This window comes from Akkermansiaceae bacterium, assembly GCA_024233115.1.
Classification (GTDB): domain Bacteria; phylum Verrucomicrobiota; class Verrucomicrobiia; order Verrucomicrobiales; family Akkermansiaceae; genus Oceaniferula.
Genome location: JACKQB010000008.1, coordinates 57,672 through 114,216, shown reverse-complemented (window position 1 = coordinate 114,216; position 56,545 = coordinate 57,672). Strand labels below are relative to the sequence as shown.

51 protein-coding genes and 1 tRNA gene (1 of these 52 running past the window's edge) are annotated in these 56,545 nt (G+C 56.0%); 26 read left to right on the top strand and 26 right to left on the bottom strand.

Features of this window, described 5'->3' with window-relative positions; all coding sequences use genetic code 11:
• The coding region (locus H7A51_19320) for an HNH endonuclease (protein ID MCP5538370.1) at positions 1–711 on the top strand (711 nt) is incomplete at its 5' end.
• Positions 712–867: 156 nt separating this feature from the next.
• Positions 868–1,956 (top strand): Fic family protein, encoded by a 1,089-nt coding sequence (locus tag H7A51_19315; protein MCP5538369.1) that lies wholly within the window; start codon positions 868–870, stop codon positions 1,954–1,956.
• A gap of 65 nt (positions 1,957–2,021) precedes the next feature.
• Here the strand turns inward: H7A51_19315 and H7A51_19310 are convergent, their stop codons facing one another.
• Positions 2,022–3,773, bottom strand: coding sequence for an NERD domain-containing protein (locus H7A51_19310; protein MCP5538368.1), 1,752 nt, complete (start codon positions 3,771–3,773; stop codon positions 2,022–2,024).
• A gap of 363 nt (positions 3,774–4,136) precedes the next feature.
• Between H7A51_19310 and H7A51_19305 the strand changes: the two genes are divergently transcribed.
• The 3 genes from H7A51_19305 to H7A51_19295 all read left to right on the top strand — a co-directional run bounded on the left by H7A51_19305 (position 4,137) and on the right by H7A51_19295 (position 8,311).
• Positions 4,137–5,237, top strand: coding sequence for a WGR domain-containing protein (locus H7A51_19305; GenBank protein ID MCP5538367.1), 1,101 nt, complete (start codon positions 4,137–4,139; stop codon positions 5,235–5,237).
• A gap of 285 nt (positions 5,238–5,522) precedes the next feature.
• Entirely contained in the window at positions 5,523–6,905 is a 1,383-nt protein-coding gene (locus tag H7A51_19300; protein ID MCP5538366.1) for a hypothetical protein, read from the top strand.
• Entirely contained in the window at positions 6,902–8,311 is a 1,410-nt protein-coding gene (locus tag H7A51_19295; GenBank protein MCP5538365.1) for a hypothetical protein, read from the top strand. Before H7A51_19300 ends, H7A51_19295 begins: the two co-directional genes overlap by 4 nt.
• 443 nt (positions 8,312–8,754) lie before the next feature.
• Here H7A51_19295 and H7A51_19290 read toward each other — a convergent pair whose 3' ends face one another.
• Positions 8,755–9,252, bottom strand: coding sequence for a hypothetical protein (locus H7A51_19290; GenBank protein MCP5538364.1), 498 nt, complete (start codon positions 9,250–9,252; stop codon positions 8,755–8,757).
• A gap of 210 nt (positions 9,253–9,462) precedes the next feature.
• Positions 9,463–9,537, bottom strand: a tRNA-Thr gene (locus tag H7A51_19285).
• A gap of 106 nt (positions 9,538–9,643) precedes the next feature.
• Here H7A51_19285 and tilS point away from each other — a divergent pair.
• Both tilS and H7A51_19275 read left to right on the top strand, forming a co-directional pair.
• Entirely contained in the window at positions 9,644–10,591 is a 948-nt protein-coding gene (tilS, locus tag H7A51_19280; protein ID MCP5538363.1) for a tRNA lysidine(34) synthetase TilS, read from the top strand.
• Positions 10,592–10,597: 6 nt separating this feature from the next.
• Positions 10,598–11,050 (top strand): D-tyrosyl-tRNA(Tyr) deacylase, encoded by a 453-nt coding sequence (locus H7A51_19275; GenBank protein ID MCP5538362.1) that lies wholly within the window; start codon positions 10,598–10,600, stop codon positions 11,048–11,050.
• Positions 11,051–11,181: 131 nt separating this feature from the next.
• Here the strand turns inward: H7A51_19275 and H7A51_19270 are convergent, their stop codons facing one another.
• The 6 genes from H7A51_19270 to H7A51_19245 all read right to left on the bottom strand — a co-directional run bounded on the left by H7A51_19270 (position 11,182) and on the right by H7A51_19245 (position 18,741).
• Positions 11,182–12,306 (bottom strand): DUF4332 domain-containing protein, encoded by a 1,125-nt coding sequence (locus H7A51_19270; protein MCP5538361.1) that lies wholly within the window; start codon positions 12,304–12,306, stop codon positions 11,182–11,184.
• A 180-nt stretch (positions 12,307–12,486) separates the two neighbouring features.
• Positions 12,487–15,150, bottom strand: coding sequence for a valine--tRNA ligase (locus tag H7A51_19265; GenBank protein MCP5538360.1), 2,664 nt, complete (start codon positions 15,148–15,150; stop codon positions 12,487–12,489).
• A 97-nt stretch (positions 15,151–15,247) separates the two neighbouring features.
• Entirely contained in the window at positions 15,248–15,427 is a 180-nt protein-coding gene (locus H7A51_19260) for a hypothetical protein (protein ID MCP5538359.1), read from the bottom strand.
• A gap of 374 nt (positions 15,428–15,801) precedes the next feature.
• Positions 15,802–16,782 carry a hypothetical protein gene (locus tag H7A51_19255; GenBank protein ID MCP5538358.1) on the bottom strand — a complete coding sequence of 327 codons (981 nt, stop codon included), beginning with the start codon at positions 16,780–16,782 and terminating at the stop codon, positions 15,802–15,804.
• Between the two features lie 64 nt (positions 16,783–16,846).
• Positions 16,847–17,845: a WYL domain-containing protein gene (locus tag H7A51_19250; GenBank protein MCP5538357.1), complete on the bottom strand. Its 999-nt coding sequence runs from the start codon at positions 17,843–17,845 to the stop codon at positions 16,847–16,849.
• Between the two features lie 536 nt (positions 17,846–18,381).
• Complete coding sequence (locus H7A51_19245) at positions 18,382–18,741, bottom strand: hypothetical protein (protein ID MCP5538356.1); 360 nt, start codon at positions 18,739–18,741, stop codon at positions 18,382–18,384.
• Between the two features lie 109 nt (positions 18,742–18,850).
• Here H7A51_19245 and H7A51_19240 point away from each other — a divergent pair, with 109 nt between their 5' ends.
• From H7A51_19240 to H7A51_19215, 6 genes are all read left to right on the top strand, one after another.
• Positions 18,851–19,528, top strand: coding sequence for a VWA domain-containing protein (locus tag H7A51_19240; protein MCP5538355.1), 678 nt, complete (start codon positions 18,851–18,853; stop codon positions 19,526–19,528).
• A 169-nt stretch (positions 19,529–19,697) separates the two neighbouring features.
• Entirely contained in the window at positions 19,698–21,620 is a 1,923-nt protein-coding gene (locus tag H7A51_19235) for a hypothetical protein (protein ID MCP5538354.1), read from the top strand.
• Between the two features lie 57 nt (positions 21,621–21,677).
• Complete coding sequence (locus H7A51_19230; protein ID MCP5538353.1) at positions 21,678–22,406, top strand: endonuclease/exonuclease/phosphatase family protein; 729 nt, start codon at positions 21,678–21,680, stop codon at positions 22,404–22,406.
• Positions 22,407–22,417: 11 nt separating this feature from the next.
• Positions 22,418–23,914 (top strand): DUF2779 domain-containing protein, encoded by a 1,497-nt coding sequence (locus tag H7A51_19225; protein MCP5538352.1) that lies wholly within the window; start codon positions 22,418–22,420, stop codon positions 23,912–23,914.
• A 152-nt stretch (positions 23,915–24,066) separates the two neighbouring features.
• Positions 24,067–25,095, top strand: coding sequence for a tRNA (adenosine(37)-N6)-threonylcarbamoyltransferase complex transferase subunit TsaD (gene tsaD, locus H7A51_19220; protein MCP5538351.1), 1,029 nt, complete (start codon positions 24,067–24,069; stop codon positions 25,093–25,095).
• 88 nt (positions 25,096–25,183) lie between these two features.
• Positions 25,184–26,440 carry an OmpA family protein gene (locus H7A51_19215; protein ID MCP5538350.1) on the top strand — a complete coding sequence of 419 codons (1,257 nt, stop codon included), beginning with the start codon at positions 25,184–25,186 and terminating at the stop codon, positions 26,438–26,440.
• 39 nt (positions 26,441–26,479) lie between these two features.
• Here H7A51_19215 and folD read toward each other — a convergent pair whose 3' ends face one another.
• From folD to secG, 5 genes are all read right to left on the bottom strand, one after another.
• A complete protein-coding gene (folD, locus tag H7A51_19210; protein ID MCP5538349.1) occupies positions 26,480–27,358 on the bottom strand; it encodes a bifunctional methylenetetrahydrofolate dehydrogenase/methenyltetrahydrofolate cyclohydrolase FolD in 879 nt (292 codons plus the stop codon).
• Positions 27,355–28,038 carry a lysophospholipid acyltransferase family protein gene (locus H7A51_19205; protein MCP5538348.1) on the bottom strand — a complete coding sequence of 228 codons (684 nt, stop codon included), beginning with the start codon at positions 28,036–28,038 and terminating at the stop codon, positions 27,355–27,357. The genes folD and H7A51_19205 overlap by 4 nt, the downstream gene beginning before the upstream one ends.
• Positions 28,039–28,059: 21 nt before the next feature.
• Complete coding sequence (gene xylB / locus H7A51_19200; protein MCP5538347.1) at positions 28,060–29,559, bottom strand: xylulokinase; 1,500 nt, start codon at positions 29,557–29,559, stop codon at positions 28,060–28,062.
• Between the two features lie 135 nt (positions 29,560–29,694).
• Entirely contained in the window at positions 29,695–30,942 is a 1,248-nt protein-coding gene (locus tag H7A51_19195; protein ID MCP5538346.1) for a rhomboid family intramembrane serine protease, read from the bottom strand.
• Positions 30,943–31,005: 63 nt separating this feature from the next.
• Positions 31,006–31,554, bottom strand: a complete 549-nt coding sequence (gene secG, locus H7A51_19190; protein ID MCP5538345.1) for a preprotein translocase subunit SecG — start codon at positions 31,552–31,554, stop codon at positions 31,006–31,008.
• Positions 31,555–31,725: 171 nt separating this feature from the next.
• Between secG and H7A51_19185 the strand changes: the two genes are divergently transcribed.
• On the top strand, positions 31,726–32,088 hold the full coding sequence (locus H7A51_19185) for a winged helix-turn-helix transcriptional regulator (protein MCP5538344.1): 363 nt from the start codon (positions 31,726–31,728) through the stop codon (positions 32,086–32,088).
• A 15-nt stretch (positions 32,089–32,103) separates the two neighbouring features.
• Entirely contained in the window at positions 32,104–33,306 is a 1,203-nt protein-coding gene (arsB, locus tag H7A51_19180; GenBank protein ID MCP5538343.1) for an ACR3 family arsenite efflux transporter, read from the top strand.
• Between the two features lie 69 nt (positions 33,307–33,375).
• Here arsB and H7A51_19175 read toward each other — a convergent pair whose 3' ends face one another.
• From H7A51_19175 to H7A51_19160, 4 genes are all read right to left on the bottom strand, one after another.
• The gene (locus tag H7A51_19175; GenBank protein ID MCP5538342.1) at positions 33,376–33,723 is read right to left on the bottom strand and encodes an aspartate 1-decarboxylase; all 348 of its coding nucleotides are present in this window, start codon (positions 33,721–33,723) and stop codon (positions 33,376–33,378) included.
• Positions 33,724–33,805: 82 nt separating this feature from the next.
• Positions 33,806–38,584 carry a CotH kinase family protein gene (locus H7A51_19170; protein ID MCP5538341.1) on the bottom strand — a complete coding sequence of 1,593 codons (4,779 nt, stop codon included), beginning with the start codon at positions 38,582–38,584 and terminating at the stop codon, positions 33,806–33,808.
• Between the two features lie 148 nt (positions 38,585–38,732).
• Positions 38,733–39,530 carry a PEP-CTERM sorting domain-containing protein gene (locus tag H7A51_19165; GenBank protein MCP5538340.1) on the bottom strand — a complete coding sequence of 266 codons (798 nt, stop codon included), beginning with the start codon at positions 39,528–39,530 and terminating at the stop codon, positions 38,733–38,735.
• A 62-nt stretch (positions 39,531–39,592) separates the two neighbouring features.
• Positions 39,593–40,414: a PEP-CTERM sorting domain-containing protein gene (locus H7A51_19160; protein MCP5538339.1), complete on the bottom strand. Its 822-nt coding sequence runs from the start codon at positions 40,412–40,414 to the stop codon at positions 39,593–39,595.
• 332 nt (positions 40,415–40,746) lie between these two features.
• Here H7A51_19160 and ychF point away from each other — a divergent pair, with 332 nt between their 5' ends.
• The 5 genes from ychF to H7A51_19135 all read left to right on the top strand — a co-directional run bounded on the left by ychF (position 40,747) and on the right by H7A51_19135 (position 45,911).
• Entirely contained in the window at positions 40,747–41,862 is a 1,116-nt protein-coding gene (ychF, locus tag H7A51_19155; GenBank protein ID MCP5538338.1) for a redox-regulated ATPase YchF, read from the top strand.
• 552 nt (positions 41,863–42,414) lie between these two features.
• Positions 42,415–43,032, top strand: coding sequence for a hypothetical protein (locus tag H7A51_19150; GenBank protein ID MCP5538337.1), 618 nt, complete (start codon positions 42,415–42,417; stop codon positions 43,030–43,032).
• 36 nt (positions 43,033–43,068) lie between these two features.
• A complete protein-coding gene (locus H7A51_19145; protein MCP5538336.1) occupies positions 43,069–43,644 on the top strand; it encodes a hypothetical protein in 576 nt (191 codons plus the stop codon).
• A 22-nt stretch (positions 43,645–43,666) separates the two neighbouring features.
• Complete coding sequence (locus H7A51_19140; protein ID MCP5538335.1) at positions 43,667–44,680, top strand: hypothetical protein; 1,014 nt, start codon at positions 43,667–43,669, stop codon at positions 44,678–44,680.
• Between the two features lie 427 nt (positions 44,681–45,107).
• Positions 45,108–45,911 carry a hypothetical protein gene (locus H7A51_19135; protein MCP5538334.1) on the top strand — a complete coding sequence of 268 codons (804 nt, stop codon included), beginning with the start codon at positions 45,108–45,110 and terminating at the stop codon, positions 45,909–45,911.
• Positions 45,912–45,931: 20 nt separating this feature from the next.
• On the opposite strand, the gene H7A51_19130 is transcribed toward H7A51_19135, so the two are convergent.
• Positions 45,932–46,519, bottom strand: a complete 588-nt coding sequence (locus H7A51_19130; protein ID MCP5538333.1) for a hypothetical protein — start codon at positions 46,517–46,519, stop codon at positions 45,932–45,934.
• 111 nt (positions 46,520–46,630) lie between these two features.
• On the opposite strand from H7A51_19130, the gene H7A51_19125 reads away from it, so the two are divergent.
• The 6 genes from H7A51_19125 to H7A51_19100 all read left to right on the top strand — a co-directional run bounded on the left by H7A51_19125 (position 46,631) and on the right by H7A51_19100 (position 52,386).
• Positions 46,631–47,047 (top strand): hypothetical protein, encoded by a 417-nt coding sequence (locus tag H7A51_19125; protein ID MCP5538332.1) that lies wholly within the window; start codon positions 46,631–46,633, stop codon positions 47,045–47,047.
• Complete coding sequence (locus tag H7A51_19120) at positions 47,044–47,583, top strand: prepilin-type N-terminal cleavage/methylation domain-containing protein (protein MCP5538331.1); 540 nt, start codon at positions 47,044–47,046, stop codon at positions 47,581–47,583. Before H7A51_19125 ends, H7A51_19120 begins: the two co-directional genes overlap by 4 nt.
• Positions 47,580–49,916 carry a hypothetical protein gene (locus H7A51_19115; GenBank protein ID MCP5538330.1) on the top strand — a complete coding sequence of 779 codons (2,337 nt, stop codon included), beginning with the start codon at positions 47,580–47,582 and terminating at the stop codon, positions 49,914–49,916. The genes H7A51_19120 and H7A51_19115 overlap by 4 nt, the downstream gene beginning before the upstream one ends.
• A gap of 115 nt (positions 49,917–50,031) precedes the next feature.
• Positions 50,032–50,718 carry a hypothetical protein gene (locus tag H7A51_19110; GenBank protein ID MCP5538329.1) on the top strand — a complete coding sequence of 229 codons (687 nt, stop codon included), beginning with the start codon at positions 50,032–50,034 and terminating at the stop codon, positions 50,716–50,718.
• Between the two features lie 36 nt (positions 50,719–50,754).
• Complete coding sequence (locus H7A51_19105) at positions 50,755–51,345, top strand: hypothetical protein (protein ID MCP5538328.1); 591 nt, start codon at positions 50,755–50,757, stop codon at positions 51,343–51,345.
• Positions 51,346–51,366: 21 nt separating this feature from the next.
• Positions 51,367–52,386, top strand: coding sequence for a hypothetical protein (locus tag H7A51_19100; GenBank protein MCP5538327.1), 1,020 nt, complete (start codon positions 51,367–51,369; stop codon positions 52,384–52,386).
• 94 nt (positions 52,387–52,480) lie between these two features.
• Here the strand turns inward: H7A51_19100 and H7A51_19095 are convergent, their stop codons facing one another.
• The 7 genes from H7A51_19095 to H7A51_19065 form a co-directional block, all read right to left on the bottom strand.
• Positions 52,481–52,954 (bottom strand): hypothetical protein, encoded by a 474-nt coding sequence (locus H7A51_19095; protein ID MCP5538326.1) that lies wholly within the window; start codon positions 52,952–52,954, stop codon positions 52,481–52,483.
• A 4-nt stretch (positions 52,955–52,958) separates the two neighbouring features.
• Entirely contained in the window at positions 52,959–53,687 is a 729-nt protein-coding gene (locus H7A51_19090; GenBank protein MCP5538325.1) for a hypothetical protein, read from the bottom strand.
• Positions 53,688–53,696: 9 nt separating this feature from the next.
• Positions 53,697–54,551: a hypothetical protein gene (locus H7A51_19085; GenBank protein ID MCP5538324.1), complete on the bottom strand. Its 855-nt coding sequence runs from the start codon at positions 54,549–54,551 to the stop codon at positions 53,697–53,699.
• 45 nt (positions 54,552–54,596) lie between these two features.
• Positions 54,597–55,178, bottom strand: a complete 582-nt coding sequence (locus H7A51_19080; protein MCP5538323.1) for a hypothetical protein — start codon at positions 55,176–55,178, stop codon at positions 54,597–54,599.
• Positions 55,129–55,563, bottom strand: coding sequence for a type II secretion system protein (locus H7A51_19075; GenBank protein MCP5538322.1), 435 nt, complete (start codon positions 55,561–55,563; stop codon positions 55,129–55,131). The genes H7A51_19080 and H7A51_19075 overlap by 50 nt, the downstream gene beginning before the upstream one ends.
• 96 nt (positions 55,564–55,659) lie before the next feature.
• Entirely contained in the window at positions 55,660–56,082 is a 423-nt protein-coding gene (locus H7A51_19070; GenBank protein ID MCP5538321.1) for a hypothetical protein, read from the bottom strand.
• Positions 56,083–56,123: 41 nt separating this feature from the next.
• Positions 56,124–56,545 carry the 3' end of a type II secretion system F family protein gene (locus tag H7A51_19065; GenBank protein ID MCP5538320.1) on the bottom strand. Its footprint extends 715 nt past the window's final position, so 422 of the gene's 1,137 nt are visible here — the last part of the coding sequence; its start codon lies off the right edge, out of view; the stop codon is at positions 56,124–56,126.

Here is a 56,545-nt window from a genome sequence, read left to right as displayed (position 1 = left end):
TATGAGATCGTAAAATCAGAGAATGACCGAAACACTCCACTAAACCCCTACTTCTATCTTCGCAGTGAAGAGTTTTGGGTTCATGTCCCTACACAGGGAAATGAAACTGCAGTCGAGGCGCTCAGCAGCCCTCCATCCATTGGCAAACTCCCTCAATTAATTGCAGGTGCTCAACTTGATCCAGACCTATGGAACCTCATGCTAGACAAGGACACGCGAACTAGATTGCACGACGTCCTCATCTCGCGATATTTCCCTCAGTACAGAGACATCCTTCTGCACCCCCAAATGGCCGTTCCTATCATCAAAGAGGACAAGGAAGAATACCAAGCGCCAGGAAGATCAGCTGGCTTTAGACGCATTGTCGTCCAAGTATACGAACATCAATGTGCTGCGTGCGGACTCAGACTACGCCGTCCAGATGGAGCAACTATCGTGGATGCGGCACACATCATTCCATTCTCCGAAAGCCACAATGATCACCCTCGAAATGGTCTCGCTTTGTGCAAAAATCATCACTGGGCAATGGATCGATCTCTCATAGCCCCAAGCCCGGACTACCTTTGGTTGGTCAGTAAAGAACTCGATTCCCGCCAAGCCGGGGAAATGGAGCTCATGTCTCTGGCCAACAGACCGCTCATTCTACCCAAAGAAAAAGCCTACCACCCTCTTCCCGAGGCTCTCGAATGGCGAGAGCTACGTCTGGCATAGGCACGCCAGCCTTCCCCGCGGCATGCCGCCCACCTGAGTGAACAGGCCTTTTTATCCGATGTCGGGCACCTGTCGGGCACCTTGACATTTGATACCATGTCGGATAAATGTCTTTTTATCCGACATGGCGTATAAACCTATAAAATATCCGACACGATGAGCACTTACCTCTGGCAGGATCCTGCCTTTCCTCACTTTTACCACAACCCTGCTGTGGTAAAGCCTTTGGAAGAGGCGTTTCGTATCGAGGTGGCGGCGCTGGATAAGCGGCTTGCCCGGCTTGGCAAGGGCGGCCCCGGATTTGAGGATGTGTTGACTGAGGAAATTGTCGCCAACTCGGAAATTGAGGGAGTGATCCTGGACCGGGATTCGGTACACAGCTCCTTTGTCAGCAACCTGCCACCCGTTGAGGAAAAGGAACAGGGAGCCGTGGCATTGACCCGGATGGCATTGGCCCATTATGATGAACCATTGAACCATGGCCTGCTCCACACCATGCACCGTGAGATCTTGAGAGGGTCCAGGTTTCCAGAGGAATCTATCGGCTCTTATGTGGGTGACATGAAAATTGTCAGCGGCAACCGGCTCGATCAGGAACCCAAGGTCATTCACGAAGGCGTGAGCAAGGATCTGGTCCACGACAAGATGACGGAGTTCATTGAATGGTATAACCAATGCCCGGGCGACACACCGCTGGTGAATGCCGTGCAGGGGCATGTCCACTTTGAAACCATCCACCCGTTTTGCGATGGCAATGGCAGGATTGGGCGTAATCTGGTTCTCATGGGACTGTGCCGGGATCTTGGCAGAAACACACCGCTAGCACTGTCCCGGTCCTTTAACGCTGACCTGAAAAACTACTATCGACAGTTTGAGGCCGGGCTTGATTTGACCGACACGATTCAGCGTGTGAGTCCGCTGTTTCAGAGCGCCGTGATTGAGACCGGGAGGATTCTGGAACTAACGGCGTATCGGGCCCGGGTCTCGGATCAGATCGAGGATCTGAATGAACGCCAGATCAAGGTGCTTAACCGTCTCATCGACTACGAGCTGCGAGGAGGTTTCAAGGGGGGGCTTAATAATGCCAAGTATCAAAAGATGACAGGCATAGGAGACCGCACCGCTTTGCGTGATCTCGGAGAGCTTCATGCAAGGGGCTTGGTGGTGAAAGTCGGCCAGCTCAAAGGCACCCGCTACCATCTGAACATTCCGCATCTCGTGAAAAGCTTGCAAGCGCCCTCTTGAGATTCATTACCATCCCCCATCTCGCCGAAATCCCGGCCTCTGATCAAAACCTGTCAGACCCGTGTTCACGCCAGAACCGCGAGTATCTGCCGCGCCCGGCTCGCGCCCATGAAGAGCGTGAACCGATCATACGAGCCCATTTCTTGATGGGATGGATTGGTCACTCCCGCCAGGATAACGGCCTTCGAGTCCAGGCCTTTTGCCTTGTGGATCGAGCAATGGCGGATGCCTTTTCCTGATTCGTGGTGCCCGATCAGGGGATATTTTCCCAACTTATCGGTCTCGCCAATGACACTTCCCGCCAAGTCAGACCTGGCATACAGAACAAGGACTTCCTCCGGCACACAAAGCCCGTCACGCTCCCACTTGGACACAGTATCAGCAATCTGATCACGCAAGGCCCGGGTTTCATTTTCCGCTGTCTTTATCTCCACGGCCGGCCCCTCGGGAAGCTGTCGCCCATCGCCCAGCGACGCGATCAAGTCATCCGCTCCCTCCCCACGCAGGGATGTCAGGAAATCAAAGAGCGGCCGGGTGTAGCGCACGGAGCGTGCCAACCGAACGTAAACAGCCTGGGAGAGACTGGCACGGATTCGCTCAGGTTCAAATCCCGTGGAGGAACGGAACACCGGCCTCTGGGACTGGTCGTAAAAAATCGCCATCGGCGCGTCGCATTGGTCTTTTAACATGGCCCAGTAGATCGACCACCAACCGCAGGCGGCCTCGCGGAATTTGTTAGCCACCTCAGGATGCAACGAGGTGTCGTGATCCTGCCCTTCATCCACAACCAGGGCATCGTATTTTGTCAATGACTCGAAGTGGGCAAAGGAGCGCAGGGCCGCCAGCACCTTCGTCGGGAGCTCAACTTCGTAAAAATGACTCAGCACGTCCTTGGTCGCATCCCCAGGCGGAAGCAAGGCATCCAACGAATCACCCAAAATCGCCGCCGATAACTCCTCATAGTTTTTGACCACAATGTTGCCACCCCCAAGCAAACCGTGGCCTTTGTCACAAGCGACATCCATACGCAGCGTCCGGGTGAGCGCCCGGTTATAGGCGAGAAACAAAACGGTTTTCCCTTCGTTGGCGTAACGTCGCGCCTGTTCCATCGCATACCAGGATTTGCCGGAGCCGCAGCCGCCCTCGACCAGCAACTGCCGGTTTCCCTGAAGCATGTCGAGCATCTGATACTCTGAAATCAGCCGCTGCCTGAATCGCGCCTCCGTGTGGTCCAGGAAATGTTTCACCGACACCGGGTCACAGCCACCACCATAGATATCGAGGAACGCGTCCCTGGCCTCCTCCGTGACAGCTTGCACACCACCACCTCTAGCAGCCGGTTTAAAAAAGCGCATCATCGCCTGCCCCAGCAATGACAGGTCGGCCAGTTCATTTCCGGCCAACACCCCGTCACGGCTCAAGCCATGGCATCGGTCAGAATCCGGATTAGCGGTGACAGCGGGAAGCCCCAGAGCCTTGGCAACATAGAGTGACTGGGCGGGTGTCCCCTTGAGGGATTTAACGACCGAGATCCACTCCGCATCGAGCTGGGTGAGAGGGTTATCCCGGTGATCACCCTCCCATTGACCGGTTGCAGAGAACTGACGGGGAACCCCTCCCTTCACCTCCAGCACAAGCACCCCGCCAAATGGCGCGAGGATCAGGAAGTCCCCCTCCCTGCGCACATCATTCCTGTCGGTGTAGAAAAACCCCCATCGCACGACCCAGTCATCGGGCAGCCTCTGCAGGTGACGGGCTACCGCCACCTCACCTTCACTACAATGCTCCTCGGGCCGGTTTAAACTCCACACTGCCATCTTGCTGCTAGAGTAAGTAAGGATCAGCCCCGACGAAAGGGCAAAAAACTGGAAAACTGATCACCTGAACGGGCGACCAATCTCCTTGCCTTCCCCTCCGAGGACGGAACGCAAGCTGATGATCGCGGTGATTTCCACCGCTTCATCATGCGCTCCCTAACGGCATACCGTCATTCTCCTTCAGAGCCGGTCCCCGCAATCCCGCCGGTTCCCGTGTCATAATACATTGCCAGGACGGGCTTCGTCCTGACGCCCGGGGTGAGGCGATTCTCAGTCCGGGGTATTTACCCCAAACGCAAAGCCACGTTTCCATCCCGGGAACGTGGCTTTGCTTTTATCCAAACAACCAAACCCAAACCAACCATGAACACCACCATCACCAGAACCTCCCTCTATTTCCGCGAGGGAAACTCGGACAAGGAATACCACGTCGCCATCGAGCCGGAAGGCGAGGGCTACCACGTCACCTACGCCTACGGGCGGCGGGGCAACACCCTCACCACCGGAAGCAAGACACGGGACATTGTCGATCTTGCCGAGGCGACCTCCATCCACGACAAACTCGTCCGCCGGAAAATGGCCAAAGGCTACCGCCCGGCGGACGGAAAGGACCAGAAACCCGGGGCGATAACCCACGCCCGCGACTCGGGTGGGGACACCGGCATCCGCTGCCAGTTGCTCAACCCCGTCGATGAGGACCAGGTGCCGCGCCTCCTCACCGACACGCGCCACTGCCTCCAGGAAAAACACGACGGCCGCCGCCTCATGGTCCGCAAGACCGGCGGCGGGATCACCGGCGTCAACCGCCGGGGGTTAGTCGTCTCCGTGCCGACCGCCATCCGCGAGGCCGTCGCCAAACTCCCCGTGGACGCCCTGCTCGACGGCGAGGTTGTCGGCGGCACCTACCACGTCTTCGACCTGCTTGAATTGGACGGCCGCGACATCCGCAGCCACGGCTACCTCGGCAGACACGCCGGACTGCTCGCCCTGCTGCCTCCCGCTTGCGACGCCCTCCTATGGGTCAGCACGGCCATCGACCCCGATGACAAGGTCGCCACCTACCGGGAGCTGCGCCACGCCAACCGCGAGGGAGTCGTCTTCAAGGACATCGACGCGCCCTACAGCCCCGGGCGGCCCGCCTCGGGCGGCAGCCAGTTGAAACACAAGTTCGTCGAGACGGCCTCCTTCGTCGTCAGCGGCCACAACCGGGTGAGAAGCGTCAGCCTCGGCCTTTATGGCACCGGGGAGGAGTCGGACGCCCTCCTGCCGACGGGAAACGTCACGATCCCACCGAACCGCCGGGTGCCGCGAATTGGAGCCGTCGTGGAGGTCCGCTACCTCCACGCCTTCCCGGAAAGCGGCTCCATCTACCAGCCCGTCTACCTCCACGAGCGCAACGACATCCCCGCCGCCGACTGCACCACCGAGCAGTTGAAATACAAACCCGGGACAGCGCCCGCCTGACCCAAACGGCGGACAAGGGACAAACGCAAAAACACACCGCCACGGAACCCGGAAACGGGTTCCGTGGCCGGATTTTTTTTTACCCGGTTCATAACGGAACATTCGTCCCCCCCATGTCTGCGGGTCACAACACCCGGCTGAAACCCTTGTCCGGCGGCACTTCTCGCGAACCTTGTTAGAAATTTAGTTCAAGTAATTGAAACATTTAATTTTTCTGCACAATGAACGGTTTTGTGGTATTATCCGCGTTGACTTCTCTTTACAAAAATCCACCCCCCCGATGCAATGCCCTCCGACACTCACGACCAATACCTGCACGACCTCCAACCGCTTCTGAAGACCTTCACCGCCACCTCGCAAGGCGAGGGTGACGTCAACGCCGGGACCAATCTGCTGGTTGCCAGGGCGGTAACACTGGCGAACCTTGCCCGGCCCGGCAGCGGAATCCAGATGCCGGACGGAGTTCAAATGAAGGTTGGCTGTAGCCTGCTGGTCAGCGGCGGCCTGGTCTCCGGCCTCGTGCTGGACGGTGTTCTCGCCGAAGCAGGGCGGCAACAGAACATCCTGATCGCACATCTCCGGCGCGAGGCGGAGAACGCATTGATCGGCGCCAGAGAAAAGGGCCGGCAGCAGAATCCCCCGTCAACCGCGTTCCAAGACCTGTCCCTCATGGACGGACTCTTATTCAACAACCCGGCGAGACGGTTTGCTGTCTCGCTGCAATCTCCACCGCGTCCACTCATCAGGGACTTGGTGGCCCGCCCCAAAACAATCGTCACAACCAAAGGCCCCCGGGATCTCGAAAAGCAGTTGAGTTGCATCCATGAATGCCAACCTGTGGTGGCGCTCACCCTGTTTGATGACGCTGAGGCATCAGCCTACGCCCCCACCTGCAGATCATTGCTCGACGGCCTGTATCCGGTCGAGAGCACCGGGGAGACAGCCAAAGCCCAGCTCCTTGTCAACGACCCCACCGGAGTGGCCTCCAGGGTCGACTCCGGCACCGGGGGGAAGGCTGCGTGGCTCGGGCACATGGTCTGGCTGGTTGACAGCTCTGAGGGACCCGACGCAGCGGAGGCCACTTGCTCCGAAGGCAAATTATATCATTCCGACACCTCAGGTCGATTCCACCAGGCCCTCAACCTGGCGTTTTCCCACCGATTTGTCACAATTAAACCAGAGCCGTTGATACGTGACTTCGACCTGAAGACGGTGCAGTTCAGATGGGCGGCATTCCTGCGCGACATGGAGGGGCGGCTACCCGGCATTAGCGGCACGGCACGCAACCTGCTGGCAACCCTTGCATTTGGTTTGACGGAGCTTGCAAATGCACCAAACCACAACAAGCTAACCTTCACTCCCGAAGGCGTCGCGGCGTTGGGCCGGTGGGCGATACATCGCATGGCCAATGCCCGGGCGGCGATGCGTGACAGCACCAGGCAGGAACGGCTTCAGAACCTTGCGATCAAAATCATCGGCATGCTCGAGGACGCCCCCGTCGCCTGCCGCGATATTTACCGCAGCCTCGGTATTCCGGCTAATGACTGTAAAGAGGCGCTTCATGCCTTGGAAGCCGACGGCCTTGCCCGCCAGGCAGGCAATGGTTGGAAAAGAATCGGCCGGCGCTCCATTGAACGCAAATTTAAAGAAGCCCCGATCGATGTATGACCACGCCCCCCGAATATCTGGCCGCAGCCCTGTCAAACGGCACCCCGCCTGATTACCTCGAGTTTCTCAACCGGCCGATGCACGAGGCGCTCGGCGGGTTCATACACGACTGCTCGCCCGACCCCACAACACGGACAGTTGCCGCCACAGCCCTTACCATGAGCCTGTGGCAACTGCAGGGCACTGCGTTGACTCCTCATGTTCCCTCTCTGCTGTTGATACGTCCCCGGGGGGCCGGCCCTGACCCCATCGACGAATCCATCCGTCCGCTGGTTTACGATGATGATGATGATACGGGCGCACACGCGGCACCCGAAAAAGATAAATACACGCAGGGATACATGGCCACGCGGTCCATGCCGTTCTACCTGCGACAGCGTCGTGCCCTGGGGCGGTTGTCGCCGAACGCGGATTCCCTTACACAATCCGAAGCCAAGCTTTGCGAGAAACATTACTGGAGGGCGCAAGCCACCCTCCACGGCAACGGACTGAGCCGCTGCTATCGCAGGGCGTGGCATCCGGACCATGGCCTGCTGACGAGCAGGAGCCATCTAATCCTGCGGCTTAATGACGACGCGGACCGCAGCGACTTTTGCGGGGATTTCCTCGCCTCCTCGCCCAGGCTCTTGCAACCCGTGGGCTATGGCCCCGACCTCTTCCCCGCCCAGAAGAAGGTCTCATTCTCAGGGGCGTTGAGCACGGCATTATGGACAAAAAAACTCGCCGGGATGATGCTGGCCACGGCGAAACCCATCATTGTCCTGCCGCACACCACGGACGATCCTCTTGACGGGAAACACCTCAAATTGCTGAAATGTTTCGCATTCACCTGGCGTGCTGAACACCCCCTCCCTATCCATGCCAGCCTCCAACTGCCCAGCGACCCCTGGATCCGCGGCTACCACAATGCACTTCGCAAGCGTCTGGCTGTAATGCCGGTCGAAGTCGAGTTTGCAATGTTGCATACAATCCACAGCCTTTGGAAAGTCTGCGGGACAATCGTCACCTCAGCCTGTCGCCGGAATGTCGCATCCGACGAGTCCGTCGCACTCTGCAACGATCTCTATCGGCATACACTGCGGGGGGTGGTCATCGGCATGGCGGGCTATTCGTGGCATGGACTGGGACTTCCCCTGGACCCGGTGTGCGAGCCGCTCCGGGTAAAGGCGTCGAGAATCCTCGGGAAGCTCCGCAGCGCGGGACCGCTCAGCAAGACCGACCTGCTCAAAAACTTCCACCTCAAGAAGCTGGAGCGCGACATGCTGCTGCATCGGCTCACGGAGTCGCACCTCGTCAGGGTGGACGGCAGGCAGGTTGTCGCCACCACCCACCGGGAGTTCGTGGAGTGCCTGTATGCGGACGCGGAATTTCCGCCCGTCCAGAACCAGTGGGGTAAAGCGGTGTAACGGCGCTGTTCCGGCGCGGACACCAGCGACTGAAAAGCCGGGGGCTACGTTCAAGCGGGGCTGTTTTCGCATGCCCCCCGCAGCCGGCAAGCGGCTCATAACCAAGGAACCACCGGCGTTTCCAGCCACCGCCCCGGACATGCCGCTGCAAAATTTCGCATAAAAACGCCCCCCACCATCAGGAATGGCAAACATGGCTTGCTGACATCCATGACAACGCTGACACCGACTGACAATGGCCCGACAGCGTCAAAATTGTCCGTTTCTGTCAGAAGCCGTGCACGCAAAAAGGCTTGGCAGAACTTAACATGCCATCCCACACCTCCCTTGATGCGGAACCGCCGTGCTCTCAAAGAGATCATTGCCTCTCGGAAATACTCGATGACCCTCACCCTTCCGTGCCTTGCACACGCAGCACGGATTCCATGTTGCCTCAGCCGGGATCAGAGTTCCGTCACGACGGAGTCGTTGGCCTGCATGACCGCCGCGTCCAGCACTCCGCCAAAGTAGGCGAGCTTCAGTTCGACGGGGTCCATCATCGAGACTTTGCCCCGGTGCTGGTCTGCGATCCGACGAGCGAGATCCAGTTCCTCCGCGCAAACAACCTCCACGGCAAGCAGCCAAGGCGGGGCGGGAAAGATCCTCTCGTCGATAAAAGTGAAGGCAAGGCGTGTGATGTCCTCCAGGCTATGCCTTGTCTCCGCGTGGGGAAGCTTCTTCACCGTGGGCAACTTCATGCTGTGAAGGGATGCATTGAGCATGTAGCGCCCCCGCATGCACCTCCACGGGATGATTCGTCCCTTGCCCACCAAGTCATGGAAAGTGCTTGCGGGCATGGGTTTCTCGAAATAGCGGTCGAAAAACTCGCGGGTCACCACGAAGTCCGGGCCGTCGTATGCATTGGATTTCCTTTTCGGCACAACCGCATCATCTCCGATCATGTTTCAAATGGCACGGAAATTTTTACGGAGCCTGCACAGATGCGCGGACTGTGCCGGCGCTCGACAATCAAAAAACAGTTGCCAAAACAGTTGCCAAAAATGCACCGTTTTTCCGGATTTCGGCGGCAACTGGCGGATTCCGACGGATTTAAGAAAACTTGACCATATTACCTACAACCCTTATAAACAGATGAACACAGCCTGTTTCAATGGAGCCGCTGGCCGGAATTGAACCGGCGACCTATTCATTACGAGTGAATTGCTCTACCCCTGAGCTACAGCGGCCTTTTGGGGATGGGTCGGGGAGTTGTTTAGCATAGAAATGCCGGGTGGCAAGCGTAAGAATCATGGCAGGCTCGACAAATCATGCAGATGTTTTTAGCTTCCCGCCGTGAGCCTACCCATCCATCCTGATTTTCTTGAGATGTCGAAGAACCGACGGTACCTGCTGGGGGTTTCCGGTGGCCGGGATTCAATGGCTCTGCTTTATTCCCTGCTTGAGGCGGGCTATCGCAATCTGGTGCTGTGCCATTTGAACCATGGGCTTCGGGGCAGGGCATCGGGGCAGGATGCTGCCTTTGTTCGTCGCGTTGCCAAAAAACTGTCCCTCCCATGCATGACTGCACGGGTCGATGTGGGGCAGCTGGCAAGGGATCAGGGCGTGTCGGTGGAATTAGCAGCCCGCAGTGCGCGGCATCGGTTTTTCCGGCAATGCGCTATCGAACATCGTTGTCAGAGGGTTCTACTTGCGCATCACGCCGATGACCAGGCGGAGACGATTCTTTTTAATCTGCTGCGAGGCTCGAATGGTTTAAAGGGCATGCGGTTTTGTGTGCGTCATTCAGTCCTTGGCAAGGAACTGGAGATACTCCGACCATTACTCGGTGTCACCCGCGGAGACATTGACGACTACCTGGCACGCCAGCAGGTCAGCTACCGTGAGGATGCGAGTAATGCGGAGGCGATCGCGACCCGTAACCGCCTTCGCAACGAGGCCATCCCTCTGCTCAATGAGATGATGGGGCGTGACATCAGACCGGCGCTACTGCGTGCCGAAGCTATTTCCCAATCCCAACGGGTCGCCACGGGAGAACTGCTCGATACCCTTCAGCTTGAGGACCCGCAACAGAGGTTGTTTTTACCCAAACTCAAAAACCTCTCCCCTGCCCTTCAAACAACGGTGATTCACAGATACCTGAAGGAGAGGGGTATCGGTGACATCAACCACGACCTGTTATGCCGCTGTACCAGGCTGATCACCGATCCCTCCATGGCCAAGATCAATTTGCCGGGTGGAAAATTCCTGCGCCGGAAAGAAAAACGGATTTTTATCAGTTAGTTTATTATGCGTGCAATCATACAACGGGTATCCGAGGCCAGTGTCACCATCGATGGTGAGGTCTCCGGTAAGATAGGATCTGGATTTTTGGTTCTTCTGGGGATTGTCGACGGCGACGGGCCGGATGAGATCGAGTGGTTGATTGGAAAAATCGCACGCATGCGGATTTTTGCCGATGACGGAGGCAAGATGAACCGGTGTATCAAAGACGTGGGCGGCGAGCTGTTAGTCGTCAGCCAGTTCACCCTGCACGCGAGCACGAAAAAGGGTAACAGGCCGTCATTCATCAAGGCCGCCCGGCCTGACATCGCCATCCCGCTCTACGAGAAATTTCTGGCAATGGCGGCCAAAGAAATGGGCAAACCCTGCGCCTCGGGTGAGTTTGGCGCGGATATGAAGGTAGCACTTGTCAATGACGGGCCGGTCACCATTGTGATTGATACCGAGCTCAGGGAGTAGGGACTGGCGGCGGCAGTAATCAGTAATCAGTAATCAGTAATCAGTAATCAGTAATCAGTCGTCAGTAATCAGTCGTCAGTAATCAGTCGTCAGCCATCAGGAGTCGGGATATTGCAGATCTGGCAAAAAGGTCACTTTTTCAATCTTACTGCGGTGCCGCAATACGTGCAGTAGAACCACTTGAAGAACATGGCGTGCAAGGCTGTGGGAAAAATATACCCAATCACCGGAATGTGGTGGGCTTTCTTGTTTTTCAGGCATTTTTTCGGTGCAAACTGTCGCTGTCCGCATACCCGGCATCGGGCACCCAGTCCCCAGAACAGATAACAGAACGCCGACAGGACAAGCCCCGAGGAAAGGCCAATGACCCACCAGAACATGCTGTTCCCGCTCATCTGCTCATAAATGAGCAACCAGGGAATCCCCACCAGACAGGCCAACAGCATCAGCTCCACCCATGCTGCGAAGAACGCCGCCACCCTTACACTCATTGGGTCCGGGTGCAAGACCCCCCTGACAAACCGGCGAGACTCGGGGCGCAAGCCGGTATTCACTCCATCGCTTACAGCCACGGACTCTCTTGCCTGTCCTTTTTCCAATGGCTTGATGTGGTGATCACCTGACTCGGCCTCGCTGAAGTTCCGGATCCGGGAAACCATCAGTCCTGTGCGTTTAATCTCTGCTTCACGTCGCTGGGCCTTGGCGAGCCGGGCAGAGGTCATCACGTTGATTTCCACTTCACCCTTGCACTGGGTCAACAGCATCCCCTCCGGAATGTCTGCAACCGCGAGTTTGTGACGTCTGATCAACGATGGTTGTAGGGGAACGGCCTCGGGAGAAATGGCGAGCATTTCCTGGACTTCCGGATCCTCCTCGAAGTTCACCAGATTGGGGTCGATGTCAAAAGCGTAGCCATCACTTTCCTCCTCCGTTAGAGACTCATCCTCTTCTTCAGCGGCGCCATCCACCCCGTCCGGTCCGTGCTCTTCCCGGGCATCGTCAGACTCCTGGTCTGGCCCGGTGGCATCCTCCGAGACTACGGTCGCATGCCCCGATACCATTTTTTGCCATGCCTTGACATGGGTTTTGGTCGGGTTCTCCGGCATGATGTCCAGGGCCTTGTTGGCTTTGACCAGCTCATCAACAAGCTGTGCAGGATCGGCCCCGCTTAGATCATGGGTATTCAGATATCCCACGGCCTCCAGAAGCTCGGCAGCATCGGGGGGGAGACCGGTAATATCTTTAAGCTGGGCCATGGGTCGTTAAAGGATGATCAGGAAATGGATGACTGGAATCGTTGAATGGTTGGTATGCTCCGGATACGCGATCTAAACTAGCGAGCTTTCTGAAGGTGACAAGCAACTTTAAAACGGATGATTGGGAAATGGAAAAATGGATGACGGAACCAGGATCTCCCGTGAAAACTCATAACTCATTCAACCCAGCGCAGCACGCATTTCCTGGAGCTGGCCCAGCTTCTGCGCCCACTCGTCTTTACGGGCCTTCTCGCGATCGACGAGTTCGGCTGGCGCCTTGTCGACAAAGGCCGCATTGCCGAGCTTGGCCTCACACTTTTTCACCTCGGATTCGACCTTGGCGATTTCCTTGTCGAGTCGGCTTTTTTCCGCATCAACATCGATGAGGCCTTCGAGGGGCAGGTAAACCTCACCCACGTCCGTGACGGCGGCGGGGGTGCCTTTGGGCGCGTCGTAAGCGTCGAGGATTTCGATATCGCCACCGACGAGCAGCCCGAGAACATCCACCTCATTGACCAGCCACGGCACGGCTTTGATGATGATGAATTTCACATCCTTGCGTGCGGCGACGTTGTATTCGGCCTTGAGGTTACGCATTCTGCCGGCGGTGGTGTAAATGGCATCCGCCTGGGAGCCGGCCGACGGGTCGCCTGCTGCCAGTGGGGTGGCCGGGTAGGTTTTCTCCATCAGGAACTCCCCTTTTTCCAGGTAACCCATACGGGCAGAAAGCTCTTCAGTGATGTGCGGCATGTAGGGGTGAAGCAGCTGGAGGTAACGGCTCATCACAGCGTCGAAAACAGCGAGGGTGGTTGCGCGCGCCTCGGGGGTGGCCGAGTCGCGCAGATCCCCCTTGACCGCTTCGAGGAATTTATCGCAGAACTCACTCCAGAGGAAATCGTAGAGTTGCTGGCCGACTTCGTTGAAGCGGTAGTCGGCGTAGGCTTTTTCAAGGCTGGCCGCGAGGGTGTCAACCCTGTTAGCGATGTCGATGTGATACGGGCGAAGCCCACTGACAACTGACAACTGACAACTGGTAACTGCGGCTTCGCCGCTCATCTGACGGAACCTGCAAGCGTTGTAAAGTTTGTTGGCAAAATTACGACCTTCGGCAACCAACTGCTCGTCAAAGCGAACATCAGAACCGATGGGAGCCGTGCGCATCAGGCCAAAGCGGAGGGCATCGGCGCCGTATTGATCCATCAGGTCGATGGGATCAGGTGAATTGCCGAGCGACTTGCTCATTTTCCGTCCCTGGATATCGCGGATGATGGAGGTGAAGAAGACGTTTTTAAAGGGCAGTTCGTTTTCAAACCGGTAGCCGGCCATGATCATGCGGGCGACCCAGAAAAAGATGATGTCAGGGCCTGTTACCAGGTCAGTGGTCGGGTAGAACTTGGCGCGTGTGCGGTCATCCATGGTGGCAAACGGCCACAGCCACGAGCTGAACCAGGTGTCCATCACATCGCCGTCGCGCACCCAGTTTTCGCTATCGTCCGGGGCGTCGACACCGACGTAGATGTCGCCGGCCTCGAGGTCGCTGGAGTCGAGTGACTCGGCGCCTTGCAGGGTTTCGACTTTTTCCTTGCGGTACCAGACGGGGATCTGGTGCCCCCACCAGAGTTGTCGGCTGATACACCAGTCCTGGATGTTTTCCATCCAGTTGGCGTGTGTCTTGGCCCAGCGAGCGGGGCGGTAGGTGATTTTCCCATCGGCGACGGCATCGGCTGATTCCTTGACGCAGGGGTATTTCAGGAACCATTGCATGGAAATGCGCGGCTCAATCGGCACGTGCGCGCGCTCGGAGAAGCCGACGTTGTTGTCGTATTCCTCCACCCGGATGAGCAGGCCGAGATCCTCGAGCTTCTGGGCAGCCACCTTGCGGGCCTGGAAGCGGTCGAGACCGTCGAGGTCCGGGCAGTCGGGGCAGTTGACGGTGCCGTCGGGGTGGAAAACATCAATGATTTCGAGGTTGTGGCGCTGCCCGATCTCGAAGTCCGCCTTGTCGTGGGCGGGGGTGATTTTCAGGGCACCTGTGCCGAACTCGACGTCAACGTGGTCGTCGGCGATGACTTCGATTTCCGCCTCGGGGAAGGGACGGCGGACTTTTTTGCCGATGTACTTGGTGAAGCGTTCGTCCTTGGGGTTGACGGCGACAGCGGTGTCGCCCATCAGCGTCTCGGGGCGGGTGGTGGAGATTTCCAGAAACTCACCGGGGGAATCGACGAGTTCGTACTTCATGTAGTAGAGCTTCGATTTCTGCGGCTGCATGATCACCTCCTCGTCTGAAAGGGCGGTGAGGGAAACCGGGCACCAGTTGACCATGCGCTTGCCGCGATAGATCAAGCCTTGGTTAAACAGGTCGGTGAAGGTCTGCGCGACGGCGGCTGAGTAGTCGTCGTCCATGGTGAAGCGCTCGCGATCCCAGTCGCAGGAACAGCCAAGCCGTTTCAGCTGCTGGATGATGATGCCGCCGTGTTTTTCCTTCCATTGCCAGACGCGCTCGAGGAACGCCTCACGACCGAGGTCGCGACGGGTGACGCCTTCATTTTCGCGAAGTTCACGCTCGACCTTGGCCTGGGTGGCGATACCTGCGTGGTCGGTGCCGGGGAGCCAGAGCACTTCCTTGCCTTGCTGGCGGGCGCGACGGCAGAGGATGTCCTGAATGGTGTTGTTGAGTACGTGCCCGAGATGGAGAATACCGGTGACATTGGGTGGTGGGATGACGATGGAATAGGCCTCTTTTTCAGAAGTCTCATCGGCATGGAAACAACCGTTCTCGAGCCATGCGGAATACCATTGTTTCTCGACGGCTTGCGGTTCGTAGGCTTTGGGCAGCTCGGACATGGCGCGGGTTCTGCCAAAGACGCTTGTATTTGTAAAGGGCGCTTCCGCTTAAACTCCAATTTTGCTTGCGCCTGACCTCCAGGTTTCCCCCTTGATCTTAATGATTGGCATCGGTGATCAAATGCATTCGATTTCCCTGGAGCACACGGCCTTCGCTGACTTCGCTGTCCACTTTCTTGGCGGTGGCCGGGTTCATCGCCACCGGACAATCGTCCTTATGACGGCAGAGGCTGGAATGAGCAAACGGCAGGGCAATTGGCCGGATGATTACGATCAAGACTGAAGTAATTCCCGCTGCCTGTTTTGATCACTGATCCTTCCTTTTGAGGAGGATTACTCTACAACCGATGCGTTGTGACTCAACGAGGATACTCATGCATTCTCCAGCCTTTTCACAAATACGCATGGTATGTCCAGCCCCCCCACTCGTAGGTTTCTGAGGGTTTTATCCGGATAAGTAATTACCAGAGCTCTGGCCATTCGGCCCAACTCTTCAGCCCGCTCCAGGGAAACACTCCGGGTCCCCTCGAGCAAAACAGCGGCATTGGGTGGAAAATGGGATAAATCGGGTGGAGAAAGAGCCATGGGGGGGCTGGTTGGCAGTGTGGGACATCTAGTGTGATACCCCCAACAGCACAACCCTGGTCGTTTTTATCCGATTAACTTTTTCAACGCTCGATTGGATGATCGAAAACTAACAATTCTGACGTCGAGACCTGAGTCGGCATGGATTCGGAGAGCCCGATCAATCGCGTCAATAATCCATACGGACTCATTCCCGAATGCTCCCCCTCCCAGCAAAGTCAGAAACACTTTGTTGTTTCCCGTCTTTTGCGCATTCAGAATTGCAGCACACAGGGTCGCCTCATATGCGGCCTCAAGTATCAGCACAGCAAAGTCTCTCCACATCTCGGAGCAGTGGGATGAGTAGGCAACCGGCAGGGCGGAGCAATAGGTCTGACTGACTAAATGGGAACAATCCCCAAGAGTGACCTGGGTGTCCCACTGAAGTCCCACCTTGAGATGGCCCCGGAGCTTGTCCAACTCGTCTTTTGTTGATTCCTGCAATCGCCTGGAAATCTCATCCAGCCCGTCTGCGGATGCCAACGCGTATCCGTTACGCATCTTCCATAGGCGTTCATCCGTATTCTGGAGCGCCTTGCCGAGGTCTGCCAGGCAATCGATCTGATTCGACGCACTCTGACCAATCTCGCCGTTGGTCTTGGCAAAATAGTTTCGATAGATGGTTCCGGCTCCTGCAGCAATGGCGCATGCCGGCCCCTGTGTATAATCATTTTCATAAATGCCGACTCCCTGCTCAGGAGTCACAGCCGGGGAGACCATCTCCAGAAGATTGAATTGCGAAGCTACCTGGAAGAGAGCCCCTGAGTTCGCTGGATTCGCATGCAGCTCTTGAACGTTTGCAACGTCCTCAGTCACGCGCAGAGGTGAATTCGTCGCAATCGATTCAATTCGCTTTCTTAGATCGCCAAGTTTAACGATCTCCAAGGTTCCGCACTCCCAACTTCTCCCGTTCACCGACGATTTGATTTTTGTATCCGACAACTCAAGCTGTTGCCTTACATCAACAGGAGATGTCTCTGTAAAACCTGTTAATTGTTCAAACCACATAACGTAATTCAAGGTATCAGACATTTAAAGGGGCAGGGTAAAAAATATTCATACCACCAGGGCACTACTTTCGATACTTTCGCACAATCTCAGCAGCCTCCTGTTTCACCGCATCCCGCAGCCTCTCCGGCTTCAGCACTTTAGCGCACGCCCCCCAGCTGAGCACCAGGAGCTTCACTTCCTCAAGATTACCCAGCTGCATACTTAGCTCCACCCTGTCGCCGAGATCATCCATTACCCGGGTCGTCTGGGTCGGATGCCAGAGTCGTTCCTGGACAATACGAGCCATCCATCCGGTCACTTCGATAACAACTTCAACAGGTCCGGCCTCATTATGATCCCACACCCCAATACTACCTCCAAGATGCTCTCCAATCTGAAAATCCTCAGGACGCTCAAAGGTGGTTTTCAAAACACTCAACCCCTTGATTCTCTGAATGGCAAAGGTGCGCAAACCATCACGCATCACATCGTGGCCGACCACATACCAACCGCCGTCGATCTCACCCACGTGATACGGTTGTAGCCTGCGCTTGATCGATTCTTTGTCCCCGAGCTTACGGTAGGTAAAACTAACCTCCCGCTGGTTCAGCACAGCCTCGGCCAATTTACCGAACAAGGTCAGATCCGCATCCACCACCCCGGTTTCCTTGACGGTAAACACCTGATCCACACTGCTCCAGTTCATGTTGACCTTGCCGTCGAGCTGCCGGGTCAGGCGCTCAAACGCCGGCTTCAGGGCCTCGGCCAACTTGGTCCCCTGCACGCTTTTCATCGCATGCCGGGCCAGGAACAACGCCGCCAAATCCTCAACCTGGGCCTCGAACACAGGAAAATTACTTACGTCCCCGGTAAACTCATAACCGTGCATGGTCTTGTTATACTCAAGCGGCAAGCCCAACTGATCCCTGATGAAGTTCACGTCCCTCTGAACCGTCTTCTGCGTGACCTCAAGCCTCTCCGCCAAGCTACGGCAGTTCGGATACCCGCCGCCATTGACCGCATCCACAATCGCATAAATACGCCGCATCTGCACCTTGCCTCCTCCGCTGAATCCACTCATCGTTTAACGACTAACAAATAACCGACATCCCAGCAAGACATTATCACCCTCTTAATGTCCCACCCTGGCTATTATTGTATAATTATGAAACGCAGAAACATTCTTGTACTTATGGCTGGCCTCCCCCTAGTGCCGGTTAGGCTATCTAGCTCGACGGCTACTCGCGAAACCATATCTAGAGATACGGGTGCAGTTCCTGGCCCACATTTACAGGATTGGAAAATGCTTCCACGTTACCCAATCAATCAGTCAACTGATTCCGTTACCCGCCGAATGATAGCAGCGACACATGACCAGGAGCCAGTCACGTTTTCCTATGCAGGAGGTTCCTCTCCCGGACAGATTCGTATGGCCAGCATTGAGTCGGTATTTCATACCGGAGACCCGTCCCGACTCCACGTATCCGCATACTGCCACCTCCGCAGACAACATCGTATTTTCCGTATCTACAGAATTTCGAATATTACTTCATGACCCCATTTACCAATCAGCCCCAAGCCAACCAACATCAGGCTAACAGGTTCGACACTCAATCATCAGAGCAAAGGTGAAAACATCATCGATGGACTTATCAGACTTTGGATAACAGCCGTCCCTGAAGCAATAAGTTTTAAGGCATGTCTATTTTCCAGCCCAACGATAAATTTGTCTGCATAGACGACACCCCGATCCCGACCAAGCGCCAAAAAGGACAGACTTTCGCTGATTTCAGCCTTCCCGGAGGAACCATCGAGAAAGGTAAAGTCTATTGCGTCAACCATGTGAGACTTCGCACTGACGGGCGTGTAGCCATCGGTATTGTGGGCAAACCAGCCTTTGATAACGGAAAGGTAGTTTTGTGGAATGGCGTACGCTTTCGCAAGGTGCAACGCAGAGAACGCAAGGGATCCTAACATGCACAGGGGGGATACCGAATATGCATTTTGTTCTGGTTCGCAATAAAAAGACCTTGGCTCATTTAGCATCACCCATCAAATGTCCCATGTAGGCTGTCATTGTTCATGCATGAATAACAAACTCACAGAAATCGCCTACATCCTCGACCGCTCAGGCTCCATGCAGCCGCTCGTCGAGTCCGCCATCACCGGATTCAACTCCTTCCTCAAGAACCAGCAGGAAACTCCCGGAGACGCCAACTTCACCCTGGTTCTTTTCGACGACGAATACCTGCTTCACGCCGACCGCACACCGATCGCGGAAGTCCGGCCCCTCGACGCCAATACCTATGTCCCCCGTGCTTGCACCGCACTACTTGATGCCATCGGTCGAACCGTTGACAACATCGGCAAAAAGCTCGCCAAGACCCCCGAAAAGGATCGTCCCGGCAAGGTCATCATCGCCATCTACACCGACGGATACGAAAACGCCTCCACCGACTACTCCGTGCGCAAGATCAGCAAGATGATCCGACACCAGACTGACAAATACGGCTGGGAGTTCCTCTTCCTCGCAGCCAACGAGGACGCCATCGCCACCGCCTCGTCCTACGGCATCGACCGCAAGAATGCCTCGGAGTTTCACTTCAGCGAGGTAGGCCACAAGGCGACCTCGTCCAGCATCTCCCGCAAGGTCATGGCCCACCGCAGGATGATGCAAGAATGTGCATCTCCCAAGGATGCGGAAGACCTGAAAGCCGACCTTGCTCAAATCGTGAAGGAGGAAACCGAGAGACACTCGGAGTAGGCCTAGGCCCCTCTGAAAGCCCGGACATCCTCTCTGCTTTTTCCAGGGTGTGTTGACGACTCCGGTGCGGAAGCTCGCGTGTGTGTGGAGCCTCTGCACCGGCATGCCCCATGCGCCTCAGTTATCCTCCCACCCTCCAATGTTCCCTTGCCCCCTGATTCCCCCCACCATGCAAAGCCCCGCAGAAACACTCAAGGCCCTGAAGTCAGTCATCTCCATCCGGGGAAACAAGCTTGTCTTCCGTGCACACCTGCGCGGAAAGCCACGCGTGTGGGTGGCAAAGTCAGGCCCGGATCCCAGGGCATGGAGCCGTCCCGACTCAAAGAAACACACCTCACCAAGCTCAGGCTGGATCCCCTCGCGTGTGCCGCTCGACCGGCTCCTCATCGCTCCAGATCACCTGCGAAAACAAATCAACCAGTGGAAATCCGACCTCATTGAAAACCGCCGACTCCGCTACTTTGGCGACGACCCGGATGGCTGGGAACGCCAAAATACCAGGCAAGAGATTACCCGGCTCCGCCATAGCTTCAAAAAATCCCAGAAGCACTACCGGGATTTCATACATCGTTACTTCTCTTCCAGCTCACCGGAACACGAGAAGGCACACAACCCAGAGATTATCACCATTTCAGAAAGGCGCGAGGAGTCCTATTTCGCCCTCAGAGATAGAATCTCCGACCTGTGCTCACAACACTACCACAAACGCACCACGATGGATAACGTATGGATACACTGGTGCAGATTATCGTCAGCCAAACCCTCAACCAGCAAAACATCACTACGCCCTGGCTACTACTACTGGCATCCGGCCCACCCCCAAACCAACACCTACCTGCTGATTCAAAGCGAATTAATGCAACGCATCCGCAAGGCAAAAGCGCTGCTCAATTGGCTCGAGTTTTTCCCTGATGACTCGCTCAATTTCGCCTATGAAAGGCGACTCAGAAAAAGACGCTGGCACCTGATGAATCTCTGGATCCGAGTCCCGGGAAGCCGCGATCTGTTCAAAGACTGTCCACCCCTCGCGTTCATGCTCGCATCGTGCTGGGTGTTCCGGGGCAAGAGAGACAAAAACCAATACCGGGCCATGCGCACACTCGTGAAAGGAAAGAGGGGCAACATTCTCAAGTGGCTTTGCTTTCCATCCGGCAGCGATGTGCAGTCCGTCCTCCGCAAGCTGAACTACCAGTGTATCTCATGCCAGGAACTGACGTTGCTGCGCTACCTCATCGACAATAAACCCGAGATAGCCAAATGGCTTAAAGAAGTGGATGCCCGCATTATCACGAGAGCTCTGCTCTTCCTCCGTTCATTTCCTATCAATCGGATGGTCGGCCCCGGCGACCCCTTCCTGACGCCATCACTACAACTGTTCAGAACCTTCATCAAGGAGGAACTCCCCGACTCCTGTCGGTATTACACAGGAGACAGCATCAATCGACTATTCACCGACAGCCTGCGCATGATCAAGCAGCTTCCCACCGGAAGCAGGAACCGAGCATCCCGCCGACTGAGTCGCATCCAATCCCACCGCAAACTCAAGGAATTTCATGATCGTCTGGCAAACGACCCGGTGCACATCGCAGACCGGGCGAACCACATGGCCTCTATAGACAACTTCATTAAGAACAAGTTCCCCGTCTCCCCCCCGTTCCGAGATACCCCCGCAAACTGGACGCCCCTCATCACCCTGGAGAGCATCGCCAGGGAAAGCCTGGAAATGCGTCACTGCCTCTTCGCGGCCTATATGGAAGAGATAGCAGTCGGCAACTACTTCGCCTATGCCATTACCACCCAATCAGGCGCACGGGCAACTCTGGGACTACAAAGGGGGGATTCCGGCTTATGGCGTTTTGAGCAAGTAAGCGGAAAAAGTAACGAACCCATCACGGGGGACGACCGGACACAGATACTCAACGAACTCATGTCCCTGATCCGCGCCAACCAGCAACCAACCCGGACCGCAACACGAAGTGCCAGCGACGCCTCTCCAAATCCCGTCGCCGCCGCATGCGACTCACCTCAGCCACACTTTGAACGAGATCCCCTTATCACAGACGCCCTGCAACTCTTTGCGGCCAATCTGTAGCCACAACTCCCTTTCTTGCCATCGTCCACTCCCCCTGATAAATCTCAGATGACCATCATGACTGCATCCCTCCCCATTAAAGTCGCCACATGGAATCTCGAATGGGCAGAAGTAAAGCAAAAGCGTAGCCCCCATATCGAGAATCTGGTGGATAGTTCTACACCCGATGTCTGCTGCTTCACCGAAGTGACGACCGGTTTCATCCCCCATGATGGGCATGTCATCACCTCTGGCCCGGACTATGGCTACCCCAACCCAAAAGGCCTGCGGCGCAAGGTGATCCTATCAAGCTCCCAGCCATGGAAAGGTGTCAGCACACACGATACATCCAGCATGCCTCCCGGAAGATTCATCGCCGGAGTTTCGCATGGCATACGGTTCATCAGAGTCTGCATCCCGTGGCACGACGCCCATGTCTCCACAGGCCGCAAAGACGCCAAACGATGGGATGAGCACCGACGCTATCTCCGAGCCCTCGAGCAGATCCTCAATGATTACTCAACTCGCTCAGAACCCATCTGCCTCCTAGGCGACTACAATCAACGAAGCCCAAAAGGCTGGCAGCCTCAGGATGTATTTGAGCTACTCCACCAAACCCTTCGTTCTTTGGAATTTCATACCGCTGATATTCAAGACTCGGAGGGCAATTACTTCATCGACCACATCACCACTAGCAGCAGCCTCAAATACAACATCGAAGGGCACTATCCCAAAAAACTTAACCGCATCAAACTCTCCGATCACAGTGGTCATTATGGCACGCTCTCACATCAATCACCACCCTAACTAACTTCCCTATGCGAAGCCTCTCCAAATCCAAGATCATGGCCTATCGCCAATGTCCAAAACGGCTCTGGCTAGAAGTCCATAAACCTGAACTCCGTGATGACTCAGCTTCCGAGCATGTGTTTACCATCGGCAATCAAGTTGGCGAGTTGGCCCAAGAAATCTACAACACTGATGGTTCGGGAAAGCTGATCGACATCAACGCACTCGATTGGCCCGAGGCCTTTGCCCGCTCAGAAGCACTGCTCAAGGATGGTAACTCCATCGTTTTTGAAGCCGCTATGCAGGCCGATGGCGCCCTCGCCCTTGCCGACGTCATGATCCCTAACAATGACAGTGGCAAACTTCGTTGGGATATGATCGAAGTGAAGTCGGCCGCCAGCGTCAAGGACTACCACCGCGACGATGTTGCCGTGCAGTGCTACATCGCAACTGCGGCGGGAGTGAATCTCTCCTCCGTATCCCTCGCCCACATCGACAACACCTTTGTCTATCAGGGCGACGGCAACTACCGGGGTTTGTTTTTTGAAGCCGACCTCACCACCGAGGCCATGTCACGCCACGACGAGGTCAAACAATGGCTCGATGGCGCACAGCAAACCGCTGCTCGGGAAACCGAACCTGACATACGCACCGGCCCACACTGTTCCTCCCCCTTCAACTGCCCGTTCATCGCCCACTGCCAAGGCCAGGAACCACAAGCCGAATTCCCCACCTCCTGTCTACCTCGTTTAGGAGCTAAAAAAGATCAACTCGCGGCAGAAGGAATCATCGAGCTGACAGACGTGCCCGACGGCATGCTCAACGCCCAGCAGGCGATGGTCAAACAACACACCCTCGCCGGCACCACCTACTTCGATGCCGAGGGCGCAACACGTGAGCTGTCGAAATATACCGTCGCCGGTGCCCCCCATTACTTTCTCGACTTCGAAACCAGCAACTCCGCCGTCCCCATCTGGAAAGGCACCCGCCCCTACCAGCAAATCCCCTTCCAGTTCAGCCTGCACACCCTGCAACCGGACGAAACACTCAACCAGGAAACCTTCCTCGACCTGTCAGGAGATGATCCCCGCCGACCACTCGCCGAAGCACTTGTCAGAACCTGTGGCACAGCAGGCCCCATCTTCGCTTACTATGCCCCCTTTGAAAAAAGGGTGATCCGCGAACTGGCACAACAATTCCCTGACCTCAGCAATGCGTTGGAATCCATCATCGACCGGATCGAAGACCTCCTACCGGTCGCAAGGAACCACTACTACCACCCCAGCCAACACGGCAGTTGGAGCATCAAGGCTGTCCTCCCCGCCATCTGCCCCGACCTCACCTACAGCGACCTAGACGGCGTCCAGGACGGCAACATGGCCGTCCAAGCCTACCAGGAAGCCATCAACCGGGACACCACCGCCGAGCGTAAATCCGAGATCCACCAACAACTCGACCAATACTGCGCCCTCGACACCCTCGCCATGGTCCGGCTGTGGGAATTTTTCATGGGGGCTTCCGCTTAAACTCCAAAAACCCAATAACACCCTTCCGTGGATTCCGTTCCTTCCAGCCTGCCCGACGTGGCCAAGAAGGCTAAGGAGGGTGGTTTAAAAATGAATGAACAGCCCAGGTAAAAAATCCTGTTCATCCTGGTCAGCCTGTCTAAATAAACCGCATGCCGACAACGATTCTTGCCATTGAGTCCAGCTGTGATGAAACAGCGGTGGCGGTTTTGCGCCATGCTGCGGGTGAGGTGGAGGTGCTTTCATCCGAGATTTCCTCGCAGATTGATATCCACCGGGAGTTTGGTGGGGTGGTGCCTGAGCTTGCCAGCAGGAACCACTCGTTGCATTTGCGACCGCTCATTGAGATTGCCCTGGAAAATGCGGGGGTTGCCATTGGTGACATCGATGCCTTTGGCGCGACCGCTGGCCCGGGGCTGGCGTCATCGCTGCTGGTGGGCAATACCACCGCCAAATCGCTTTCCATCGCCACGGGCAAGCCGTTTATTTCCGTCAACCACATGGAAGGGCATCTGCTTTCCCCCTTTTTGACTTCTGCAAAACTGGAACCCAACCTCGCCCTGATCGTCTCTGGTGGACACACGCTGTTGATCCACATGAAGGACTTTGGCGATTACGCCTTGCTCGGCAGCACCCGCGATGACGCCGCGGGTGAAGCCTACGATAAAGTCGGGAAAATGCTCGGCCTCCCCTACCCTGGCGGACCGGAAATTGAAAAACAGGCACGGAAGGGATCGCCCACCGCCTTCAAGTTCCCCCGCTCGATGATGAAAGACGGCCTTGCTTTCTCCTTTTCCGGACTAAAAACAGCGGTGCTCTACCAACTGGAGAAACTCGATCCCGAGCATGGCCAAGCCCCCGCTGATGCCATTCCCGACCTCTGCGCTTCCTTCCAGCAGGCGGTCATTGATGTGCTGGTTCACAAGACCATGCTGGCGGCGAGAAAATGCGGCGAAAACCTGATCACTCTGTCTGGCGGTGTTTCCTGTAACCTGGCCCTGCGCGGCGCGATGCAAGAAGCCTGTGAAAAAGCGGGGAAAACGCTCCTGGTCGCACCGCCGGCCCTATCGACCGATAATGCGGCGATGATTGCATTCGTCGCGCTTCAAAGCCATCTCAGGGGGATTTCCTCCAGTTTCCATGAGGATATCAACCCGAATTTAAAGCTGGTCCGTCCGTAAAAACACGCGACCGGCAAATCAAACAGCGCCCTTGCACTCCGCATAAAAAAACGCTAAACCCCCTGCCCACACCTAACGAACCCACACTATGGAAACCAACGATACGCCCCCCACGCCACAGGACCAGACCCCCGCTCACCCTGAATCCACCAAGGCTGGAAACAACCAGCTCACTACGGCCCTGATCGTTATCATCGTCGTGCTTCTTTTTGTCATGTTAATGCTGTCGATGAATGGCCAGCTTTTCCAGTCGGGTAACGACAAACCATCCGACATCACCGCGCTGGAAACCCGTAATGCCCAGCTGCGTGCCGACGCCAATGCCGAGCGTGCCCGCCAGGGGCTGCCACCACTTCCGGAAGACGCCAGCAGTGCCCGTATGGCGGCGGACCGGCTGCAACGCGACGCCACCACCCTCGCATCGCTCGCCAGCCAGTGGCAGGCCACCCTGGAGGAAAAAGACACCCAGCTCCGCGCCCTGGAAACGGAGGCATCGGCCCAGCGCAACCAGATGGCCAGCCTTTACAAACGGATCAACGAACTCGAGGGCAGACTCGCCAACTCTGCCAATTCCGCCGACCAGGTCACCCGGCTGACCAATGACCTGAAGATGGCGAACAACCAGATTGAAAACTTCCGCAAGCAGCTGGCCGAGTTCCAGACCCGCCCGACCAATGAAGCCATGTCGATGCTGCGCAAGCAACTCAACGAGAGCCAGGACAAGGTGAGCAAGCTGCAGATGCAGGTCGATGGCCTTCTGCAAGCTGCCGAAAACAAGATCGACCGCAGTGAGTATGACCTGATCGCCGCCGAGGTCAAAAGGCTGCGCGAAAAAGACAACGTGCAGAGATACGAGATCCAGCGTCTCCGCGCCGAGCTCGACCGCACCCGCCTTTTCATCGAATCTGAAAAAGACCTGCCTGCCGAAGCCGCCCGGCTTTTTGCCAAGCTCCGCACCTTGGAAAACGCCAACAAACAGCAACTTGAAGCCGCCTACGAGGCGATCAGGACAACCATGGGCGCGGAAATCGTACACCGTCAGACCTTTGCCAAGGGTTCATCACAGATCACCTTTGACCGCGAGAAAATCATCCAGGAGGTTCTTGATAAACGCAAGGACGGGAAATCCTTCTTCCTCGTGGTTGGTTATGCCTCCAAGTCCGGGGACGCGGACAACAACCGCAAACTATCAGCTGAACGAGCCACCACCGTGGCATCAGTCGTAAACATCCTCAAGGCAACCGGCCAGCAGGTGAAGGCCGTCTACCTGGGTGAAACAGCTCGGTTTTCTCCGACGGTTGAAACTGAAAACCAGATCTGTGAGGTCTGGGAAATCAAGCGTTAAGCCGTTGTCCGGCCAATCTCCTGACGGTTCAATGCCACGTTAGCCTGCCTGGCTCTGTCGGGCGGCTTTGATGGTGTTGGCAATAAGCATGGCGATGGTCATGGGCCCCACGCCACCAGGGACAGGCGTGATCGCTGAACACTTCGGCGCCACTTCATCGTAGGCGACGTCGCCAACGAGACGGTAGCCACGCTTGGCGGTCGGATCATCGACCCGGTTGATCCCGACATCGATCACGGCGGCACCCTCCCTGACCATGTCGGCGGTTACGAATCCGGGTCGACCAATGGCAGCCACGATGATGTCCGCGCGACGACAAACAGCAGCCAAATCCTTGGTGCGCGAGTGCGCCACCGTCACCGTTGCATTGCCGTCCTTGCTCATCAGTAAAAGGGCCATCGGTTTGCCGACGATCATACTCCGCCCGATCACCACCGCCTCGGCGCCGGAAGTCTCCACGCCGGCCTCTTTGAGCAAACGCATGCAGCCTGCGGGTGTGCAGGGAACGAATCCACTGCCATCCTCGAGGGCGAGTTTGGCGACGTTGACGGGATGAAAACCATCGACGTCCTTGGCGGGGTCGATCGCCCTGACGATGGCATCCTCATCAATCTGTGGCGGTGGTGGCGACTGCACCAGGATACCATGGATTCGGGGATCAGCATTCAGCTCCTCCACCACCGCCAGCACATCCTCCTGGGTGGCATCCACCGGCAGCTCTACTTTACGGGAGTGCAACCCCAGCTCCGCACACTTGCGCACCTTGGAGCCGACGTAAACCTGGGAAGCGGGGTCATCCCCCACCAACACAACCGCCAAACCAGGCGTGATCCCGCTTTTTTTCAGGGTTTCAATTTCCTGACTACATTCGGCCAATACTTTTTCAGCCACAGCTTTACCATCAATTATCTTACTCATTGTCTGTATTCATCGTTAGGGATATCATCGACGCCTTCGCGAAGCGACTCTTCGACTTTTTTGCGATAGATTTCAAATTCCCCGTCGTCTAGTCTGGGTGGAATCCGGATTGCCTCACCGAGGGTGATGACCACCTTGCTAAAAGGTTTGGGAATGTGGAAACGGTCCCAGCTTTTCAGTCGCCAGCTCGATGTGTGGTAAAAGCGGACCGGGACAATGGGGGCGCCTGACGATTGGCCGAGCTTCACCACCCCGGGTTGCAGGTGGTAGCGGGGGCCACGCGGGCCATCGGGTGTGACAAAGAGCTGTTCTCCGGCCTTGAGGGCTTTTTTTAAAGCGATCAAGGCGGCCACCCCCCGGCGGGAACTTGAGCCGCGCACGGTTTTCACTCCGAAACTGGCAACCACGGACTCGATGACCGCGCCGTCGCGACTGGCACTTGCAAGGGCGCTGGCGGGTGCGCTGCCACTGAACTTTTTTTTGGTTAATGGCGCGCTAAACAGGCAGTTGTGCCAGAAGATCCAGATCACGGGGACACCTGCCGGAGCCTTGGCCTTCTGGCCGTGTGGGTCATCGACCCGATAACGCAGAGTCAGCCCGACCAAGCGCATGAGGGCGGCTACCATTTTCCCGATGAACCACTGCTTTTTTGTCCCTCTTATTTCTGACCGGTCACTCATTCTCGTTGTTAGGAATACGGCTTAGAGGAAGCCTTGAGTGTGCAGGGTTTCGGCGAGGTACTGCTGCTTGGCGAGCAGTTCCTGATAGAAAACATGGCGTTCCTCATCAGGCTCACACGAGGTATCCGGGGATGGGGTCACCGCGTAACTAATGATTTCCTGGTAACTCAGGTCCTCACCACTATGGCGGAAAAATGATACCGCGGCCTGAAGTGCCGCCCCCAGGGCGGCCCCCTCGTCTGTCTTTAATTTCACCAGGGGCAAGCCAAAGACATCGGCTATCATTTGTCGCCATACCGCACTCTTCGATCCTCCTCCGGTGACCTTGACTGAGGTCGGCTCATAACCCAGTTCGCACAGGCGCAGCATACCATAGCCAAGACTCAGACTAACCCCCTCCATGGCGGCGCGCATGATGTTGGAGGGCTTGAAATTGGAAATATTCAGACCATGCAGCACACCACATCCCTCCGGCAGGCTCGGTGTCCTTTCCCCCAGCAGATAGGGCAGCATCATGACACCATCCGCCCCCATGGGAGCCGCAGCAACTTCTTGCTCCATACGTGCATAATCCCAGCCGTAATGCTTTCTAACAGCCTCGGTCACCACCGTCGCATTCATCGTGCAGACAAGCGGCAGCCATCGATCGGTCGAATCACAGAAGGCGGCCACTTCCCCCTGGGGATCGACCAAGGGGCTGTCATGCACCCCATAGACGGTTCCGCTGGTTCCCAGGGAAACCGTGACCTGGCCATTGTTGACGTTGCCGGTGCCGATGGCGCCCATCATATTGTCGCCCCCCCCGGCACTCACAAGGACCTGCCTACCCAAGCCCCAGGCATCGGCAAGTTCAGGCCGGATCGGTCCGAGGACATCCAGCGAGGATCCGATGGCCGGCAAGGCGTGATGCAAACCGGGGTCAATGAAGTCGATAATCTCCCTGCACCAGTGCCGGTTGCGCACATCAAACAAACCCGTGCCCGAGGCATCACCCGGCTCCATGCGTTTCAGGCCTGTTAGCCAGTAGTTGATAAAGTCGTGTGGCAGCAGGACCGTCTCGATGCGTTGAAAATTCTGCGGTTCATTCCGTTTCAACCAGAGAATCTTGGGTGCTGTGTAACCTGGCAGCATGGGGTTGCCTGCCAACTCGATCAAACCCGGAGCACCGCCAAAGGCGCGGGAGATTTCATCACACTGCTCGGTGGTCGAGGTATCGCACCAGAGTTTGGCCGGACGGATGATGCTGTTTTGAGAATCTAACACAACAAGTCCATGCTGCTGGCCGCTGACACCGATGGCGGCCACGCGGGAGGCGGCTTCGCCAAGTTGTTTCAAACAATCGCGGATCGTGTAATCCACCGCTTTGATCCAGAGCGCGGGGTCCTGCTCACGGTGCCCTTCGGGCAAGCCTTGGATCATCTCATAGGACTTCGAGGACTCGGCCACCACCGCAGCCCTTTCGAGGTCAAAGACCAGTGTCTTTGTGCCTTGGGTTCCTGTGTCAATTCCGAGTACGTACATGGGGGAGTTCGGTGATGGTCGCACCACGGGGGTGGCGCACAGCTATTCATTGCCACGACAACGCCTTTTGACAAGTCCCCGTGTCAAATTTCTCAGTCAAAACAACAAATTCCAGGGTGATTCCAGGGCAGAATGTCAGGACAACACTTTGAGGCATGTCATCAGGACCGCCATGATCAGCACCGCTCCGGCGATCGCCCCGACCACAACGTCCCTTTTCATTGCCTCTGGCCGATGCATCGATGCGGTGGCAGGGAAAACGACGGCCGCATACGCGATACCGGCCAATAGCCCTCCTGCATGGGCCGCGTTATCGATAAAACTCATACCCAGAAAACCGATGACGGCCATCATCACCACACCGGCTAACAAACGTCTCCTGGCAGGCTTGGGAACGAGACGTGCGTGCAGGATTTCAAACATCAACATGAAACCCAACAACCCCATCAGTCCACCCGAGGCACCCACGGCTATTTTATCAGGAATCCAGTAGAATGTTGCAAGCCCGCCGACCCAGGCGGAAGCGGCAAATACGATCAGTAGGTGTGGCCACCGGGCCAGCGTCTCGGTGCGCCTCCCGAGGTAGAGTATCCCCCCGGCATTCATCAGGAAATGGATCACGTTGCCATGGAGCATCGGTGCCGTCAGCATACGCCACCAGGCACCACCGTCGGTCTGCTCCGGGTGCTCGAGTGCCACCTGCTTGAGCAGGCCGGCCTGGATGACAGACGCCTCAAACTGAGCCTTCCCCCAATCGTAATACAGCTGCACCAGTCCGCAAACGAGCAAGCACCCTAACAGAAACCAGGTCACCGGTATCTTCTGGCGGTGCAGCCAGGTATCGAATCGGGCGTCAGGGATTTCATCGGCCAGGTCCGAGGGCTTGGTCCGCGCCAGATGACGTTTCACTTTCCAGCCTTCATACAAGGGCAAGAGGCCGAACATAAACAGCAGCATCGCCGCCAGTCCGGTGAGCTGGTGCGTGTACAAGGATTCGATTTTCCCACCGCCGTTGCGCCATGCCGCGTAAATCGTCCATAGCGTGATCGCACCAAACACCAGCCCCATCCTCTTGCCATCGCTGAGGTCCTGTTCGGCGTGTTTCGCCTTGCGGGTCCGCAGCGCCTTGTGCAGGGCCGGGACTTCCTCGGGGACTAACAAGCGGTCAGTGCCGGGTGTCCAGACCAGGTCGATCCCATCGCGCGACTTGCCTGCCTTCTCGACAAGCTGCTCGACATCCTTGGCTGTGTGGAGGACGCCCTTGAGGTCGAAATAGCCATAAGCATCATCCGAGGCCGGCTTTTCGGGGAAGGCATCAGGCCGCGCCCAAACGGGGACATCGGCGTCCGGGCTGGTTTTTTCCGGGCTGGTTTCTCCTTCCACGGGAAAATGATGACTGGTCACAGGGGTGCGTGGGTGTCCCACCCGCCCGCTTGTGAAAATGGATTACTGGTCACCCGTTGGTGCCGCAGGTGGTGTGGCAGGCGGCGTCACCGGAGTCTCAGGAGTCTCAGGAGTCGATGGCACTTCCTCGGGTGCGGGTGGGGTCGCCGGGGGCACAACGGGGGCCGGCGCAGGTGTTTCGGCATCGTCCTCCTCATCGGCCTTCGGCATGGTGACAGCAGGCACAGCAGGCTTCTCGCCTTCGAGATCCTCCGGAACCCCGGGTGCGGGTGTGGTTTCCTCGGCCTTGTCCGCCCCGTCAGCAGCAATCGTAGGATTGTCGCTCTGCTTTTTTCCAATCAGAATGGCAAGAACCAGGGTGATGATAAAAAACAGCGTTCCAAGGTAGACCGTGCCTTTTTGCAGCACATCGGTGGTGCGGGCACCAAAGGCCTGGTCGGTCAGACCGGCACCAAACGCGGCACCGAGACCTTCCTGTTTGGGGCGCTGCATCAACACAAGGAGCGCAAGCAAAAGACAGATGATCACGTGGATCACCAAGAGAAGATTGATGGAAATAGTAAGCCAGTCGGCAGCAATGATAGGAGTCATGGGCGCGGGAATATGGTGAAGTGATCGCACCTTGTAAAGGCGCGATTTGTGCGATTTTAGCCTTTTTTCAGCCTCGCTGCCGATTCCCACAGCGAGAGATCCACCCCACCAGCGTATTTTTTCTTGCTTCAATTTGCTATTTAGCTATGTAACTAACTATAAAACAATCGAATGAATCATCTTACTGCAATGTTCAAAGCACTGTCCGACCGGAACCGGCTTCGGATTGTGGTCGCCCTGCTCAAGCACGACGAGTTATGCGCCTGTCAGCTGACCGAGCTCATCGGGGTCACGGGAGCGACCGCCTCCCGCCACATGGGCATCCTGATTAACTCCGGGCTGGTGGCCAGTCGTAAGGACGGCCGCTGGGTGCATTACCGGATCCGACGGGAACGGGAGGAACTGGCGGTGTTGACCGACTGGATCGAAGCGCAACTGCGCGACGACGCGAGTGCGGGGACCGATGCGCAGAGGCTCGCTGACATCACCTTATGCGGGCCGGAGGATCTTTGCCGGCAGCGGCGCGAAAACTAACAATGGAAACGAACCATGAATGATCGAATTTGCCCGGCGGATGACCGGCACATGAGCAGTGTTTTTGAGAAGTATCTGACCGTCTGGGTCGGTCTCTGTATCGTCCTCGGGATTTTACTCGGGAAAATCGCACCCGGGCTGGCGAAGTCGCTCGATGGGATGAGCATCGAGGTCAACGGCGCACCAGTTGTATCCATCCCGATTGCGGTCTGCCTGTTTTTCATGATGTATCCGATCATGGTGAAAATTGATTTTGCCAGCGTGGTGAAAGCGGGCAAGAGCGGCAAGCCGGTATTACTGACCCTGTTGATCAACTGGTGTATCAAGCCGTTCACCATGTATGCCATCGCCATGCTGTTCCTCGGTTTCCTGCTCAAGGGCATGATCGGGACCGAGGCGATGGATCTGGTGAAAATGCCCTTCGGCCTCGACCTCCCCGTCGGCGCGGAGCATGGCGCGGGGACCGTGGTGCTGCAGGACGGCGTCAAAATGCTTCAGATTCCGCTGTGGCGAAGCTACTTTGCCGGCTGTATCCTGCTGGGAATCGCCCCCTGTACCGCCATGGTGCTGGTGTGGGGCTACCTGGCCCGGGGAAATGACGGCCTGACCCTGGTGATGGTCGCGATCAACTCCCTCACCATGCTGGTTCTCTACGGCGTGCTGGGCGGATTTCTGCTCGGTGTGGGGAAACTGCCGGTTCCATGGCAGGCGCTGCTGTTATCGGTCGCCATCTACGTGGCCTTGCCGCTGGTGGCCGGCTATTTTTCCCGAAAATGGATCATCGCACGCAAAGGCACGGTGTGGTTTCAGCAACGGTTTCTGCGCATCCTGACACCGGTTACCATCAGCGCGCTACTGCTGACCCTGGTGCTCCTGTTCAGCTTTAAAGGCGAAACCATCCTGGCCAACCCGTTGACCATCCTGTGGATCTCGATCCCACTTTTCCTGCAGACGGTGTTTATTTTCGGACTCGGCTACGGCGCGGCCAAACTGCTCAGGCTGAAATACGAACACGCCGCGCCGGCTGCCATGATCGGTGCCTCCAATCACTTTGAAGTCGCCATCGCCACTGCGGTCATGCTCTTCGGCCTGTCATCCGGCGCCGCCCTCGCCACCGTGGTCGGTGTGCTGATCGAGGTGCCGGTGATGCTGATGCTGGTCGGCTTCTGCAAGCGAACCCGGCACTGGTTCGGGACACAGCCTGGGACAAATGGCTGACATCCCCCAGGAAACGACCGGCTGACACAGCGGATATTCCGATGAGATGGCCTTGCCAGCTTGGCTGACTTAGCTGACCCGACGGATGATCTCGTTTTTATCGTTGCAGACGATTTTTTTCGGGAGAATCGGGTTTTTGGAAATGGCAAATGCCATGATGGTGATGCGCTCGCCCGCCTTGATGACGTGGGCGGCTCCCCCGTTCATGATGATTTTTCCGGTGCCGGGTTTCCCCGCCTGGGCGTAGGTTTCGAGTCGGCCACCTTTGCTTGCAGAGGTCACCAGGACCCGCTCGCCCTCCCAGAGGCCGGCGGCCTCCATCAAGTCAGAGGGGATTTCTATGCTACCTTCATACTCAACGTCAGCGACGGTGACACAGGCGCGATGGATTTTGGATTTGAGTAGCACGTGCTGCATGGGCGCAAACAAGCCGTGATTGATCCGGGAGTCAAGGCGTAAGGTACTGCGCATGGTGAATTGTTACTCGCGGTGCCTGATGTCACCGAGGCAGGGCAACCACCCGGTAAAAACGGTAGTCGGGCAAGTTTTCAGGATCGATGAACGACTGGATGCCGGTCTCGGTGGCGGTAAAGTCGGTGCCGGCAGGTATCCATCCCTCCAGGTCGGTGGATTTGTCGATCCGGTAACGGTGCCCGGCGGCGACCGGGAAACTCATCGTAAATGCGCCCTCCGTATTCAATCCGCAGTCCAGGATTCTGAAGACGCTCGCTGCGTTTGCCGGGTCACTGCCCGCCAACCACTCCGTGCCATCGTCCTGGCCATCGCCATCGTGATCGGCAATGATACGACCGGGATCAGGCGCGAAAACCAGCCAGTTTTCACCCTGCCCGAACGAGCCACCGAGATAATGCAGCGAGCCGCCGCCCCCGTCCGCCTCCACCGGCCATGCGTCGGTGTCGTCATACGTGAACTCCAGCAGAAGCCCGCCGTCGCGGTCCAGCAGAGTAAGCGTTTCCCCGCCGTTGCTCAGATTGGTGCCGTCGGCGAAACCACCCACCAGGCGGGCGGCGGCGGTGGCGCCGTAGCGGAACAGGAAGGCGGCGGGATTGCTGGCTAACAGCAGCGTCTGCCCGGGTGCCAGCTCGACCTGCTCCGGCGACAGCGAGCTATCGAAGTCAAACAGGATGCCCTGGGTGAACGTCGCGCCCCAGAGGTTGATGGTGCCGGTGCCGACATTGCGCAGTTCGATGAACTCAAAGTCGTCGGCATTGTCAAAACCGGCGGCGATTTCCGCGGCGGATGGATCTGACGGGTGGTACATCAACTCACTGACCACGAGGTTGGCCGTGGCGGCGGGAGTGGCGCCGACGATATAGGTTTCGACGGTCGGCGCGCTCCAGAGGGTGTGTTTATTGACGGCATCGGGGTGGTATAGCCGGGCGGTGACCCGGGTGCTGGCGGTCAGTGGCAGCGGACCGGACCATTCGCTGGCGGTGGCGGAAACGGCACCGGTTTCCGTCACCGGATCGGTGCCGTCGAGGGTGTAGTGAATGCGTGCCGATCCTGACAGGTCCGGGGAATCCAGGTTCAGCGGCGTGCTGGTGGCGACCGGGCCGGATGCGGGTGATGCCACGGGTTTGGCGAGCACCCAGGTGTCCATAAAGGCGAGTCGCTGGGCGAGCCAGGTTTTGTGACGGTTGATTTCGCTGCTGGAGGAGGAGCCGAAGATGACGGAGGCGGCATTGGAGCCATTCGTGGAAACACCCCGGGTGCTGCGGGACCAACGGTTGAAATTCCGGGCAATGGGCGTGTTGGCATTGGCGGTGCCGGAGTTGTCCGCTGTTGTCAGCTCCGCCGCCACGGTATCCATAAGCGGATAGATGCTGCTGGTGTCGAGCACGCCGGAGCTACGCCAGCGGTCGAAGCGGTCCACCCATTCCTGCATGTAGGCGGGGTCCTGGTGCAGGTAGTGGAACCAGCCCTCGGCGGTGTGGTCGTCGAGGGTGAAGAAATCGGTGTAATTCGCGGACGGGTCCACATCGCTGTTCCAGGTGTTGGGGTTTTCACCCGCGCTGCCGGCATCTGCGGGGAGTTGGGACAGATCGTTGTCCCACACCGAGGACATTTTCAGTTTCCCCCCGCGGTCTTTTTCGAAGTAGGTGCTGATGCGGATGCCGTCGAGGTTTTTGCCGAAGGCCATCAGCATGTGATGGTCGATAAACGACTTGCGGCCGATGTAATCCGTGTAATGCAGCCCGGTCCCGGGGTGGATGAATCCGGGGGAGGAAACCGCGGTGTCCACCTGCAGCACATAATCGGTGATGTAGGCCTTCTGGGCGGGGGTGATGTCATCGACCGACGGGGTTTTATAGACGAAGGCACCGCCACCGGTATAGGGCCAGTGCGGGATGCTGGTCTGGGTGCCGCCGAGCAACTCGGGGTGTTCGGTCTCGAGGTTTCCATACTTGTCATGGGCGATGATGTAGCCGCCGGTCAGGGCGTCGCCGGAGTTGTCCATGGCTGACATCTTGGTGATGTCCACGCGCTCGTCGCTGATTTTGATTTTTTCCCTGAGGACATAGACACCATAGTAATCCGCGCCGTCCACTCTACTTCCGCCGTTGTTGAGAAACACCTCCACCAACCGGGTGCGGGGTGCCCAGCGACCCATGGCGGCGTAGGTTTCGTAGGTAATGATGTTGCGGAGAAAATCCGGATCGGTCATGTAGGAGGCGTAGAGTGTCCAGTCGGATTCCTCAGGCATGCCGAGCAGCGGGTGTTTCTCATCCTGGTCCGCGGAATCCCAGAACTCGATGGTCCAGCTTTGCTTCGGAAAGGTGGAGGACCACTGACCGCGCAGTTTGATCGTGCCCCGGGTGCTGAGCGCGGGCGGACCTGTCAGGGTGGCCCGTTGACTGGTGGGATCGCGGTCGATGAGGGTAAGGCGGGACGGCACGCCGGTGCGGCCGGGCAGTGAGGTGGACGAGGTGTCGATCACCAGAATCGGCAGGGCGGAAGAGAAGGTGGACGGATTGACCCCATAGTCGGTGCCACTGCCCAGGCGGGTGTAGGTGGCATCCGCCAGCGGTCCGGCGGTATTGCCGGCAAAGGCGCGGGCGCGCAGGGTGGTGCTGGTGGCAATGGAAATCGCCGCCCCGGTGTAGGTGATGCCGTTTCCAAGTGTGGGTTCGGTACCATCGGTGGTGTAGCGGACGGTGTGCTGCGCGGACTGACCGGAAATAGTGATGTATTGACGGGAGCTGATGATGCCTGAGGGCAGCGAGAACAGCAGCGTGGCCGGAGGCGCGTCACCGGCCTCGCCATTGGCGCTGCCGGGTGTCGGGGTCATGTAGCCGGTGACGGCATTGCTGCCGGTGCCGTAGCTGAAGTCATCATACTGGCCGGGAAATTCCGGTGAATAGGCACCCAGGGACACGCCCTCCGGAGAGGTCAGACCGAGAAACTCCCCCCCTTTGCTGAGGGCGAAGTTGGTATGCAGCTCACTCCCGGAGCCATAGCCCGGACGCTTGACATCGTCTTTGTTGGAAGCAAACACAACCAGCCGCTGACCGTGGGCGAGGACACGGGGCGGGAAAATCCATTTGAACGGCTCGCTGGCCTTGTCCGAGAGTCCATAGCCGTCCAGATTGACCGCCGTGCCGGTGCCGTTGTAAATTTCAATCCAGTCCGAGTAGTCGCCGTCCTCGTCCTGCAGGGTAATGGTGTTAGAGGCACAGAACTCGCGGATGACGATACTGTCGGTGGTTTCAGCGACAGTGGCTCCGGGGGTGATGACGGCCTCCACCGCCACATTGCCGGCGCCGGTCAGCGGCAGGGTGACGATCTCCACGCGATCTCCAGCGGTCAGGGGAATGCCATACGCATCGCCACTAACATCGGGTGCCGTGCCCGATGGGGTGGGTGTACCAACGGCGGTTCCGGCGAAACCGGACAAGTTTCCCGAAAACACGGTCGAGCCGTTGGCCACGATGGATACCAGGGCATCACACCCCGCCACAGTATGCGAAGACCAGGTGGCGGAGAGATCGTAAACCCCGGTCTGAGGCACGGTGTAGCGGGACACCAGCGGGAATCCATGGTCGGCGCGCCAGGCGTGATAGAAGGCTCCGGCCGACCAGTCGGTGGCGGTGCCACCCCAGTCGAAGGATGCGGCAGCGGCGGGAGCCACGCCGGCGAAGGCGGGTTGTTCGGAGCCATCACACCAGCGGTCGCAGGGTGCGGTGGCATCGGCAGCAGCGGCCAGATCGAACAGTTCCAGACTGGCGGCCAGGGGCGAGGACTTGATGCCGTGGCTCCAGTTCTGGTTTGGATTGGCGGCGGTGGTAAACGATGTGGAAAGCAGCGAGCCGCTGGACTGATAGAAAATGATTTCCGAGACCCCCGGATTGGAACCGGCGCTGGCGGTGACCTGGTAGCGGATGTAGCGGGCGGCAACGGCGTCAAAGCTATCCGACATAGAAAAACCCGCATTGGTATAGCTGCGGGTGGCGATTTGTGTTGCAAAGGTGGGGTCATTGCTGAAGGTCAGGGTGAAGCCACCGACCCGCTGGGAGGTGTCGAGTTGATCGAAGAAATCGAAGCCGGTGACGGGTTTGGTTTGGCCCAGGTCGAAATCGACGTAGGTGCCGGTGCCCGCGCCATTGCTGGAGTATCCGACGGATGGCGACACCTCGTTGTAGGGAGCATCGGGCGCCGTGAAGCCGGCCAGGCCGTTGGCGGCATGGGTCAGGGCGTGGTAAACATCCAAGGCGGGGGAGCCGGCGATGGCGGCGACTCCGGAGACGGGCGAGGCACCCGTGGGCGTGCCGAGGAAACGCATTTCCATCGCACCGCAGCTCTGGCTGCTGCCACTGGCGGCAGTGACCTCCCAGCGGACATACCGCGCCGTGACCGGTGCAAAACGGTTGATATACCCCTGGCCCAACTGCCCGGTATTTGCCGCGTTGAAATTGACAACCGTATCCGTGGCGGCGGAAAACCCGGCACTGCCATCGGTATCAAAAATCAGGCGCGAGCCGGTGACCACACTGCTGCTGCTGTTGCGGGTCACATTGAGAAAACCGTCGATGACCACCTCCGCACCAAAATCGAACTCGATGAAGGTGTCGGTGCCGGCGTGATCGGTGCGGTATTCCGTGGAGTCTGAGATGCTGTCAAAAATACCGTTTACAGCATGGTCCAAGGACGAGGGCGCAGTGGCCGCGGTAATGGTGGGATCGGGCAATACGGCACCATCCAGCGAACCCAGCACTAACAGGGCTGGAAAGAGGGTGAAAACAACAGCGGGGCGGATCATCGGTCGCGGTCAGAAGGTTTGTTTACAAGGTTTGGGGTAATTGCCCGGGCTGTCATGCTGCGGCAGCAAGACAAAACGGGGGCACCGGTTCGCTCGGACCGGCACCCCCTGGTGTGCACTTAATCAACCAACAACTCCAGAAAGAACGTCAGCCATTGCGGCGGCGGCGCAGGGCAAAGCCCAGGGCACCGAGACCAAGCAGCATCGTTGTTGATGGCTCTGGGACAGGCGCGCCATAGAGCCAGAGGTCCTTGGCACCAGCTCCCCATATGGTTTGTTGTACGTCATTTTCGTCAAGTTGGGAGAACTCAAAGATGACATAACGCCCCGTCGCACTTTGGTCAAAATCATACTGAATCAAGACACCATCTGTATTGGTTGCACCCACAGGAGTCACTTTGAGCAGGTCATGATTAGTCAGCACTTGGGTTCCGGCAGGGTCAGCATGATTGTGATCCCAACCGCCTGGATTTCCCGGATCAGTATTACTTACCCATACATTGGCCATATTCCAGACATCGTAATACTGGCCGTTATATGTGCTACCATCTCCCTTACGCTGCGCGTAGAGCATGCCTTGGAAATTGAATTCGCTTCCCATATCAAAAACAATCCAACCCGAGGTGATGAGATCTCCAGCGGCACCACCGTTTTTGACCCATGCAGTGCCATCATGCGCAGTACCTATGTCGGCAGCTACCGGTTTTGTGCCGTCGATGAGACTGGTGCCCAGATAGCTTCCAGCTGTTGGATTATTAGATCCATCAGGGTTATTATGGTTGTTATTCCATCCGATGGTTCCTGGCGCATCGAGTATCATATCATCCGTTACCGTAATAGCAGCGGAGGCCATTCCCAATGCACAAAGCTGCACCGCAAGGATGGGCTTGAGATAATTCATTTTGTTCATTTTGTTCATTTTGTTCATTTTGTTCATTTTGTTCATTTTGTTTTTTGTTAGTTCGGGTAGCATGCATGCACCCGGAAAGTTGTAATAGGGGCATGAACTCAGCCATTGCGGCGGCGGCGCAGGGCAAAGCCCAGGGCACCGAGACCAAGCAGCAGGGCCGAACTGGGCTCGGGGACAAGCACTGTCAGGTTATCATAAGCATTCCCGCCCTGGTTGCCATCGATCACAAAACCGGTGATCTGGGTGGTGGGCTCGATCAGATCGATCCCCGTCATGGTGATGTATGCGCTGCCCGGATTGTTGTAGTCGAATGTGCCCGCAGCCACCTGCCAGAACTCAAGGGACTCCGTGCCACCAAGCGTGCGGTCCACGGTGATCCTGCCCACCAGGGTGTATGCAGTGTTGGCGGTCCATCCATTAGTGGTGATCACCTCACAGGCTCCGTCGACAGCGCCTCCACCCGTCAGATCCGGAGCATTGCCGTTCCATGGTCCGATCCGGGTCTGGAGACCGCCGAGACGCTGACCGATGGTAAAGGTGCTGTCCATCAGCGCGCCATTGTCCGTCATGAGACCGAAGCGGTTGGTGCCGCTGTTGTGATTGGTTCCCATGTCCATGCTGAACCAGACCTCGGAGCTGGCGTTGAGAACGGCCTGGGTGGCGGCATCGAAGGTTCCCACCATCTGAGATCCACCTGTTGTCGCAACCACCGTGTTCGCCGCATTATAAGGGTCCGCTGTGACAACGGTATTTCCATTACCTGCCCAGGCACCTGCGAATGGCGCGCCTGATGACTGGCCGTTGAGTGCGGTGTCGCCGGCAGTCAGGTTTTCGAAGTCCGTGCTTCCGACTATGGTGACCGCTCCTGACAAGCCGGCAGTCACAAGAAAGACCGCTATGGTTGTGTACTTTGATTTCATTGTTGTGTTTTATTTTACGTGTTTTGTTTTTTGTTAGATCGGGTCGTAGGCACGCCCGGAGAAGTGAAAAAGTGGTTATTGCGCTGTCTGGTGATGGATTGGGGAAGCGTCCCCGGCGGAACGATTTTCCGTATGCGTAGTCACGTCTCTACTCAATCCACCTTTTGATGTCAATCAGATTTCTTAAAAAGCGGTTTTTTTATTCCATCCCCTGGGCTGGAAGGAACCCAAGCGGCGTCCCGGGCCAGGTCGACCGACGGCCAACGGTCAGGATCACATTTTTCAAAACATACGGATTGCAATTGTCGGTTTTCCACCTAGCGTCCCGCGCCATGCTGAAAGCAGGAATCGTAGGCCTCCCCAACGTCGGAAAATCGACACTCTTCAACGCAGTCACCCGCACCCGCAATGCGGAGGCTGCCAACTACCCGTTTTGTACCATCGACCCGAACATCGGTGTCGTCACCGTGCCCGACGACCGGCTCGGCGTGCTGGCCGAGATCAGCAAAACCCAGAAAATCATCCCGGCGGCAATTGAATTCGTTGATATCGCCGGTCTGGTCGAAGGAGCTTCTGAAGGTGCCGGCCTTGGGAACAAGTTTCTCGCCAACATCCGTGAAGTCGATGCCATCGTGCAGGTGGTGCGCTGTTTTGACAACGACGACATCATCCACGAGCTGGGCAGCGTCGATCCCATCCGCGATATCGAGATCATCAACTCGGAGCTGATCCTCGCCGATATGGCCGCCTTGGAAAAACGCAAGGTCTCCCGTGCGAAAAAAGCCAAGAGTGGCGACAAGGAGTCGAAAAAAGAAGTGGAGCTCATCGACAAACTGCTGCCCCACCTCGACGCCGGCAAACCAGCCCTGACCCTGGAGCTCACCAAGGATGAACAACTTACCTTGCGCGACTTTTTCCTGCTTTCCTCCAAACGCACCATCTTTGCCTGCAACGTGGCCGAAGACGAGCTTGCCGATGCCCAGAAAGCGCCGGACAGCCATGCCATGGTGGCCAAGGTCCGGGAATATGCCGCCGCATCCCACGATGCCGAAGCGGTGGTCATCTCCGCCCGTATTGAGGAGGAGCTCGTTGAACTCGATCCCGCGGAAGCCACCGAGTTCCTTGCCGACATGGGGATCACCGATTCGGGTGTCTCCACCCTGATCCGTGCCGTTTACCATCTGCTTGGCCTCCGTACCTATATCACCAGCGGGGAAAAGGAAACCCGCGCCTGGACGATCCGCCACGGCGACAAGGCACCGGCCGCAGCCGGTGTCATCCACGGGGACTTCGAGCGGGGCTTCATCGCTGCCGAGGTGGTGGCCTTCGAGGATCTCGTGGCGGCCGGCTCCAAAGCAGCCGCCCGCGAAGCTGGAAAACTCCGCATCGAGGGCAAGGAATATGTGGTCAAGGACGGCGACGTGATCGAGTTCCGCTTCAATGTCTGACCAACAAGCGGTCGCCCGTCGCCCCCCCTGCCCTGCGAACCTTCCCGTTCATTCATAGGCAGCTCCCACCCCCTCCATTCAACCTTTCCCAAGCCGTGGTGTCCTCGTGACAGCACGGCTTTTTTGCGCCCCTCATCTATTGGAACCTTGTACATCACGCTTGCCGTTCTATCAGGCAAGTTTGACTTCCAGGTACTTTATTAAATCAATATTAATCATTTTTATCGAAATCCTTGCTTCGAAGTTCAATTAAAAATGAACTAAATCTGACTTCCAGGATGGTGCCATTTGTTGCCTGTCGCCGCTTTCAGAGCGCCTACAAGCCAGCCTGTATTCCCATAGTTGAGGCCATGAATGCGATCTATTTCGGAGTGATTAATTGATAATAATTATGTATTATTTATAAAATCGTCCGAAAAAACCATTCATAAAGTTGTTTTTGTATAAAAAATATCTTGTTGGCGGGGTATTTCATTTTACGATCCCATCTGCTGACCGAGATAGCCAATCCCCTCCGGCTATCAAGGAAAGCTACCCACCCTTACATACCCCATGAATAAAAATACCCTGACCCTTGCCCTCGTGGCAGCCTCGATCGCGGTGACCTGTGCGCAGCTAGTTGCCGGAATCCGCATCGAGGCCGTAGGGGTGGCCAGCAGCCAGCTGGACCACTGCCCTGCGCAAAAAACCCTGCCAGTCCAAAACTACTTTCAATATAGAGTGTTTGGACACTTCAGCCTCCTCACCCTCGGAGATGCTCCCGTTGCCCCGCAGCCAGAGGCTCCTCTCTTGACCCGCCTTCCCGGCCCATCCGGGGACGACCGACACGGGTCCGGAGCCACCGGCAAAATGATAGCCTGGAACCGTCTCTTCTTAACGGCCGGAGACAGCGTCAAGCCATTGGATATTTTCAAATCCTCCCCCCGCAGCCGGTCGACCACCGGCACCGTGCAGTCACACTGTAGTTCCGCCCAAACCTCGGACTGGTCGAAGTCAGCGAGCCCCCCAATGGTCCGCATCGAAGGCAACACCCGCAACCCGGACGGTGCCGTCGTCCTCTGTGTCGACTTCATCCCCGCGCCGCCTGTGCCCCAAGGCCAGATCCTGCTCAGCCGCACCCATTTGCGGAATGGTGAGAAAATCCCAGTGGCGTGGAAAATCCACCGTTAAACCCGCTTTTCCCACAAACCTCGCACCGATACACCCATGCCCCCTTTCAAAACCATCCTCATCCGAGCCCTTATCCTGGCGATCATACTGACTGCCCCACTCCTTTTTGCGGAAAACGGCACCGGGATCGGGCAGCTTCCGGAGAACCTGCAGCCCCCCTCCGCGGAACGCACCAGCATGACCCGGCTGAATCAACAAAAGGCCGCTACCCAGCAGGGTTTCAGGCACGCCCAAATGTCGGATCACGCTCCCGCCGGAGCTGTCCGCAGCTATGATATTTACCGACATTCCACCATCCTGCAGCATGGCAACAACCATACACTGCTACCCGACAACGCCCTCATTCACATACCCGACTCGCTGCAACACAAAGTTGTCACCACCCCCAGGGGAACCTTCATCCCCTGGCCCCGGTTTTACCTGGCAAACAGGTCCTGGATCTTCACCCATGAAATCAACCTCAAACAAGCCGAAGGCACCAGCCCGCTGAAAGAAGACGTGCTCAAGCAGTTTGTCAGGATCAACCGCATTGTCGTCGCCCTGCACCAGAACAATCCGATCTCCATCCTGCGCCCCGGCACGCCCGCCAAAGTCTCCGGGAAACGTCCTTGACCTCCACCCCCCGCCCACCCCGATGCCCTTACTCCATTCAAGCCACGCCGCGACGCTGCTCGCCATCGCAGTGATGTCCGCCACGCCCCTGTCCGCTGGTGAGTTTATCCGCCAAACACAAGTCGAGACAGGCCTCACCTGGGACTTCCATGTTTCCGCCGCCAAGGGTACGGCATGGTCGCCTATCGCCGTCGCGGACGGAGGCTCCAGCCTCAAGTTGTTCGCCCGGGGCACAGGACCTGACACCAGGCTCTACCAGCTGGACGAAACCACACTGGGCAGCGGTTTTCCATCGGCTCAAATCACCATCCGCTCGGAAGACCCCCATTTTCCCCACCGGACCAGAGCCGACAGGCCTTTCACGGTCTCACTCGCAGTGAAGGATAGCCACGGCTCGGGTAAAAAAGTAAGCCTTCACCGCAAGGGAACGTTATTCCATCCCGCCCGGCATGCCCCGGAACCCAACAGCCCGGACCAATCTTTCGGCTGGTGGACCTTTGAAAGACAGGGAGAGCACAACAGCGTTTTCTACCCGGCCATCCCCTCAGCCGACCCTACCCAGGCGGAAGGACTCGAGACGTTTACGGCATACACCGCCCCAGGCGAGGAGAGCCCGGGTTGCCTGCCCCTGAAATCAGCCAGGATCCAAATCTGGCCGGTCGCCACCGCCACCATCCGGGGGCTCCAATCCGGCGCCACGCTTTCCGCCGCCAGCCTGAAAAAACCGGTCAGCATCCTCTGCCAGGACCTCTATCCCGACAGCGTGACTTACGTGCAGATCTACCACGGCGATGCCAAGCTAGGCACCCGGGGCACCGTTTTACCCCAATCCGTGGTCCGTTTCGATACCACGGTCCCCCAGGATCAACAGATCCCGCTCGGTGAATGGCGCGACACCCTGCCCGACGGGAAATACACCATCGAAGTCCTGACCATCACCCCGTTTAACCAAGGCCAGCCGGAACGTCTCGCCCACAGCACCTTTGTGCTCGACCGGGGGATGCATGCCCCCAGCATGGTCAACAGGACCCGCTAACACGAACCAACCGGCACCCGCACCTGCTTTTGATGCAATCCACCCCTACATCCCCCCGTTCGGGAGCATCACAAAAACCCTCCCTCCTCACCCCGGGGAGGGTTTTTTGGGTTTGTTTTTGGATTTTCACGACCCAGGAGCCGACCACGGAGGCCTACGGTCCATTATTTTAAAATAACCCCCTTGGTTTAGGGCGAAATTCAAAACCAGGCGACTTGATTCCTCTAAAATAAAGCTTGTATTCCCCCGAATATTTGGCACACTTGAGTATCAGAGAAAGCTGAGATCAAGACTCATCCATCTATCAGGCTACACAAACGATAGTGAAATGACCGGGATCTTGGCGTTCTTGAGAGGCTCCAGTCCTTGTCCAGTTCCTGTAACCACTGGGATCGAAGCCGTCTAACACCCTTACAAACCACCAACCATGCGACTTGCGAGCCAACTTCCGGCCATCGTTTTGTGCCTGCTATCCAGCAGTGTGCAGGCTCGCTTTGTCCCCCTGGAGGATGAGTTTGGCATCGATTCCCGGGCCGACGTCCTGCATGCGGGATACCTTGAACACCGCCGCGACGCGATCCCTGACATCATCAGCCCCTTCCAGGTCCCCCCCAAGGCACGTATCGTCCAGGAGGACCCCGAGCCGTGGGCCGACACCCGCCACCGCTGGCGCCGCGGGATCACAGCGACGGTTTTCTGGATCGGGGAAAAGTCCAGCGAACGCAACCCGACTGCCAACCACGCCAGCTCGTGGGACCCCAACTGGCAGCTCAACTACGGTGGTGTGGATGCACCGGAAAACCGGCTCGGTTTCCGTCCGGCGGCGTTCACTCCCCGCCTGAATCCGTTTTACATCGCCCTGCCCTACAATGACATCGCTCCAGGCGGCGGGCATCATCCCGAGGCCGCCAAGGTCATTCCCTGGTACTGGAAATCCTACAAGGGCTCCTGGAGCTCCGTCTGCAAAGGCCGCTGGATCGCCATCCACTACCGGGGGAAAGTCTGCTACGCCCAGTGGGAAGACTGCGGCCCCTTTAACACAGACGACTGGCAATACGTTTTCAAGGGCCAACAACCCAAACCCAACCCCAATGGCAACGCCGGCATCGATATCAGCCCGGCAGCGCGCGATTTTCTGGGCATCCGCAGCGGCTACCGCGTCTCATGGAAATTCGCGGAGGAAGGCGAAGTCCCCGACGGCCCATGGACACAATGGCAACTCAATAACTAACTACAACCCCATCCACACAACTATTTTCCAGCAGGAATGATATTCTGATTGCGATACAACAGCGAAAACCTAACCGAATGCTTTTTCCTCAGGGTGTCTTCCACCTCCGTTAAACCTAATAACAACATCAAACCCTTAACCGGCTCTACATGATAAGACACTGATCGCCTCACATATCCATCCTGCTTTTTCTCCTGCTTATTATTTGGGGAAAAAGGACCATGCTTAGCAGTCATCAAATCCTTCAACTTCTCAAAATCAGCTTTCACCTTAACAGGCTTCATCCCTGGTGCACCATAATGAACCGTAACCTCAAACAACTTTCCCCAATGATATCTGGTCTCCAGAGCATACGCCTGATGCCCGGGAAGAGATCCATTTGGCGAGGAAATACGTACGATGTAAAGCTCGGGCTTCGCCCCCTTCATCTCGATAGTGACATCCAGCTTCTTCGCCTCCGCCCAATCCATCACCTTGTCCGGTGTATCACCCCACTGAAGACCAAATGGCGGCGACAGGATCGCCTGAGCATGGGTAGGAACCGACAGAACCCACGTTGCAGCCAAGCACAGGAGCAGGATATTGTGTCTGAAGCTTCGGAGTATCACGGATGTAAGGTTAACTTAAATAATTCACATGGCAAGGTCGGATCCCCCCGCCTCTCCTCCGTACAACGCAAGCTGCGACGCGGGAGCATGATAGTCGAAATGACTGTTGCAATGTCAATTCTCGCTACCATTGGACTGGTTGTCTTGAAGAGCAGCATTGACCTGATGGCACCGCGCCAGTGGATCATCTACCAGAATGTTTCCGATTCCTACATCAGCTACGAACAAGCCTATGCGGAGCGTATCAGTTTCGAGGAACTCGTGGACAACGACTCGCCCTGGCCTGTTTACCCATCAAGAAAAACCACTGAGGTTGAAATCGGCAAATTCCCAGGCGGCACACCGATCATGGCGACAATCATCCGAACCCGTATCGCCGACGACAATAATCTACCGGCAGCAGGCGGCACAGGCACTACGATCACAAACCCATCGGAAACCGAAACTTGGCAAATTCAAAGTCACCTAACATATACAATTGGTGACGACGAATACGTCAAATCCAGAACCGTGGTTAGAAGTCAATGAAAACCGACCTACACAACAAACCAAATTCAGGCTTCACGCTCATCGAAATGACCGTGACCATTGTGGTTGGTTTGATGGTTGCCACTATGGCTCTGACGATGTTCAACCAGCAACTGGCTTCCTATAAAATACTCAAGGCCCAGAACTTCCTGATCAGCGAGGCACCACAGATCAACAACACCCTGAACCGCATCGTAACCAGAGCCAACTTTTTCAGAATGTATGAATCCTTGGCTGATGCTACAGCTGGCAACAACTCTGTGATTGAAAACGGCAAAGTGCTTGCCCTCAAGTTTGAAGACGCAGGTGACCAGAGCGGAAGTAGCTTTGGGGTCATTGCATTTAACAGCTCAACGAACCATCTTAATTACTACCATGTTAGCAGCATGGCTGGTCTAGCCGTCGCCTCACCGCAGTGGAGTATTTCCACACAACTAACAGATGCCGTTTTCTACGTAGAAAACGGCGTGCTTCGCATTAAGCTAACCGGGCCTAATGCTGAGGAAATCATCTATTCAACCACTACACAGCGATGAAAATCAATCATACTCTCACCTCAAAAAGCAAACTCCACGCAGGATTCTCATCCATCCTTGTGGTCATTTCCGTAGGCATGGGCTTACTCATTATTCTGGTCTCGATGTATGAAAACACCGTGGAGTCTCAAGCAGTTGAGAAAAAAATCCTGCAAAAAAACGACTACCAGCAACGTGAGGATGCATTTTTACGGGCATTGACAACCATCATCCCGAACAAAGCCATGATTTGCATGCAGGATGACTCCATGACCATCCGCGATGAACTAAGCTGGGAAGCCATCATGGAAGAAGCTCTTTCTATTTCGAATTCCCACAGCGCGGTCGACCCTGATGTTGCACAGAGCCTTGGCCTGGACACGCTCCGGAATGCCAACGTGACCAATACCCAAGTCGACGCAAGTAAAGTCGTTACACCACTTGCGAAAGCCGCTTACCAGGGACCGGAAAGCGATGAAGTCACGGGCCACTGGGAGGACATCACCGTCCGCGAGTGGGTCGACGGCTACACCATCCCCGGCGAATGGGTGGATGGTTACACCAAACCACGCGAATGGGTGGACGGCTACTACATCTCTTTCTGGTGGTATGGTCGTGAATTCCGCTACTGGGTGGAAGGATACTGGAAAGAAGGCGAGACCGTAGAGGGATATTGGACAGAGCCAACCTATGTGGAAGGATACTGGGTGGAAAAAACAGAACGTCAGTGGGTCGAGGATAACGTAATCGCGAACCCGGATCCAGGTGTGACTGGCAACCTTGTAACCAGCGGTACCAACCAGGCTGCCAGCTCTTCTTATCCGCCCCCACTTGAGTGCACATCGGAAGACTACGTCATCGACTCCCACTACCCCATGGTTTCCTACACCAAGCAGTATGGCAAGACAGCCACGGGATGGGTAGCGGACAATGTCGACGAATACCCATTATACAACAGGGTTTTAGCACCGAACGTCCATTTCAACTACCAGAACAACAATCGCCTGATCGCCAAGCACAACTGGTGGGCATTCGAGCTGGGACATTCGCGCAACGACAAGGACAAAACCAAACTGACCTTGCGCACTAAAAAATACCTGATCTCGCTCTATGAAGTGCCTTCCCAACTGGCAATCAACGCATCATCCTACACGGCCCTGGGTAAACATGCCGATGGGACAGCTTGGGCAAACATCCAGACTGAGGGCGGTATATTCGCTGAGAAAATCAAGACCCAAGGCTCGTTTTCCGCCGACTACCTTTCCAGCCGTAAAGGTGTCAGCCTTTCAAATCGATCCAACATCGGCGGCACCACGGGCTCGGGTGCAGGCAACAATCCCTTTGCTAGCCATGCGCGGGAAATTGCAGAATCAAAAGGGCAGGTTTTCCCGATTTCCTCTGCTTCGGATGGTGGCCGCGTTGCTTTCATCCCCATCAATCGCGGTCTCGATTTTTATGACCGTTATGCGGGAACCGGAAGCTCGTGGGAGGGAACCAACTCGGTATCGCCTACCTCATGGGATTATTACAGCATCGGCGCCAAACAGTGCACCATGCGCATGGATGTCATTGATGTCGCTTCCAGCACGAACCAAACCCCGACCGCCATCAGGTTTAGCTACAGCGCCAACGGCACCATGACCAGCGAGGAGTTTATCCAAGGTGACTCTTGGCCAGATCCCGCCACCGCAGATGGTGAGGCATTCCCATTTCATATCAAAACAACCTCCAGCGGCCGACCAGCTATCGCATTCTATTCAGATCGACTAAAAGATTACCTGGCAAGCAAGGGCGCAGATCAATACACAACTAACAATTGTATCTCTATCAACGTTGACTATCCTGGTAATGCATCGATAAGAAAACCTTCTTTTCCAAGCGAAGCAGATGACATTGCAGTCATCCTCACAGAAGCTGAAGACTTCACGGCATATACCAAAGGCTTTTCCATTGTTACCAACCTGAGACTCATCATCGCGGACGATACCAATATCACATCCACTACACCGCCCTCAGGTGTCACTGTTCCTTCAGGAGAAGAATATTACCCCCCTCTATCTATGTTCGCCCCGGAAAAACGTTACGGTGACTCCGGAACAGCCGTTCCTGTCACCATCGAAGGGCAAATCGGATCCATGGCCAAAGGCAACAGCTCACCCACTCGCATCGCCGACCTCAAATCAGGTCCGGATGATGAAGTTATCCCTGAAAATATCAGAGCCGACCTTCACCCCATTGTAAATCCAGCAGCCCTCCCCCCCATTACCATGATGAACTGGATGGTGGTCGTCAGGGAGATTCACCCCAAGTTCTCTCCTGCTGAGGATGGTGTCGGCACTTCTATGACCCAATAATACATTATATTTTTCTTTAACTTTTCATTATTTTTTATATTATTATATCATCAAAACTACCTAATTAGACTTTCTCCCTCCAGAGATTACCAGCAACACCCTAACAACAAACAACATGAAAACGATAACAAGCATGACAGCATGCGGCCTGCTTCTTGCCGGATACGCAGGAGGCGAAGACCCATTGGTTCCCGTGGGAACACTCAACGTTAACCAGAACACCGTCCGAGAGGGCGTATCTCCACAACTATCCTGGGAAATTGATTACCCATCGGCAGTGACTACCGTGATCGATATCGAACCCGACGACGACATCGTCACAAAATGCAAATTACGCGTTCAGGTCTATGTCATCGGCGTTGGTATTACCGACCAGTCTGGTCGCGAGTACCCGGCCAAATCCTATATTCACTACTCCTCTAGCGGCTGGCAGCATATCTACACCGGTGTAGGAAGTGACGTAAATCCGACCAGGATCTATGACGATAGAATTGTCAATGCAGGTGAGAGAATTCGCTTCTGCGCCAAACTGAACCAGAGCGGCTACGACTATTATTACAATCCCTCGGACAATATCGAGGTACTTATGGATGGAGATTCGCCTCCTAACAATGCCGCCGGATATCAGCATCAGACATCGGCCTCCGAGTACATGCGCCCGTACATCAAAAACGGCAAGCTTGCCCTCGGCCCACTAGACATCATCTATGCGGCAGAACTTACCCACAGTGATCCAAACCATTATGGTTTCGACTTGCAGGACACCATCATCCTAGTCCGATTCACCAAGGTTAATAACTAACAAGCAAAACGCGAATCTCTATCACCACAACCCACCGTGAAAACAATCACCACACTCGCCATTGTCGCTCTTGCCCTTCCTTGCTTAGGCGAGGAAGACAAGAGTGCCCCAAAACCAGTAGCAGCCACACGACCACCTTCACACAAGGAATTGGCCAAAACCCGGAAGGAGCAGGAAATCGAGCGATACGGTGAAGAGCGTAAGCCCATCAAGCCACTGGTGAATATCAGAAAACGTGATCTCTTTGCCATTTCCACCCTGTTTTCATACCGAGGCTACTGGGGTATGGTGCCAAAGAATGCGGTCATCTATGTCCCCCCTCATTTGAAGGATAAGATTGTACAAAAACCTAAAGGCAAGTTACTACACTGGCCCCTCTTTCTACAGAAAAACGGCGGGTGGATCCACACTCATGAGGTGTCCATGGCCCAAGCCAAGGGAAAAGAGAAAGTCGACCAAAAGGCAATCGAAGCCTATAAAGGTCTTAATAAAATCGTGGTCGCCACCTACCATCGCCAACCGATCACCGTCAAAGCTGAGGCCCTTCTCCCCCCAGAGGATCCGAACAAAGCAACAGTAGATCCGAAAAACGGAAATAAGAAACCGAATAAACTCGGCCCCCAGTAAACCCACATCACTGAACCAGCCATGAAAAAATCATTTATCACCCTTACCTGTACGTTGTGTGCATTTGGTCTGACACAAGCCGACGATCGATATACCAACGAAATCAGGGTAGAACACGAGGACGGCACTCAATACACATTGATCGTCGACCCTGAAGGCACCCGCATCGACACACGAGGTGTGTTGGGAAGTGTGCGCTACAGCCTCTACACCATCAAAAACGAGGACAACACCCCCTACTTCCTCGATGAGAAAACGGTCTCAAGTTACCATCCACAATCAACGATTAAGATCACCAGCGGCGATCCCTACGAAGCAATTCCCCGCACCCGGGTCGACAAGCCTTTCACAGTAGAATACGTAGTCACCGGTTTGGTTACTGATGATGATGACGTTCAGGATGCTGCCAAATCGGTTGTCTTCGATCACCGCCACACTGTCTATGACGCGGGAGGCACCGAGGTACCGGAGAACGCAACCTGGGAAGTCCATGACCATGACGCCGTGACGGCAAACGGTACACATCGGATCGCAAATATTTACACTCAGATTCAGTCGACCAACCTCCCTGATGCACGAGGAGAGGAAATATTTTCCATCTATTCGAACCCCGACTGGGGTATAGCTCCCGACGCCAGTTTGTTAGCCACCAAACGTGTGCAGATCTGGCCGATCGCCAAAGGATCCATTTCCGGTATCGATCCTACTATTGAATACGCTAAAATACCAAATGTCACTGTGGATCTGACTGACCTTTACCCCTCCAGCACGACTTACTTGAGGGTCTACAAGGGTGCACCCAACGCTAACCCAGCTGAGGTGCTCAACATAAACACCAGCTACGTCAGTATCAATGATGCCATCCCTGTTGACCGTAATTATGTGTTGGAGGAGCTCGATTCCAAAGTCCCTGAAGACGGCACCTACACCGTTGAACTCATCCATGAGACTCCATGGGGCGCAGACTTGCTCGATCAGACTTACCCTCTAAAAATAAAACGCAGTATCAAAATTAACGGAAACGTAAATTCCTCGGAATAGACCTCTGCCCGCAAATCGTTCTCATAAAAAGCCCCGCTGCCATCAGGCAACGGGGCTTTTGTTTGATTGGCTGCCACGCCAACAATCGCATCGACTATGGTTTGGGTGGCAAGATACCAGCATCACCAAGTTGCTGTGTACCTGATTCAAGTGGCTTGGGCCGCACGATGTCGGTACGCAATGGCTTGAAGGAATCGCTATGGGAGTCGACTCGGAAGGTCAACTCATCAAGGTCACGGTTACTTTCTGAAATCTGCCTGCGGATGGTTTTCTGCTCATTGCGGATCGCGGCGAGAATTTCGAGCAGGGCGTCGTCGCGAGAGTTGCCCGTTTCCATCACCAAAGGGATGATCGGACGTTGTCGGGGCGCGATGTCAGAAGCAGCCAGCGTCACCGGTTGGTTCGGCTCGGGCGTGGGCACAACCTCGTAGACGGGTGTTTCAGCAGGTGTGGTTCTTGTAGGCAGCCCCTGCTCCACGAGAGTGTTCACCTGGTGGCGGTGTGTTGCTGTGATACCAATCATGACGCCCAGCGCCAGAGTGGTGGTTGATAGGGTGATTGCGTTCATGGGTTTATTGCTGAGGTAAGGATGATAGTAATTGTTGTAAACGGCTGATGGCCTCGGCCGCCTGCTTTTCGTGGTCCTCTAATTCCGCAGTCGATGTTTGCAGCATCGTTCCGACAGTGTCTTTCTGCGCGTATTGCAGGGCGGGATCATATCCTGGCTCCGCAATACGGATGGCATTGAGTCCATCGCTATGAGGAACCAGAACAAATGGTGTGATTGAAAGGTCGACGGTGTTGCCGCTTCCGAGTGTAATCGTCGTCTTGTAAGGTTTGAGTCCAGTCGGTGCCGGTGCAAATTTCCAACCGGCAGGTGCTGGCGTTATCGGTTTGGCTGGCCACGGGGAATAGACCTTCACCGCACCCGGCTGGTTTAGGGCACCGGATTTCCCGGTAGATTTCTCGATATGGATCTGGATCCCCTCATCAGCTGTCTTGTGAGTAGTTCCAGATTTGGCTGCGGGACTTTCAACACCTGCAGGCTTGTCTGAGGGCTCGGTTTTTTTCTCAACACCACCAGCCTCACTGGGCTGTGAGCCCTTCGTGATTGCTGCACCATTTTTCGACACGGTTGTTTTTGATGCCGCGCCGTCGGTGAGGTCGACCAATACCGTGTTATCGTCTTGTGTTGCCGCTGATCTTGGAACTGTCTGGGCCAAAATGTTAGAACATAAAAGAGGCCCGAACAATGCAATGGCTACCAAGTAACTTGTTCTGGATATTCGTGAAATTTTCATGGGAACTATTTAGTTTTCAACTTTGATCACCGATGAGCTGTCGGGCAAGGAACCCGATTGGCTGCCCTGACCGTGATTGTATGGTAACGAGGGACTGTCGGCCCGGAGCGCAGGTGCTGGCACCGTGTTTTCCAACAGCCTGTTCCAGTCCTTCAAGATCGCCTGCCCCTCTTTGCGCAGGTTGTTCAAGTTGCGCTCATAGACCATCAGGCGCCCCATCACATTACGTGCCTGGGCTATATCCTGAGGCGTCCAGCGCATGGTTCTTGTCTCGTAGAGAACAGGCACGTTGAGCACGATTTTCTCAAGCTCCCCATCGCCGGAGTCAGCACTGAGAATGTGTTGCACCTTCAAATTGGTGGATTCCCAACCCAAACCCACATCGGACGCACTTTTGCCGGCATCGGATTTGGCCAGTATGCCGGGATTGACCGCAACCGGGCTTGCCGCGCTTGTGGGTTCGGCTTTCGTGGACAAAGGTTGCTCCCCCGGCAGGCTGCTGTCGGAAGGAACCAGGGATGCTTGTGGTGATTCAGTTCGGTTATCGGTATGACCGTCAGGTTTTACTGTTGGATCGTTTACGCTTGCGGCAGCACTTGCCGTGACCCCGGTCTGTGGGGGCTGCTGATCGACCCCTGCACCATGACTTTGGGTGATCACGGGTTTGGTGACATACATCCAGCAAAGCAGAGCAGACAGGCATGTGCTTATACCTAACAACCAGGGATACGCCTTGTCGAGCTGGCTGGTTGGCCGGCCCTGGCCCTTGTCATCACAGTCTCGCACCCGGATCTCGGCACGAGGTGATTCTTTTTCTACCAGAACGATTTGCTCAGTAGGAATAGGCTCTAGTGGAACTTTCATAGGTTGGAAAAAGGAAGTGGGCGGTTTATCAGCAATGCTCGCAGGCTATGGCGTGCTTGATTCCCCTGTTGGTTTATTACTGGCTTGCTCGTTCGGTGGTTTGATTGCCACTGCACGCGTCACAACTACCCGATGCGAGCGCGGAGGCATTTTGACCATCGTGAGGCTGTTTCTGGTAACACTGACCTGCCTGATCATTTCACCCTTGGTGCAATAGGCTTGCACGCCAGCGACCACATCAATCTCCCCGGTTCGGCGAGCCACTCCAATCCCGTCGGAGCGGTAAATCTCATATGTTGTAAAACTATCCTCATCCGCACTGCGGCAATATACACGAATATCTATGCCGTCACTGTAAACACGATAGATAAGTGGCGAAATGACCACGGGCATCGACTCACCTGTTTCCACCCTGATTTTTGAGTTGAGCTTGTAGTGGCCGATGAAACGAAATGTTTCGGGCAATTGGGCTGGGCGATCCTCGGCGCAGACAGTCGCGACCAGCACTGATAACAATACAGTCAGTATCAGGTTGGTTCGTATTTTGTAGTGCTGCCTCATATTGATCAGTTTTCCATTAGCCGCCAACATCCCAGAGTCCGTCATCAGTATCTCCAGATGGGTCATAATTGTTTCCGCCACCATCGATCAAGACAGGAGGAGATACTGAAACTTTCACCGTGAGCGTACTACCGTCCAGTGCCTCGGCAGTGGGCAGGGATGTCGAGTTATCAGACAGATACGGAATCAGCTTGGCTGCGGTCAAGGAGCTGACGCTTTCTGTGGGATGCTCGGCGAGATATGTCCGCTGGGCGTTGTAGACTTTGCGTAGCTGCTGAGTTGCCTCAGTGGCCAGTTCCCATTCCTTGTAGCCGTTGACGGCAAACATCGACATACCGATCAATGTCATCAGCATGACGATTACCACGGTGATCTCAATCAGTGTTAGACCCCGCTTGATACCGACGATGCAAGTAGCCCTGCTCTCTCTATGGATGTGCTTTATCAACATTCCTGCAATAGAGTAGCACACTAGCTAGGCTTGAAAATAAAAAAAACTTAAATATCAGGGTATTTTAACCCCTTTTATGGGTATCTTGAGGCCTGTTTAGAGGCCTGTCTTGAGTTCATTGATCGTATCCATGATTGTCGATTTCAGCGTCTCATTCTGCCAAAGTTTCATGACACCAAGGCCCGCAGAGCATATTCCTATGAGGGCAAAAAACCTGAATACCCACATATAGGTAAAGCTTTTACCACTTGGGGCGATGCGTTTATTATACCAGTTTTTCCCTTCGACGACATGTGTCGCGTGCATGATATGGCAACTTCGCAACTGGGCAATTACTTGCTCGGCGAGTTTGTTGTCTTTAATTACAATACGGTGCCGGTAGTCCCCCCCTTTGTTCTGATCCAGATCAGACACCGTTGTGCCAGCAGGCAAGCCCTCTTCGGGAAGCCTGAGCGTGAAGATGTGCGTCTCATAAATGAAACGCTCCTTCAACCATCTGTCTAACTTGGTAAGTTGCATGGAAAGGGAAAAATATTTCTATCATCCAGCCCGTCAGTTCTCTACATCGCTTCCTGCATCATTTGTGGTCCCATCATGAAGATGGGCATGAAGGTTCCGAGGAAAACTGCCGCAATCAGCATCACCGCGATGATCATCACGATCAGACTGATGAACTGGCTGAAATCGTCCATCAATTGCTCGGCATCTTCCTCAAACATCTCGGACAACATCGCCAACTGGGTGTCCAGGGATGCTGATTTCTCACCGATCGCCAGCATGTGAACCACCTGGGGGTCCACCGAGGTGTATTTGGCGAATGCCGAGGACAGGGGGACCCCCGATTTTTCATACATGTCCGCCGCTTTCAGCAGTTCAGCGTAGAAGGGGGTTTTTTTCACACTGGTTGCAGCCACCCTCAAGGACTTCGCCAGGTTGATTCCGTTGGAATAGAGCAATCGGATGGTCGACAGCATCGTCATCT

What these genes read in the sequence shown, in the direction of transcription:
- H7A51_19295 (MCP5538365.1), top strand. Translation starts at nt 6,902, where the DNA reads ATGACCACGCCCCCCGAATATCTGGCCGCAGCCCTGTCAAACGGCACC.
- H7A51_19250 (MCP5538357.1), bottom strand. Translation starts at nt 17,845, where the DNA reads ATGAGTGGATTCAGCGGAGGAGGCAAGGTGCAGATGCGGCGTATTTAT.
- ychF (MCP5538338.1), top strand. Translation starts at nt 40,747, where the DNA reads ATGCTGAAAGCAGGAATCGTAGGCCTCCCCAACGTCGGAAAATCGACA.
- secG (MCP5538345.1), bottom strand. Translation starts at nt 31,554, where the DNA reads ATGACTCCTATCATTGCTGCCGACTGGCTTACTATTTCCATCAATCTT.
- H7A51_19215 (MCP5538350.1), top strand. Translation starts at nt 25,184, where the DNA reads ATGGAAACCAACGATACGCCCCCCACGCCACAGGACCAGACCCCCGCT.
- H7A51_19090 (MCP5538325.1), bottom strand. Translation starts at nt 53,687, where the DNA reads ATGAAAATTTCACGAATATCCAGAACAAGTTACTTGGTAGCCATTGCA.
- H7A51_19120 (MCP5538331.1), top strand. Translation starts at nt 47,044, where the DNA reads ATGAAAACCGACCTACACAACAAACCAAATTCAGGCTTCACGCTCATC.
- H7A51_19300 (MCP5538366.1), top strand. Translation starts at nt 5,523, where the DNA reads ATGCCCTCCGACACTCACGACCAATACCTGCACGACCTCCAACCGCTT.
- H7A51_19310 (MCP5538368.1), bottom strand. Translation starts at nt 3,773, where the DNA reads ATGGCAGTGTGGAGTTTAAACCGGCCCGAGGAGCATTGTAGTGAAGGT.
- H7A51_19240 (MCP5538355.1), top strand. Translation starts at nt 18,851, where the DNA reads ATGAATAACAAACTCACAGAAATCGCCTACATCCTCGACCGCTCAGGC.
- H7A51_19150 (MCP5538337.1), top strand. Translation starts at nt 42,415, where the DNA reads ATGAATAAAAATACCCTGACCCTTGCCCTCGTGGCAGCCTCGATCGCG.
- H7A51_19245 (MCP5538356.1), bottom strand. Translation starts at nt 18,741, where the DNA reads ATGTTAGGATCCCTTGCGTTCTCTGCGTTGCACCTTGCGAAAGCGTAC.
- H7A51_19255 (MCP5538358.1), bottom strand. Translation starts at nt 16,782, where the DNA reads ATGTGGTTTGAACAATTAACAGGTTTTACAGAGACATCTCCTGTTGAT.
- xylB (MCP5538347.1), bottom strand. Translation starts at nt 29,559, where the DNA reads ATGTACGTACTCGGAATTGACACAGGAACCCAAGGCACAAAGACACTG.
- H7A51_19110 (MCP5538329.1), top strand. Translation starts at nt 50,032, where the DNA reads ATGAAAACGATAACAAGCATGACAGCATGCGGCCTGCTTCTTGCCGGA.
- H7A51_19115 (MCP5538330.1), top strand. Translation starts at nt 47,580, where the DNA reads ATGAAAATCAATCATACTCTCACCTCAAAAAGCAAACTCCACGCAGGA.
- H7A51_19270 (MCP5538361.1), bottom strand. Translation starts at nt 12,306, where the DNA reads ATGGCCCAGCTTAAAGATATTACCGGTCTCCCCCCCGATGCTGCCGAG.
- H7A51_19175 (MCP5538342.1), bottom strand. Translation starts at nt 33,723, where the DNA reads ATGCAGCACGTGCTACTCAAATCCAAAATCCATCGCGCCTGTGTCACC.
- H7A51_19160 (MCP5538339.1), bottom strand. Translation starts at nt 40,414, where the DNA reads ATGAAATCAAAGTACACAACCATAGCGGTCTTTCTTGTGACTGCCGGC.
- H7A51_19075 (MCP5538322.1), bottom strand. Translation starts at nt 55,563, where the DNA reads ATGTTGATAAAGCACATCCATAGAGAGAGCAGGGCTACTTGCATCGTC.
- H7A51_19080 (MCP5538323.1), bottom strand. Translation starts at nt 55,178, where the DNA reads ATGACCCATCTGGAGATACTGATGACGGACTCTGGGATGTTGGCGGCT.
- folD (MCP5538349.1), bottom strand. Translation starts at nt 27,358, where the DNA reads ATGAGTAAGATAATTGATGGTAAAGCTGTGGCTGAAAAAGTATTGGCC.
- H7A51_19165 (MCP5538340.1), bottom strand. Translation starts at nt 39,530, where the DNA reads ATGAACAAAATGAACAAAATGAACAAAATGAACAAAATGAACAAAATG.
- H7A51_19205 (MCP5538348.1), bottom strand. Translation starts at nt 28,038, where the DNA reads ATGAGTGACCGGTCAGAAATAAGAGGGACAAAAAAGCAGTGGTTCATC.
- H7A51_19085 (MCP5538324.1), bottom strand. Translation starts at nt 54,551, where the DNA reads ATGAAAGTTCCACTAGAGCCTATTCCTACTGAGCAAATCGTTCTGGTA.
- H7A51_19125 (MCP5538332.1), top strand. Translation starts at nt 46,631, where the DNA reads ATGTCAATTCTCGCTACCATTGGACTGGTTGTCTTGAAGAGCAGCATT.
- H7A51_19230 (MCP5538353.1), top strand. Translation starts at nt 21,678, where the DNA reads ATGACTGCATCCCTCCCCATTAAAGTCGCCACATGGAATCTCGAATGG.
- H7A51_19290 (MCP5538364.1), bottom strand. Translation starts at nt 9,252, where the DNA reads ATGATCGGAGATGATGCGGTTGTGCCGAAAAGGAAATCCAATGCATAC.
- tsaD (MCP5538351.1), top strand. Translation starts at nt 24,067, where the DNA reads ATGCCGACAACGATTCTTGCCATTGAGTCCAGCTGTGATGAAACAGCG.
- H7A51_19265 (MCP5538360.1), bottom strand. Translation starts at nt 15,150, where the DNA reads ATGTCCGAGCTGCCCAAAGCCTACGAACCGCAAGCCGTCGAGAAACAA.
- H7A51_19135 (MCP5538334.1), top strand. Translation starts at nt 45,108, where the DNA reads ATGCGACTTGCGAGCCAACTTCCGGCCATCGTTTTGTGCCTGCTATCC.
- H7A51_19095 (MCP5538326.1), bottom strand. Translation starts at nt 52,954, where the DNA reads ATGAACGCAATCACCCTATCAACCACCACTCTGGCGCTGGGCGTCATG.
- H7A51_19225 (MCP5538352.1), top strand. Translation starts at nt 22,418, where the DNA reads ATGCGAAGCCTCTCCAAATCCAAGATCATGGCCTATCGCCAATGTCCA.
- arsB (MCP5538343.1), top strand. Translation starts at nt 32,104, where the DNA reads ATGAATGATCGAATTTGCCCGGCGGATGACCGGCACATGAGCAGTGTT.
- H7A51_19235 (MCP5538354.1), top strand. Translation starts at nt 19,698, where the DNA reads ATGCAAAGCCCCGCAGAAACACTCAAGGCCCTGAAGTCAGTCATCTCC.
- H7A51_19275 (MCP5538362.1), top strand. Translation starts at nt 10,598, where the DNA reads ATGCGTGCAATCATACAACGGGTATCCGAGGCCAGTGTCACCATCGAT.
- H7A51_19315 (MCP5538369.1), top strand. Translation starts at nt 868, where the DNA reads ATGAGCACTTACCTCTGGCAGGATCCTGCCTTTCCTCACTTTTACCAC.
- H7A51_19145 (MCP5538336.1), top strand. Translation starts at nt 43,069, where the DNA reads ATGCCCCCTTTCAAAACCATCCTCATCCGAGCCCTTATCCTGGCGATC.
- H7A51_19305 (MCP5538367.1), top strand. Translation starts at nt 4,137, where the DNA reads ATGAACACCACCATCACCAGAACCTCCCTCTATTTCCGCGAGGGAAAC.
- H7A51_19185 (MCP5538344.1), top strand. Translation starts at nt 31,726, where the DNA reads ATGAATCATCTTACTGCAATGTTCAAAGCACTGTCCGACCGGAACCGG.
- H7A51_19170 (MCP5538341.1), bottom strand. Translation starts at nt 38,584, where the DNA reads ATGATCCGCCCCGCTGTTGTTTTCACCCTCTTTCCAGCCCTGTTAGTG.
- H7A51_19140 (MCP5538335.1), top strand. Translation starts at nt 43,667, where the DNA reads ATGCCCTTACTCCATTCAAGCCACGCCGCGACGCTGCTCGCCATCGCA.
- H7A51_19100 (MCP5538327.1), top strand. Translation starts at nt 51,367, where the DNA reads ATGAAAAAATCATTTATCACCCTTACCTGTACGTTGTGTGCATTTGGT.
- H7A51_19070 (MCP5538321.1), bottom strand. Translation starts at nt 56,082, where the DNA reads ATGCAACTTACCAAGTTAGACAGATGGTTGAAGGAGCGTTTCATTTAT.